The 55,536-nt window shown below is 68.0% G+C and carries 55 protein-coding genes (2 of these 55 cut by a window edge); 28 read left to right on the forward strand and 27 right to left on the reverse strand.

Annotated features, from left to right (window positions below):
* A protein-coding gene (locus tag CWC60_RS07105; protein ID WP_109793285.1) for an LLM class flavin-dependent oxidoreductase crosses the window boundary here: on the reverse strand, positions 1–673 show its 5' portion. Its footprint begins 578 nt before the window's first position; only the first 673 of its 1,251 coding nucleotides appear in the window; it begins with the start codon at positions 671–673; its stop codon lies off the left edge, out of view.
* Between the two features lie 156 nt (positions 674–829).
* Here CWC60_RS07105 and CWC60_RS07110 point away from each other — a divergent pair, with 156 nt between their 5' ends.
* From CWC60_RS07110 to CWC60_RS07120, 3 genes are read left to right on the forward strand one after another with little or no spacing between them, the layout of a single operon-like run.
* Positions 830–1,648 (forward strand): SDR family NAD(P)-dependent oxidoreductase, encoded by an 819-nt coding sequence (locus tag CWC60_RS07110; RefSeq protein ID WP_109793286.1) that lies wholly within the window; start codon positions 830–832, stop codon positions 1,646–1,648.
* A gap of 27 nt (positions 1,649–1,675) precedes the next feature.
* Positions 1,676–2,680 (forward strand): LLM class flavin-dependent oxidoreductase, encoded by a 1,005-nt coding sequence (locus CWC60_RS07115; protein WP_109793287.1) that lies wholly within the window; start codon positions 1,676–1,678, stop codon positions 2,678–2,680.
* Between the two features lie 17 nt (positions 2,681–2,697).
* The gene (locus tag CWC60_RS07120; RefSeq protein ID WP_109793288.1) at positions 2,698–3,453 is read left to right on the forward strand and encodes an SDR family oxidoreductase; all 756 of its coding nucleotides are present in this window, start codon (positions 2,698–2,700) and stop codon (positions 3,451–3,453) included.
* A gap of 117 nt (positions 3,454–3,570) precedes the next feature.
* Here CWC60_RS07120 and CWC60_RS07125 read toward each other — a convergent pair whose 3' ends face one another.
* The 7 genes from CWC60_RS07125 to CWC60_RS07155 all read right to left on the reverse strand — a co-directional run bounded on the left by CWC60_RS07125 (position 3,571) and on the right by CWC60_RS07155 (position 10,223).
* The gene (locus CWC60_RS07125; protein WP_164516417.1) at positions 3,571–4,473 is read right to left on the reverse strand and encodes a DUF1848 domain-containing protein; all 903 of its coding nucleotides are present in this window, start codon (positions 4,471–4,473) and stop codon (positions 3,571–3,573) included.
* Complete coding sequence (locus tag CWC60_RS07130) at positions 4,398–4,694, reverse strand: DUF1244 domain-containing protein (protein WP_206419809.1); 297 nt, start codon at positions 4,692–4,694, stop codon at positions 4,398–4,400. Before CWC60_RS07130 ends, CWC60_RS07125 begins: the two co-directional genes overlap by 76 nt.
* A 59-nt stretch (positions 4,695–4,753) precedes the next feature.
* Entirely contained in the window at positions 4,754–5,893 is a 1,140-nt protein-coding gene (locus tag CWC60_RS07135; protein WP_109793291.1) for a carboxylate-amine ligase, read from the reverse strand.
* A complete protein-coding gene (locus tag CWC60_RS07140; RefSeq protein WP_164516418.1) occupies positions 5,890–6,675 on the reverse strand; it encodes an N-formylglutamate amidohydrolase in 786 nt (261 codons plus the stop codon). Before CWC60_RS07140 ends, CWC60_RS07135 begins: the two co-directional genes overlap by 4 nt.
* Before the next feature lie 75 nt (positions 6,676–6,750).
* The gene (locus CWC60_RS07145; RefSeq protein WP_109793293.1) at positions 6,751–9,036 is read right to left on the reverse strand and encodes a xanthine dehydrogenase family protein molybdopterin-binding subunit; all 2,286 of its coding nucleotides are present in this window, start codon (positions 9,034–9,036) and stop codon (positions 6,751–6,753) included.
* Positions 9,037–9,050: 14 nt separating this feature from the next.
* The gene (locus CWC60_RS07150) at positions 9,051–9,500 is read right to left on the reverse strand and encodes a (2Fe-2S)-binding protein (protein WP_109793294.1); all 450 of its coding nucleotides are present in this window, start codon (positions 9,498–9,500) and stop codon (positions 9,051–9,053) included.
* Positions 9,501–9,569: 69 nt separating this feature from the next.
* A complete protein-coding gene (locus CWC60_RS07155; RefSeq protein ID WP_164516419.1) occupies positions 9,570–10,223 on the reverse strand; it encodes a TetR/AcrR family transcriptional regulator in 654 nt (217 codons plus the stop codon).
* Positions 10,224–10,346: 123 nt separating this feature from the next.
* Between CWC60_RS07155 and CWC60_RS07160 the strand changes: the two genes are divergently transcribed.
* The 6 genes from CWC60_RS07160 (at position 10,347) to gor (ending at position 17,409) form a co-directional block, all read left to right on the forward strand.
* Complete coding sequence (locus CWC60_RS07160) at positions 10,347–11,339, forward strand: DMT family transporter (protein WP_109793296.1); 993 nt, start codon at positions 10,347–10,349, stop codon at positions 11,337–11,339.
* Between the two features lie 33 nt (positions 11,340–11,372).
* On the forward strand, positions 11,373–11,663 hold the full coding sequence (locus tag CWC60_RS07165; RefSeq protein WP_109793297.1) for a hypothetical protein: 291 nt from the start codon (positions 11,373–11,375) through the stop codon (positions 11,661–11,663).
* 42 nt (positions 11,664–11,705) lie between these two features.
* Positions 11,706–13,253: an acyl-CoA carboxylase subunit beta gene (locus CWC60_RS07170; protein ID WP_109793298.1), complete on the forward strand. Its 1,548-nt coding sequence runs from the start codon at positions 11,706–11,708 to the stop codon at positions 13,251–13,253.
* Positions 13,254–13,278: 25 nt separating this feature from the next.
* Positions 13,279–14,307 carry a TIGR03617 family F420-dependent LLM class oxidoreductase gene (locus tag CWC60_RS07175; protein ID WP_164516420.1) on the forward strand — a complete coding sequence of 343 codons (1,029 nt, stop codon included), beginning with the start codon at positions 13,279–13,281 and terminating at the stop codon, positions 14,305–14,307.
* A 192-nt stretch (positions 14,308–14,499) separates the two neighbouring features.
* On the forward strand, positions 14,500–15,957 hold the full coding sequence (gabD, locus tag CWC60_RS07180; RefSeq protein WP_109793421.1) for an NADP-dependent succinate-semialdehyde dehydrogenase: 1,458 nt from the start codon (positions 14,500–14,502) through the stop codon (positions 15,955–15,957).
* A gap of 99 nt (positions 15,958–16,056) precedes the next feature.
* Positions 16,057–17,409 carry a glutathione-disulfide reductase gene (gor, locus tag CWC60_RS07185; RefSeq protein ID WP_109793422.1) on the forward strand — a complete coding sequence of 451 codons (1,353 nt, stop codon included), beginning with the start codon at positions 16,057–16,059 and terminating at the stop codon, positions 17,407–17,409.
* A gap of 179 nt (positions 17,410–17,588) precedes the next feature.
* On the opposite strand, the gene CWC60_RS07190 is transcribed toward gor, so the two are convergent.
* From CWC60_RS07190 to htpX, 10 genes are all read right to left on the reverse strand, one after another.
* Entirely contained in the window at positions 17,589–18,317 is a 729-nt protein-coding gene (locus tag CWC60_RS07190) for a methyltransferase (protein WP_109793300.1), read from the reverse strand.
* A gap of 64 nt (positions 18,318–18,381) precedes the next feature.
* A complete protein-coding gene (locus CWC60_RS07195) occupies positions 18,382–19,116 on the reverse strand; it encodes an enoyl-CoA hydratase/isomerase family protein (protein WP_109793301.1) in 735 nt (244 codons plus the stop codon).
* Entirely contained in the window at positions 19,113–19,601 is a 489-nt protein-coding gene (locus CWC60_RS07200; protein WP_109793302.1) for a MaoC family dehydratase, read from the reverse strand. Before CWC60_RS07200 ends, CWC60_RS07195 begins: the two co-directional genes overlap by 4 nt.
* Positions 19,598–20,785, reverse strand: coding sequence for a CaiB/BaiF CoA transferase family protein (locus CWC60_RS07205; RefSeq protein WP_109793303.1), 1,188 nt, complete (start codon positions 20,783–20,785; stop codon positions 19,598–19,600). The genes CWC60_RS07200 and CWC60_RS07205 overlap by 4 nt, the downstream gene beginning before the upstream one ends.
* 39 nt (positions 20,786–20,824) lie before the next feature.
* Positions 20,825–21,727, reverse strand: a complete 903-nt coding sequence (locus CWC60_RS07210; RefSeq protein WP_125182742.1) for a DMT family transporter — start codon at positions 21,725–21,727, stop codon at positions 20,825–20,827.
* A gap of 141 nt (positions 21,728–21,868) precedes the next feature.
* The gene (purH, locus tag CWC60_RS07215; protein WP_109793305.1) at positions 21,869–23,455 is read right to left on the reverse strand and encodes a bifunctional phosphoribosylaminoimidazolecarboxamide formyltransferase/IMP cyclohydrolase; all 1,587 of its coding nucleotides are present in this window, start codon (positions 23,453–23,455) and stop codon (positions 21,869–21,871) included.
* Positions 23,452–25,101: a heparinase II/III family protein gene (locus CWC60_RS07220; protein WP_109793306.1), complete on the reverse strand. Its 1,650-nt coding sequence runs from the start codon at positions 25,099–25,101 to the stop codon at positions 23,452–23,454. Before CWC60_RS07220 ends, purH begins: the two co-directional genes overlap by 4 nt.
* Before the next feature lie 20 nt (positions 25,102–25,121).
* Complete coding sequence (gene rpe / locus CWC60_RS07225) at positions 25,122–25,805, reverse strand: ribulose-phosphate 3-epimerase (RefSeq protein WP_109793307.1); 684 nt, start codon at positions 25,803–25,805, stop codon at positions 25,122–25,124.
* A gap of 48 nt (positions 25,806–25,853) precedes the next feature.
* Positions 25,854–27,134, reverse strand: coding sequence for an RsmB/NOP family class I SAM-dependent RNA methyltransferase (locus CWC60_RS07230; RefSeq protein WP_206419810.1), 1,281 nt, complete (start codon positions 27,132–27,134; stop codon positions 25,854–25,856).
* Positions 27,131–28,057, reverse strand: coding sequence for a zinc metalloprotease HtpX (gene htpX, locus CWC60_RS07235; RefSeq protein WP_109793309.1), 927 nt, complete (start codon positions 28,055–28,057; stop codon positions 27,131–27,133). The genes CWC60_RS07230 and htpX overlap by 4 nt, the downstream gene beginning before the upstream one ends.
* A gap of 82 nt (positions 28,058–28,139) precedes the next feature.
* Between htpX and CWC60_RS07240 the strand changes: the two genes are divergently transcribed.
* From CWC60_RS07240 to CWC60_RS07265, 6 genes are all read left to right on the forward strand, one after another.
* Positions 28,140–28,319, forward strand: coding sequence for a DUF1674 domain-containing protein (locus tag CWC60_RS07240; protein WP_109793310.1), 180 nt, complete (start codon positions 28,140–28,142; stop codon positions 28,317–28,319).
* Complete coding sequence (locus CWC60_RS07245; protein WP_109793311.1) at positions 28,309–28,923, forward strand: LolA family protein; 615 nt, start codon at positions 28,309–28,311, stop codon at positions 28,921–28,923. The genes CWC60_RS07240 and CWC60_RS07245 overlap by 11 nt, the downstream gene beginning before the upstream one ends.
* Entirely contained in the window at positions 28,920–29,687 is a 768-nt protein-coding gene (locus CWC60_RS07250; RefSeq protein WP_109793312.1) for a gamma-glutamyl-gamma-aminobutyrate hydrolase family protein, read from the forward strand. Before CWC60_RS07245 ends, CWC60_RS07250 begins: the two co-directional genes overlap by 4 nt.
* Before the next feature lie 177 nt (positions 29,688–29,864).
* The gene (locus tag CWC60_RS07255) at positions 29,865–31,049 is read left to right on the forward strand and encodes a CaiB/BaiF CoA transferase family protein (RefSeq protein ID WP_109793313.1); all 1,185 of its coding nucleotides are present in this window, start codon (positions 29,865–29,867) and stop codon (positions 31,047–31,049) included.
* 88 nt (positions 31,050–31,137) lie between these two features.
* Complete coding sequence (locus CWC60_RS07260; RefSeq protein WP_109793314.1) at positions 31,138–32,388, forward strand: cytochrome P450; 1,251 nt, start codon at positions 31,138–31,140, stop codon at positions 32,386–32,388.
* Between the two features lie 31 nt (positions 32,389–32,419).
* Positions 32,420–33,478, forward strand: coding sequence for a TIGR03617 family F420-dependent LLM class oxidoreductase (locus tag CWC60_RS07265; RefSeq protein WP_109793315.1), 1,059 nt, complete (start codon positions 32,420–32,422; stop codon positions 33,476–33,478).
* Between the two features lie 203 nt (positions 33,479–33,681).
* Here CWC60_RS07265 and CWC60_RS07270 read toward each other — a convergent pair whose 3' ends face one another.
* Together CWC60_RS07270 and ilvD are read right to left on the reverse strand one after the other, a co-directional pair.
* The gene (locus CWC60_RS07270) at positions 33,682–34,983 is read right to left on the reverse strand and encodes a 3-hydroxyacyl-CoA dehydrogenase (protein ID WP_109793316.1); all 1,302 of its coding nucleotides are present in this window, start codon (positions 34,981–34,983) and stop codon (positions 33,682–33,684) included.
* Positions 34,984–35,114: 131 nt separating this feature from the next.
* Positions 35,115–36,839 (reverse strand): dihydroxy-acid dehydratase, encoded by a 1,725-nt coding sequence (ilvD, locus tag CWC60_RS07275; protein WP_109793317.1) that lies wholly within the window; start codon positions 36,837–36,839, stop codon positions 35,115–35,117.
* Positions 36,840–36,925: 86 nt separating this feature from the next.
* On the opposite strand from ilvD, the gene CWC60_RS07280 reads away from it, so the two are divergent.
* From CWC60_RS07280 to CWC60_RS07300, 5 genes are read left to right on the forward strand one after another with little or no spacing between them, the layout of a single operon-like run.
* Positions 36,926–37,333, forward strand: a complete 408-nt coding sequence (locus tag CWC60_RS07280; protein WP_109796359.1) for a cupin domain-containing protein — start codon at positions 36,926–36,928, stop codon at positions 37,331–37,333.
* A 51-nt stretch (positions 37,334–37,384) separates the two neighbouring features.
* The gene (locus CWC60_RS07285) at positions 37,385–38,053 is read left to right on the forward strand and encodes an LON peptidase substrate-binding domain-containing protein (protein ID WP_109793319.1); all 669 of its coding nucleotides are present in this window, start codon (positions 37,385–37,387) and stop codon (positions 38,051–38,053) included.
* A gap of 49 nt (positions 38,054–38,102) precedes the next feature.
* Entirely contained in the window at positions 38,103–39,368 is a 1,266-nt protein-coding gene (locus CWC60_RS07290) for a SulP family inorganic anion transporter (protein WP_109793320.1), read from the forward strand.
* Between the two features lie 27 nt (positions 39,369–39,395).
* On the forward strand, positions 39,396–39,587 hold the full coding sequence (locus tag CWC60_RS07295; protein WP_109793423.1) for a Trm112 family protein: 192 nt from the start codon (positions 39,396–39,398) through the stop codon (positions 39,585–39,587).
* Entirely contained in the window at positions 39,584–39,967 is a 384-nt protein-coding gene (locus CWC60_RS07300; RefSeq protein ID WP_109793321.1) for a gamma-butyrobetaine hydroxylase family protein, read from the forward strand. The genes CWC60_RS07295 and CWC60_RS07300 overlap by 4 nt, the downstream gene beginning before the upstream one ends.
* A 55-nt stretch (positions 39,968–40,022) precedes the next feature.
* On the opposite strand, the gene CWC60_RS07305 is transcribed toward CWC60_RS07300, so the two are convergent.
* From CWC60_RS07305 to CWC60_RS07315, 3 genes are read right to left on the reverse strand one after another with little or no spacing between them, the layout of a single operon-like run.
* On the reverse strand, positions 40,023–40,574 hold the full coding sequence (locus CWC60_RS07305; protein WP_164516421.1) for a histidine phosphatase family protein: 552 nt from the start codon (positions 40,572–40,574) through the stop codon (positions 40,023–40,025).
* A 31-nt stretch (positions 40,575–40,605) separates the two neighbouring features.
* Entirely contained in the window at positions 40,606–43,758 is a 3,153-nt protein-coding gene (locus CWC60_RS07310) for an efflux RND transporter permease subunit (protein ID WP_109793323.1), read from the reverse strand.
* Positions 43,759–43,762: 4 nt separating this feature from the next.
* Entirely contained in the window at positions 43,763–44,860 is a 1,098-nt protein-coding gene (locus CWC60_RS07315; RefSeq protein ID WP_109793324.1) for an efflux RND transporter periplasmic adaptor subunit, read from the reverse strand.
* 146 nt (positions 44,861–45,006) lie between these two features.
* Between CWC60_RS07315 and CWC60_RS07320 the strand changes: the two genes are divergently transcribed.
* From CWC60_RS07320 to CWC60_RS07355, 8 genes are all read left to right on the forward strand, one after another.
* Complete coding sequence (locus CWC60_RS07320; protein ID WP_109793325.1) at positions 45,007–45,942, forward strand: histone deacetylase family protein; 936 nt, start codon at positions 45,007–45,009, stop codon at positions 45,940–45,942.
* Positions 45,943–46,191, forward strand: coding sequence for an exodeoxyribonuclease VII small subunit (locus tag CWC60_RS07325; RefSeq protein ID WP_109793326.1), 249 nt, complete (start codon positions 45,943–45,945; stop codon positions 46,189–46,191).
* A 5-nt stretch (positions 46,192–46,196) separates the two neighbouring features.
* Positions 46,197–47,087 carry a polyprenyl synthetase family protein gene (locus CWC60_RS07330; RefSeq protein WP_109793424.1) on the forward strand — a complete coding sequence of 297 codons (891 nt, stop codon included), beginning with the start codon at positions 46,197–46,199 and terminating at the stop codon, positions 47,085–47,087.
* Between the two features lie 47 nt (positions 47,088–47,134).
* Positions 47,135–49,060 (forward strand): 1-deoxy-D-xylulose-5-phosphate synthase, encoded by a 1,926-nt coding sequence (dxs, locus tag CWC60_RS07335; protein ID WP_109793327.1) that lies wholly within the window; start codon positions 47,135–47,137, stop codon positions 49,058–49,060.
* A gap of 92 nt (positions 49,061–49,152) precedes the next feature.
* Positions 49,153–49,962: a UDP-2,3-diacylglucosamine diphosphatase gene (locus CWC60_RS07340; protein ID WP_109793328.1), complete on the forward strand. Its 810-nt coding sequence runs from the start codon at positions 49,153–49,155 to the stop codon at positions 49,960–49,962.
* Positions 49,959–50,966 carry a glycosyltransferase family 4 protein gene (locus tag CWC60_RS07345; RefSeq protein WP_109793329.1) on the forward strand — a complete coding sequence of 336 codons (1,008 nt, stop codon included), beginning with the start codon at positions 49,959–49,961 and terminating at the stop codon, positions 50,964–50,966. Before CWC60_RS07340 ends, CWC60_RS07345 begins: the two co-directional genes overlap by 4 nt.
* Entirely contained in the window at positions 50,906–51,751 is an 846-nt protein-coding gene (locus tag CWC60_RS07350) for an aldolase (protein WP_277422319.1), read from the forward strand. The genes CWC60_RS07345 and CWC60_RS07350 overlap by 61 nt, the downstream gene beginning before the upstream one ends.
* Positions 51,752–51,851: 100 nt before the next feature.
* Positions 51,852–52,133, forward strand: a complete 282-nt coding sequence (locus tag CWC60_RS07355) for a DUF4031 domain-containing protein (RefSeq protein WP_109793331.1) — start codon at positions 51,852–51,854, stop codon at positions 52,131–52,133.
* On the opposite strand, the gene CWC60_RS07360 is transcribed toward CWC60_RS07355, so the two are convergent.
* The 4 genes in view from CWC60_RS07360 to CWC60_RS07375 are tightly spaced (at most 24 nt apart) and all read right to left on the reverse strand, a layout consistent with a single transcriptional unit that may run on beyond the window.
* Entirely contained in the window at positions 52,121–53,425 is a 1,305-nt protein-coding gene (locus tag CWC60_RS07360; protein ID WP_109793332.1) for a DNA polymerase IV, read from the reverse strand. The genes CWC60_RS07355 and CWC60_RS07360 overlap by 13 nt on opposite strands.
* Positions 53,404–54,276 (reverse strand): ROK family protein, encoded by an 873-nt coding sequence (locus tag CWC60_RS07365; RefSeq protein WP_109793333.1) that lies wholly within the window; start codon positions 54,274–54,276, stop codon positions 53,404–53,406. Before CWC60_RS07365 ends, CWC60_RS07360 begins: the two co-directional genes overlap by 22 nt.
* 5 nt (positions 54,277–54,281) lie before the next feature.
* On the reverse strand, positions 54,282–54,935 hold the full coding sequence (locus CWC60_RS07370; protein ID WP_109793334.1) for a hypothetical protein: 654 nt from the start codon (positions 54,933–54,935) through the stop codon (positions 54,282–54,284).
* 24 nt (positions 54,936–54,959) lie between these two features.
* On the reverse strand, positions 54,960–55,536 hold the 3' end of the coding sequence (locus tag CWC60_RS07375; protein WP_109793335.1) for a serine hydrolase domain-containing protein. 587 nt of this gene lie beyond the right edge of the window; the window shows 577 of its 1,164 coding nt (coding positions 588–1,164); its start codon lies off the right edge, out of view; it ends in the stop codon at positions 54,960–54,962.

Here is a 55,536-nt window from a genome sequence, read left to right on the forward strand (position 1 = left end):
TGTTGCCGTGCCTGGCCGCCGATTCCTCGGCGAAGCTCCACTGGGTCGAGAGGTTCTGCAGGCCGGCCGTCGACATGGAGCCGATGGAGAGGACGCCGGTGCCGTGCTTGCCGGCCAGCGTCATGCCCGAGGGGCTGATCATGGAGGCGACGGCGAAGGGCATGTCCTCCTGCAGCGGCAGCAGCTGCAGCTTGGCGTCGCGGATGGTGAACCAGTCGCTCTCGTGGGTGACGCGCTCCTCGCCGCGCAGCAGCTTGCGGATGACGCCCACGGCCTCGTCCTGGCGGTCGCGCTGGGTCATCGGGTCGATGCCCATCAGCCAGGCGTCGGACGGCAGCGCGCCGGGCCCGGAGCCGAAGATGGCCCGGCCGCCGGTCATGTGGTCGAGCTGCACCATGCGCTGGGCGACGATGAACGGGTGGTGGTAGGGCAGGGAGACGACGCCGGTGCCGAGCCTGATGCGGTGGCTGCGCTGCCCCGCGGCGGCAAGGAACATCTCTGGTGAGGCGATCACCTCCCAGCCGGTCGAATGATGCTCGCCGCACCAGAATTCCTCGTAGCCCAGCTTGTCCAGCAGTTCGACGAGTTCCAGGTCGGCCTGGAACTGCAGCATCGGATGCTCGCCGATCGGATGATGGGGCGCCAGGAATGCGCCGAACTTCAGGCCCGCCATGTCGGTTTTCCCCCTCCGGGTCTCGTTGTTTGCAGAAACTAGATCAGTTCCGCGCGCATGGGAATGTCGCGGGACAACCGCCGATCCGAGTATGGCGGGCGTGCCCCCGATGGCCTAGGATCGCGGCCATCGACGCATTCCGGGGAGGAGAAGAACATGGGCATGCTGGACGGCAAGGTCGCCATCGTCACCGGCGCGGGCCGCGGCATCGGCCGTGAGATCGCAACGCAGCTCGCCGGGCACGGCGCGAAAGTCGTGGTCAACGACCTGGACGACGCGCCCGCCAACGAGACGGTGGACGCCATCAAGGCCGCCGGCGGCGAGGCGATCGCCTATGCCGGCAGCGTCACCGAGAAGGACTTCGCCGAACGCTTCGTGCAGAAGGCGATCGACACCTGGGGCAACCTGCACATTATCGTCAACAACGCCGGCTACACGTGGGATGCGGTGATCCAGAAGATGTCGGAGGAACAGTTCGACGCCATGATCGACGTCCACCTGAAGGCGCCGTGGCGGATCTGCAAGGCGGCCTCGGAATTCATCCGCGTGAAGTCCAAGGAGGAGGCGGAGAAGGGCGGCGTCACCGTGCGCAAGGTGGTGAACATCTCGTCTGTCTCCGGCACGCGCGGCAATGCCGGCCAGACCAACTATTCGTCGGGCAAGGCGGGCGTGGTCGGCCTGACCAAGACGCTGGCCAAGGAGTGGGGCCGCTATCAGGTCAACGTCAACGCGGTGGCCTTCGGCTTCATCCAGACCCGTCTGACCGAGGCGACCGACGAGAAGAAGATGATCGACGTCGAGGGCAACAAGGTGCCGATCGGCGTGCCGACCCAGAACATCGCCGCCATCGAGCGCATGATCCCCATGGGCCGCGGCGGAACGCCGGCCGAGGCCGCCGGCGCGGTGGTCATGCTCTGCCTGCCGCTGTCGGACTATGTCAGCGGCCAGATGCTGGAAGTCACCGGCGGCAACTGACCGGCGAACCGGACGAGGGAGGAGCGAATGGCGCCGAAACAGCGCATGGCGGTGACGGTCCCGGCGGGACCGAAGCTGGAGGATACGGCCAAGCGCCTGCAATGGGCCGAGGCGAACGGCTATGACGATGCGTGGTTCTCCGACTCGGGCGCGCCGGATTCGCTGACGGCCATCGCCGCGCTGGCGCACCGCGTCGAGCGGCTGCGCATCGGCATCGCGGTCACGCCGGTGTTCTCGCGGACCCCGGCGGTGCTGGCGGCGACGGCGAACGTGCTGGGCCAGGCGCTGCCCGGCCGCTTCGTCTTCGGCCTCGGCGCCTCCAGCCAGACCATGATGCAGAACTGGCACGGCCTGGAATACGAGAAGCCGCTGACCCGGGTGAAGGAAACCGCGGTCATGGTCCGCTCCATGCTGGCCGGCGAGAAATCGGACTTCGACCTGGAGACGCTGAAGAGTCACGGCTACCGCCAGCCGCCGTCCGATCCCATGGTGCCGCTCTATCTCGCGGCGCTGCGTCCTAAGATGATCGAGATGGCCGCCGAGGTGGGCGACGGCGTCGTCTTCAACCTCTGGCCCCGCAAGGCGCTGCCGAAGATGGTGGAGCACGTCCACACCGGCGCGGCGCGCGGCGGCAAGGACGGCGCCGGCGTGGAGATCGTCAACCGCTACATGGTGCTGGTCACCGATGACAAGGCGGAGGCGCGCAACCGCTTCCGCGCCGCTTTCGCGCCCTACTACGCGACGCCGGTCTACAACAGCTTCCTCGCCTGGGCGGGCTACGAGGACGCCGCCCGGCAGATCCGGGAAGGCTGGGCCGAGAAGGACCGGGCCAAGACCACCGGCGCGCTGGAAGACGACCTGATCGACGACATCGCGGTGATCGGCAACGAGGACGAGTGCCGCGAGCGCATCCGCTGGGCAGCGGAGACGGGCATCCACACCCATATCGTGGCGCCGCTGACGCAGGATCCGGCGGAGGTGGAGCGCACCTTCGCGGCCTTCCGCCCGGAGGTGTTCGACCTGGCGGCCTGAAAGAGAAGGGCAGAACCATGAGCGAAAACAGGGTGGCGCTGGTCACCGGGGCCGGCTCGGGCGTCGGACAGGCCGCGGCGGTGGCGCTGTCGAAGGCGGGCTACGACCTCGTGATCTCCGGGCGGCGCACGGAGAAGCTGGACGAAACCGCGGCGGCGATGGGCGCCGGCGACGACCGGGTGCTGAAGGTGCAGTGCGACGTCGGCGACCCCGAGTCCGTGCGGCTGATGTTCGACGCCTGCGTCGACCGTTTCGGCCGGCTGGACGTCCTGTTCAACAACGCCGGGACCGGCGCGCCGCCCGTGCCGATGGACGAACTGACGCCGGAACAGTGGCTGACCGTGGTCAACGCCAATTTCAACGGCGTCTTCTACTGCACCCAGAACGCCTTCCGGGTGATGAAGTCGCAGACGCCGATGGGCGGACGGATCATCAACAACGGCTCGATCTCGGCCCATGCGCCCCGGCCCTACTCGGCCCCCTACACGGCGACCAAGCATGCGGTGACCGGGCTCACCAGGTCGACCTCCCTGGACGGCCGCGAGTTCGACATCGCCTGCAGCCAGATCGATATCGGCAATGCGGCGACACCGATGACCGCGCGCATGCCCGAAGGCGTGCCGCAGCCCGACGGCTCGGTCCGCGCCGAGCCGGTGATGGACGTCCAGCACGTGGCCGACGCGGTGGTCTACATGGCCAACCTGCCGCTGGACGCCAACGTGCTGTTCATGACCGTGATGGCGACCAAGATGCCCTATGTGGGGCGGGGGTAGATGATCCTGCCCGTCACCCCCGCCCTGTGCGGGGGGTCCGGTGCGGCTTCGCCGCGAGTCCATGCATGACCGGATGCCCGCATGAAGCGGGCATGACGCTGATGCACGGCGACCAGACTACACCGCCAGCGTCACCTTCTCGTGGTCGTTGACCGCGTAGCAGTAGAGGCATCCGTGGGCGCAGCTGTCATAGCGGCCGATATCGCGCGACTCCGCGCATTCGCAGCCCGGCCGGTTGCCCTTGCGCTTCGCGCGGAACGCCGCCCCGCCGATCCGCGCCAGCCGTGCCGCGTCGACGCACTTCGCCGGCTTCAGGTTGTCTGACAGCAGATGCGGCTGACTGCAGAGCGTCGCCGTCATGTTGCGCGCCGCGGCAATAGCGCCAAGATCGCCCAGCAATCCGCGCTTCTCTTCATCGGGCGGGTCGTCGACGGCGAGCGCCGGGGCGTGGCGCTTCAGGTTCCGCCGCGACTTGGCGTAGAGCGTCGCCGCCGAGAGCGTGACTTCGTCCGTCACGCCCGTCAGCGCATCGGCCAGACGGGCGAAGTTCTGGCGGTGGAAGGCGGCGTCCGTCTCGCTGGTCCAGATCACGGGATCGTAACGCCAGACCACCGTGCCCGGCCCGAAATCGCCGACGATCCGGCGCATTTCCGCGATGGCATGGTCCGCGGGCGGGACGCCGCGCTCCAGCGTCTCCGGGTATCCGGTGACGGTGTACTGGACGACGAAGGGCGCGCGCTTGCCGGCCGCGGCGAGCCCTTCGCGGAAGGGGCGGGCATTGCGCGTCCAGAAGATGAAGCCGTCGACGTCCGTCGCTTCCAGGGAAACGCGATAGGGCCGGCTGCCATAGGGGTTCGGCACGTCGGCGAAGCCGGCCCGGAGCTGTGACAGGAAGCGCGGCCCGTGAAAGGCCGGAACGTCGCTGCGGTAGCTGGCCGATACGATCAGTGGTTCGGGTTGCGCTCGGCGAACGCCTTCTGCTGCTCGGGGCTGGCCTCGGACTGATGCTTCGCCTTCCACTCCGAATAGGGCATGCCGTAGATGATCTCGCGGGATTCCTCCTTCGACATCTCGATGCCCTTGTCCTCGGCGGCTTCGCGGTACCAGTTCGACAGGCAGTTGCGGCAGAACCCGGCGAGGTTCATCAGGTCGATGTTCTGCACGTCCGTGTTCTCGCGCAGATGGGAAACGAGACGGCGGAATGCGGCCGCCTGCAGCTCGGTTTCGGTCTTCTGATCCATGGCCGATCCTCCATTGTTCCGCATCAGATGTGGTTCATCGCCCGGGCGGAGTAAAGCGCTCAGTCGAGGCCTTCGGCGCTGTGCGCGATCAGTTCGTCGACCACGGCACGGAAGGCGGCCGCCTCGCCGTCGCCGGCAGCCAGCCGCTTCTCGAAGGTCGCCATCTGCAGGTCGGCCGAGGTGCCGCGCATGGCGATGTTGCGGGCGTGGCGGACCTCGGCCTGACAGCCAAGCGCTTCGGCGTCCTCGGCGGTCAGCTCCAGGATTTCCTCCAGCAGGTCGGCGAAGGGCACCTGTTCGCCGATGCCGAAGTCGACCAGCGCGCCGCGCGCGCCGTGACGCATCGCCAGCCAGCGGTTCTCCTTGATCAGGGCGGCCGGGTAGATGCGCCAGCGCTGATTGCGCCGTTTCAGCCGCCAGAGCATGCGCAGCAGGCAGGTGAAGAGCGCGGCCACCGCGATCGCGTCGTCCAGCCGGGTGCAGACGTCGGTCACGCGCATTTCCAGCGTCGGAAACTTGGCGCTCGGGCGGATGTCCCACCAGAGCTTTGTGGCGTCCTCGATGACACCCGCGTTGATGAACTGGTGCACCAGACGCTCGTATTCCCCGTAGCTGGAGAAGGTTTCCGGCATGCCGGTCCGGGGCAGGGCGTCGAAGACCGTGAGGCGGTAGGAACTGAGCCCGGACCGCCGACCCTGCCAGAAGGGAGAGGACGTCGTCAGCGCCAGCAGATGGGGCAGGAAGTAGCGGACCTGGTTCATCAGGTCGATGCGCAGATCCTCGTCGTCGATGCAGACATGGACGTGCATGCCGCAGATCAGCAGCCGCCTGACCACCGCCTGCAGGTCCCGGGCGAGGGTCTCGTAGCGTTCCTTGCGGGTGGGGTGCTGGCGCGTCCACTCGGCGAATGGGTGGGTCGAAGCGGCCGCGAAGGCCAGCCCCTCCTCGGCCACGGCGTCGCGTACGGCGCGCCGCAGCTCGGTCAACGCCGTCCGCGCCTCTCCGACCGTCCGGCAGACCCGCGTGCCGACCTCGATCTGGGCGCGGAGGAATTCCGGCGTGACGAGCTGGTCCGGCGCCAGCTTCTGCGCCCGCTCCAGGATGGATTCGGGGGGGTCGGCCGCGAGGTCACGCGTCTCGGGGTCGATCAGGAGGTATTCCTCCTCGATCCCGATGGTGAACTGCGGCTCCGCGGTCATGCGGCCGTCTGCTCCGGGAAGGCCCGGTTCGGCGCCAGCGCCTCGCGGAACGCCCGGGCGATGATCACGGCCCAGCGGTCGGCGGCTTCCTCGGTCTCGATCAGGTCCTGGCGGATCTCCAGCGCGATGTAGGGCCGGCCCGCGTCGATGGCGTGTTCGTAGATCGAGTAGGACTTCGGGTCGTCCACCGAATAGGGCTGGTTGTCGCCGACGGCGATTTCCGGGTCGGCGCGCAGCACGTCCACCAGCCGCCGGCTCTCCGCGCTCTGTCCGTCGTGCAGGACGCCCAGGTGCCAGGGCCGCTGGGTGCCGCCGATGCGGGGCGTGAAACTGTGGATGAACAGCAGCACCGGCGGCTCCGGCCGGCTCATCGCGGCGATCCGGCGGGCGACCTCGTCATGGTATTGCTGGTGGGCAGCCAGGCGGTGGGCGCGTTCGTTGTCCCCCAGGTTCTCGTTGCCATGCACGACCGTGCCGTCGGAGAAGCTGGCGATGCAGGTCGGATCGTCGGAGTAGCGGTTGAGGTCGACGAACAGCCGCGACAGCCCGGCCAGAATCGCCGGCGCATCGAGCAGTTCCGAGAGCCGGCGGGTGACGGCGGCGGCGCCGACGTCCCAGGCGATGTGCTCGAACATCTTCTCCTCGGCGATGCCCAGGCTGCCATAGCCGCGGGGCAGGGCGTTGGAGGCGTGGTCGCAGATCAGCAGCGCCCGCGCTGGCGCGCCGTCATTCAGGATATGGAAGGCCGGGGGCTCGGCGTCGCCCGTTGGTCTCAATGTCATGGGATCGAACATGACCCGGATGGATAGCGCGGACAGGCCTGCATTTACAGGGTCTTGTTGCGCTGCAACGAGGGATCAGACGCTGCCGGTCCAGTCCTCTTTCGACAGCGGCAGGTCCCGCACGCGCCGGCCGGTCAGGCGGAACAGGGCGTTGGTCACCGCCGGCGCGATCGGTGGCGTGCCCGGTTCGCCGGCGCCGCCTGGCGCCTCGCCGGAAGCGACGATGACCGTCTCGATCTCGGGCATGGTGTCCATCCGCACGACCTCGTAGTCGGGGAAGTTCGATTGCACGACCCGGCCCTTGTCGAAGTTGATCTGGCCCCAGAGCGTAGCCGAAAGACCGTAGACGATGCCGCTCTCCATCTGCGCGACCAGGGTATCGGGATTGATCACAGTGCCGCAATCGACGGCGCAGACGACCCGGTGGACGCGGGGTTGCCCGTCCTCGATGGAGACCTCGGCGACCTGCGCGACGATGGCGCCGAAGCTCTCGTGCAGGGCGATGCCGCGGGCGCGGCCCTGTGGCGGCGGGCTGTCCCATCGGGCGGCGTTTGCGGCGGCGTCCAGCACGGCCACGTAGCGTGGCTTGTCGCGCATCAGGTGGCGGCGGTAGGCGTAGGGGTCCTTGCTGGCCTTGTGTGCCAGCTCGTCGATGAAGCTCTCTGAGAAGAAGGCGTTGTGGGAATGCCCCACCGAACGCCAGAAGCCGATCCGCATCGGCACGCGGCTCAGCACGTGCTCCACGCGGACATTGGGCACGGCGTAGGGCAGCCAGGCCGCGCCGTCCACGGTGGTGCGGTCGGGCCCGGCGTCCGACATGAAGGACATGTAGCGCAGCGTCGCCTGGCCCGAAACGGAGGGACCGACGACCTTGTTCAGCCATGCGGTGGGATAGCCGTCCGCGTCCAGGGCGGCGCGGAAGTGCGACAGACCCGCCGGACGGTAGGTGTCCTGGCGGATGTCTTCCTCGCGCGACCAGATCAGCTTCACCGGACGGCCGGGTACGGCGTTGGCCAGCTTCACCGCCTGCCGGATGAAGTCGGGCTCCGCCCGACGGCCGAAGCCGCCGCCCAGATAGGTCACGTGGACGGTGACGTCTTCCTCCGGCAGGTCGGCTTCGCCGGCGGCTACCCACTGGCTGACCATCGGCCCCTGTGTCGGGGCCCAGATCTCCAGCTTGTCGTCCTGTCTGAGCGCGGTGCAGTTGATCGGCTCCATCGGCGCGTGCGCCAGGAAGGGCGCGCGGTAGGTCGCTTCGATGACCTCGCCCGCGGTTTCCAGCGTGGCTGCAGCGTCGCCGTCGTCCTGATAGCCGAAGCCGTCCTCGGCCAGCGCCGTCTCGAAGTCCGCGAAGATGTCGGCGTCGGAAAGCTCGGCCGCCTCCGACATGTCCCAGGCCACGTCCAGCGCGTCCAGGGCCCGCCACGCGCGCCAGGGCGCATCGGCGATCACCGCGACGCCGCCGGGCACCGCCATGATGCGGTGGACGCCCGGCATCCGGGCGACCTGAGCGGGGTCGAAGCGCTCGACCCTGGCACCGACGACCGGTGGATGCTTCACCGCGGCGTAGAGCATCCCCTCCAGCCGGACGTCCATGCCGAACACGGCCGATCCGTCGACCTTGGCCGGAATGTCGAGGCGCGGGCGCGGCGTCCCGATGATGCGGTAGTCGGAGGGGCTCTTCAGCGCCGGGCTCTCCGGCGGGCTCTGCCGCGCGGCGTCTTCGGCGACGTCGCCATAGTCAAGGGTGCGGCCGCTGCCGGCATGGGTGATCACGCTGTCGCGGGCCGTCAGTTCGCCTACCGGGACGTTCAGCCGTTCGGCCGCGGCGGCCAGCAGCATCGCCTTCGCCGCCGCGCCGGCCTGACGCATCGGTCCCCAGGCCGCGCGCACGCTGGTGGAGCCGCCGGTCGCCTGAACGCCGATCAGTGTGGAGAGCCAGGCGCCCATGGAGCGCGCCTGGCGCGCCATGAAGCTGTCGTCATGCGGGCCGAAGGGAAAGCCCTCCGGCAGCATCACCTCGTTGGTGTAGATCGTATCGATCTCGGCGTCGGCGAAGGTGACCTTGGCCCAGTCTGCGTCCAGTTCCTCGGCCAGGATCATGGGCAGGGCCGTCTGCACGCCCTGGCCCATTTCGCTCCGCGGGACCGCGACGGTCACCGTGCCGTCCCAGGCGATCTTGACCCAGCCGTTCAGCGCCGCCTCGTTGGCGGCCGGGTTCATCAGTTCCTCGGGCGTGCCCGATTCCCCGGGCGTGAGATAACGCCACCCGACGACCAGTCCGGCGCCGGCGACCAGCGCGCCGCCGATCAGGAAGCGGCGGCGGCCGCGATTCTTTGGCTTTCCTATCTTCTTCGCCATTGTTCCGCTCCGGCTCAGGCGCGCGCGGCGCGGTGGATCGCGCGGCGGATGCGGCTGTAGGTGCCACAGCGGCAGATGTTGGTGATGGCGGCGTCGATGTCGGCGTCGCTCGGCTCCGGGTTCTCGTCCAGCAAGGCCGCCGCGGCCATGATCATGCCGGACTGGCAGTAGCCGCACTGGGGAACCTGCTCGTCGATCCAGGCCTGCTGCAGGCGGTGCAGCCGGCCGGCCCGGCCGATACCTTCGATGGTGGTGATCTCGGCGCCCTCGACGGCTTCGACGGGCAGAACGCATGTCGGGGTCGCAACGCCGTCGACATGGACGGTGCAGGCGCCGCATGCGGCCACGCCGCAGCCGAATTTCGTGCCGGTCAGTCCCAGGGTCTCGCGGATGACCCAGAGGAGCGGGGCGTCGCCCTCCACGTCAACCGTCACCGGTTCGCCATTCAGGACGAAGCTCGCCATTCCCGCCTCCCGAGATGCCGGCGATACAGCCGGTGGAGATTCAACGCTTCAAATTTAACTGACCAAGGGTCAGTTATCAAGAACCGCGGCGAGCAGGGCGGCGAGGCCGGGGCGGACCACCGTCTCGAAGTCCGGCCGGAGGTTCTGGAATTCGGCCCGTTTCATGACGTTGCGCGCCGATTTCGGCGGATCGGAGACCTGCCATAGGCCGATGACCAGCGCGTAGACCTGCAACAGCAGGGCCGGCCCGTCGCCCGGACCCAGCTTCGGAATCCGCCCCTCGGCCAGCGCGCCGAGCTCGGCGAGGGCGCCGGAAGTCGCCTGCTTGAAGGCGAGTACGGCATCCTCCGCAACCTGGCGCTCCAGGGTGCCATGACACTGGGCGGCCAGCCGCAACATCACCGTGCGGCTCCGCAGGTCGGCGGTCATCCACTCCGCGATGCCTTCCGGGCTCGGCGTGGCGCCTTCCAGCGAGGCGGCGATGGCGTCGACCCAGGCTTCCAGCTCGTCGGTGAACAGGGCGAGGAAGATTTCCTCCTTGGCGCCGAAATAGAGATAGACCGTGCCCTTCGCCAGGCCGGCCCGCCTGGCCACCTGGTCCACGCTGGGAAGCTCGCCGTCGGTCTCCACGAACAGATCGCGGGCCGCGGTCAGGATGGTCTGACGGCGTTGTGCCTTCTCGATGTCGCCGCGGGCGCGTCTGGGTCTGGTGGTGTCGGCCATAGCTGACCCAAGGTCAGCAATGGCGCTGCCCCTGTCAAGCGGCGGACGCGGCTGGCCGCCCATGCATGCGCCACTGCGGACAGCGCAATGGATCGGCGGGGAATTCCGGCATAATCTCCCGCGATGCCTGCTCACGACCATCCCGAACCCCTGCCGCACGAGAAGGCCGAGGAAGCCCGCCTGCGCAATCGGGGGGTGCTGGTCGGCATGGGCTATCTGGTGCTTTCGGGCCTGCTGTTCGCAATCTTCACGGCCATTGTCAGGTGGGTCTCCAGCGACCTTCACCCGGCGGAGACCGCCTTCATCCGCTACCTTTTCGGTTTCCTCTTCCTGCTGCCGATCTTCATGGGCGCCCGGCGGCGCGAACTGAAGACGAAGCGGCCGGTGATGCACGTGTTGCGCGGGCTGATCCACGGTACGGGCGTGCTGCTGTGGTTCTACGCCATCGCCAAGATCACCCTGGCGGAAGTGACCGCGCTGGCCTTCACCGCGCCTGTCTGGGCGACGCTCGGTGCCTTTCTCTTTCTCGGCGAGACGGTCCGGGCCCGGCGCATCGCCGCGGTGCTGATCGGCCTGCTCGGCGCACTGATCGTGCTCTTCGGCATTCCTTCCTCCCAGGCGGAACTGATGGCGAATCTGAGCGGCATCGGCCTGGGGCAGTTCGCGATCCTCGTCGCCGCGCCTCTGTTCGCCTGCTCCAAGCTGATGACCAAGCGGCTGACGGATACCGAGAACACGACGGCCATCGTCGCCTGGCTGTCGCTGACGGTGACGGTGGTGCTGGCCATACCGGCGATCACGGTCTGGCGCATGCCGTCGCTGGAAGAATGGCTGTCACTGGCCGCGGTCGCGGCGCTGGCCACCACCGCGCACATCTGCATGACCCGCGCCTGGCAGGCCGCCGACATCTCCGTCACCCAGCCGGTGGAGTTCCTGCAACTGGTCTGGGCTTCCCTGATCGGCATCTACATGTTCGGCGAGACGCCGACCCTCGGCATCTGGATCGGCGGCGCGGTGATCGTCGGCTCCGCCAGCTACATCGCGCACCGCGAGGCGCTGACGCGGCGCCAGGAGCGGACGGCGGAAGCGGTTGCGGCCCGGCCGCATGCGACTTAAACCTTGCTCCACGGGTCAATGAGGGAGCATCCGATGGCGGACCAGAACCAGCAGTTCATCGACGGCGTGTTCAACGTCGGCATCCAGGATGGCGCCGTCCGCGTCGACTTCTTCACCTATTCCCCCACCCAGAAGGATGCCGAAGGCAAGCCGGCACGGCAGTTCACCCAGCGCCTGGTGATGAGCCCCCAGGGCTTCCTGCAGACCTATTCGGCGCTCGACCAGCTCGTCCGCCAGCTCGAGGAGCGCGGTCTGGTGCAGCGCAAGGACGGCGCCGCGAAGACGACATCCGATTCACTGCCCGACACCGACGGCAAGGACTGAACCGTTGGCGGTCCGGGTGACGGCAGGGGAGGGCCGGTCACCATGCGCGATCTGATCGAGGACCTGGAGCGGCGCCGCGCGGCCACGCTGGGGCATGGCGGCGTCGAGCGCGTCGAACGCCAGCGCAAGGCCGGCAAGAACACCGCGCGCGAACGCGTCGGAATGCTCCTCGACGCCGGCAGTTTCGACGAGATCGGCCAGCTCGCCACCCACGCCTATACCAAGGTGACGCCGGTCAAGAACAAGGTGACCCCTGCCGACGGCGTCGTCACCGGATTCGGCACCGTCGACGGCCGGCCTGTCGGCGTGGTGGCCGAGGATTTCACAGTGCTCGGCGGCTCGCTCGGCCTGATCAACTTCGAGAAGAAGTGCCGGATGATGGAGCTGGCCGAACGCGACCGCGTACCGCTGGTCTGGCTGTTCGACGGCGCCGGCGCGCGCACCGACGAATATGTCGGCCAGGGCCTGGCGCCGATGCACCACTTCATGATCCAGGCGCGGCTTTCGGGCACCGCGCCCCAGGTGGCGGCGGTCATGGGACCGAGCGCGGGCGATTCCTCGCTGCTGGCCGCCATGATGGAATTCATCGTCATGGTCCGCGGCACGTCGATGCTCGCCGCCGGCGGCCCGCCGCTCGTCGCCTCCGGCACCGGAGAGACCGTGGACAAGGAGGAACTGGGCGGCGCGGATCTGCATTGCGGCCACTCCGGTGTCGGCGACAACGCCGTCGACACGGAGGAAGAGGCGATCGCCGCGGTGAAGCGCTACCTCTCCTACCTGCCCACCAATGCCTGGGCCTGGCCGCCGTCGATCGAATCCACGGACCCGGCCGACCGGGCCGAGGAGGCGCTGCTCGACATCATTCCGGAGAACCGCCGCCGGCCATACGACATGAAGAAGGTGATCGACCTGGTGGTCGACCGCGGCAGCTTCTTCGAAATCAAGCCGGACTACGCGAAGATGATGATTACCGGCCTGGCGCGGCTGAACGGCCATCCCGTCGGCATCTGCGCCAACCAGCCCAAGGTGCTGTCGGGCGCAATCACCGCGGCGGCCGGCCAGAAACTTCGGCATTTCATGGACATCTGCTCGGCCTATCATGTGCCGCTGGTCTTCCTGACGGATACGCCGGGCGTCATGACCGGGCCGAAGTCGGAGCGGGAGGCGGCGCTGCGCGTCGGCATGCAGGTCGCCTACAGCTTCGCCTTTGCCGACGTGCCGATCCTCACCTGTGTCGTGCACAAGGGCTTCGGCTACGGCGCCGCGGCCATGGGCGGCTATGGAGCCGGCCAGTCGGCGGTGCTCGCGTGGCCGACCGCCGACTTCAACGCCATTCCGCTGGACAGCGGCATCACTGCGGCCTACCGCGCGGAACTGGCCGCCTCGCCGGATCCGAAGAAGCTGCACGCCGAACTGGTGGCGGAGTACAAGGATGTCATCGGCGCGGTGCCCGCCGCCGGGCAGATGAAGATCGACGACGTGATCGACCCGCGCGAGACGCGTCTGCGCCTCATCCGTGCGCTGGAGCGGGCGCTCAACCGGCGGACCGAACCGCCGAAACGAACCGTGCGGCATGGCGTGCTGCCATGACCGCCGCGAAGGGGAGGACAGAATCATGGCACTGAAGATCGACTGCCAGCTCCGCGGGCTGGATTTCCGCGAAGTGGGCCAGCACGCCAGACTGATGGAGGACATGGGCTTCGACGCGGCCTGGACCTTCGAGGCCGGCCAGGACGCCTTCACGCCACTGACGCTGGCGGCTGCGGCGACCGAGAAGATCCATCTGGGCACCAATATCGCCGTCGCCTTCGGGCGGAGCCCGTTTTCCATGGCGCAGACCGCCTGGGACATGCAGAAGCTCTCGCGCGGGCGCATGCATCTGGGTGTCGGCACCCAGGTCCGCGCCCATATCGAGCGCCGCTTCTCCATGCCGTTCGACCGGCCGGCGGCCCGGATAACGGATTACATCCGCTGCATGAAGGCGATCTTCGACACCTTCCAGAACGACACGAAGCCCGACTATCGCGGCGAGTTCTACCAGTTCACGCTGATGAACCCGTTCTTCAATCCGGGCCCGGTCGACAATCCCGATCTGCCGGTCTACCTGGCCGGCGTGAACCCGCGCATGTGCCGCGCCGCAGGCGAGGTCGCCGACGGGTTCCACGCGCATCCGATCCATACGGTCGGCTATCTGAAGGACGTGGTGAAGCCGGCGATCGACGAGGGCGCGAAGACGCGCGGCAAGTCGGTCGACGACCTGGAAGTCCAGACCATGGTGCTGATCGCTTCCGGCGACACGCAGGCCGAGATCGACAAGGCGGTCGAGGACGTGCGCTTCCAGATTTCCTTCTACGGTTCGACGCCGAACTATCGCCCCGTGCTGGAGCACATGGGCTATGGCGATCTGGGCAAGGAACTGAGCCAGATGATGCGTTCCGGCCAGATGAAGGAAATGCCGAAGAAGATCCCGGACGCGATCGTCGAGCAGGTCGCGGTGATCGGCAAGCTGTCCGAAGTCGGCAAGGTGGTCCGCGAGCGCTACGAGGGCGTGCTCGACCGCGTCGCCTACTACTATCCGATCCCCGCCGACCAGCCGGTCGAGAAGTGGAAGGCCTTCACAGACGAGGTCAAGCGCGCCGCCTGAACGGCGTCAGGACCGGCCGTTCATCCTCCCGCCGCCCGCCTTCCCTGACGTCAGTTTCGGGGCGGGCGGCGGGATTTCGCCTTGAAATGACCCCGGCGAGCGCATCAAGTGTGCCTTAGCGGCATGCGAGGCCGCCGACGACATTTCCGGGAGGCAACGATGAACGAGCAATCGCCGATGGGCGCACCGGCCCTGGGACTGAAGGATGGCAGGCTGTTTCGCGAGCAGTGCTATGTGGGCGGCGCCTGGAGCGATGCCGACAGCGGCGCGAAGATCGACGTCGTCAATCCGGCCACGGGTCAGGCGATCGGCACCGTGCCGAAGCTGGGCGCCGGCGAGACCCGCCGCGCCATCGAGGCCGCGAAGGACGCCCTGCCGGGCTGGCGGAAGAAGACCGCCAAGGAGCGGGCCGCCGTGCTGCGCAAGTGGTTCGACCTGATCATGGAAAACCAGGAGGATCTGGCGCGGCTGATGACCGCGGAGCAAGGCAAGCCCCTGGCCGAATCCCGGGGCGAGATCGCCTATGCCGCCAGCTTCATCGAATGGTTCGGCGAGGAAGGCAAGCGCGTCTACGGCGACACCATTCCCAGCCATCGCGGCGACGCCCGCATCGTCGTGATCAAGGAACCGGTCGGCGTTACCGCCGCGATCACGCCGTGGAACTTTCCGTCCGCCATGATCACCCGCAAGGCCGGTCCGGCGCTGGCGGCGGGCTGCACCATGGTCGTCAAGCCGGCGACCCAGACGCCCTATTCGGCGCTGGCGCTGGCGGAACTGGCCGAACGCGCGGGCGTGCCGAAGGGCGTGCTGTCGATCATCACCGGTCCGGCGAGCGAGATCGGTGGCGAGCTGACCGCCAACCCGGTCGTGCGCAAGCTGACTTTCACGGGCTCCACGGATGTCGGCAAGAAGCTGATGGCGCAGTGCTCCGACACGTTGAAGAAGCTGACAATGGAACTGGGCGGCAACGCGCCCTTCATCGTCTTCGACGACGCCGATCTGGATTCCGCGGTGGAGGGCGCGATCCAGTGCAAGTTCCGCAACATGGGCCAGACCTGCGTCTGCGCCAATCGTATCTACGTGCAGTCCGGCGTCTACGACGCCTTCGTCGAGAAGTTCTCGGCTGCCGTGGCGAAGCTGCGGGTCGGCGACGCGCTGAAGAACGAAGTCGACCAGGGACCGCTGATCGACCAGAGCGGTTACGACAAGGTACGCGAGCACATCGACGACGCGCTGTCCAAGGGCGGCAGCATTGTCCAGGGCGGCAAGCCGCATGAACTGGGCGGTCTGTTCTACCAGCCGACGGTAATCCGCGACGTCACCCAGGAAATGAAGGTGGCGAAGGAGGAGACCTTCGGCCCGCTGGCCCCGGTCTTCCGCTTCGAGACCGAGGAAGAGGTGCTGGCCAAGGCCAACGATACCGAGTTCGGTCTCGCCTCCTACTACTTCACCCGCGACATCGGCCGCATCTGGCGAATGTCGGAGGGGCTGGAGTACGGCATCGTCGGCATCAACACCGGTCTGATCTCCTCGGAAGTGGCGCCCTTCGGCGGCATGAAGGAGTCCGGCTTCGGCCGCGAGGGCTCGAAGTACGGGATCGAGGACTATGTCGAGGTGAAGTACCTGCTGATGGCGGGCATCGACAAGTAGCCGCCAGCCGGTCCGCCCGTGATTGCTCTGGACTTGGCTTACCGCCCGTTGTGACTATCTGACCGCAGGTTGGACAACACGAACGAGCGGGGCCTTTCCATGAGCAATTACGACTTCGACCTCTTCGTCATCGGCGTCGGTTCCGGCGGCGTCCGCGCGGCGCGCATGGCCGCTTCGAACGGCGCGAAGGTGGCGGCCGCGGAGTCGAGCTGGCTGGGCGGCACCTGCGTCAACGTCGGCTGCGTGCCCAAGAAGCTGCTGGTCTATGGCAGCCATTTCAGCGAGGACTTCGAGGACGCCTCGGCCTATGGCTGGGACGTGCAGGTCGGCGGTTTCCACTGGGACCGTCTGATCGCCAACAAGAACAAGGAGATCTCGCGGCTCAACGACGTCTACCGACGGCTCTGCGACAATGCCGGCGTCAGGCTCTACGAGACCCACGCGGAGATCATCGACAATCACACCATCCAGGTGGGCAACGAGCGGGTGACCACCGACAGGCTGCTGATCGCGACCGGCGGCTGGCCGTCCATGCCGGACGTGCCGGGCATCGAGCACGCCATCTCGTCCAACGAGGTGTTCTTCCTGGAGAAGCGGCCCGAGCGGTTCGTGGTCGTCGGCGGCGGCTACATCGCGCTGGAGTTCGCCGGCATCATGCATGGTCTCGGCAGTCACGTGACCCAGATCTACCGCGGCGAGCAGATCCTGCGCGGCTTCGACCAGGACGTCCGCGACGTCGTCGGCCGCGAGGTCCGGAAGAAGGGCGTCGATCTGCGCACCGAGGTCAATGTCTGGGAGATCGACAAGCGCGGCGAGAAGCTGGTCGCCAAGCTGACCGACGGCACCGAGATCGAGGCCGATTGCATCATGTACGCGACCGGCCGCCATCCCAGGATCGACGGCTACGGACTCGAACGGCTCGGCGTCGAGATCAGCGCCGAGGGCGGCATCAAGGTCGACGACTATTCGAAGACCAACATCGACAATGTCTGGGCCATCGGCGACGTGACGCACCGCATGGCGCTCACGCCCGTGGCGATCCACGAGGCGATGTGCTTCTACCGCACCGAGTTCCTGGGCGAGCCGGAAAAGGTCGACCACGACAACGTGCCTTCCGCCGTGTTCAGCCAGCCGCCGGTGGGTTCGGTCGGGCTTTCCGAAGCTCAGGCCCGGGCGGTCCACGGGGAGGTCGACATCTACCGCTCCGCCTTCACGCCGATGAAGCACACCATGACCGGCCGCGACGAGAAGACGATGATGAAGCTGATTGTCGCCCGGGACAGCCAGAAGGTCGTCGGCGTCCACATGGTCGGTCCAGAGGCGGGCGAGATCATCCAGGGCATCGCCATCGCCGTGAAGATGGGCGCCACCAAGGCCGACTTCGACCGCACCATCGGCATCCATCCGACTGCGGCCGAGGAGTTCGTCACCATGCGCCAGAAGGCGGCTTAGCGGCAGGCGAGGCAGGCGCGCCGTTCTGTCCACTGCCGAGTCCCGAGCGAACCGCAGGTTCGACTCGGGACCCACGCCTGGGCAAATCCGGTCGCACCTTTTCCGGCGGAAAGGCTCAGGCACGGGCCCCGGGCGCCGGCTGAAGCCGGCCCCAGGGCTCGGGGGCATTCTCGAACGGTTCAGGCGGCCTTGACGGCCTCCGGCTCCGGCGTGACGGCGTGCGCGGCGGCGGCGGGTTCGATCAGATAGAAGGCGGAGCGGAAGCCGACCTGCAGGTAGGCGATGCTGAGCAGCTTCAGTTTCAGGGACTTGGGCGGCATGCGGCGGAACTCCGCCACCCTGAGACCATGCTGTCCGGCGAGTTTCTCGATCTTCGGCCGGAACCAGGCCGGGAACTGCACCAGCAGCCGCCCGCCGGGAGTCAGGTGGTCGGCGGCCTCGGCGAACAGGATCGGCAGATAGCGTACCGAGGTGGCGAACTGCGCCTCCTCATCGGCGAAATCGGCGGCTATGTAGGGCGGGTTGGCGAGGATCAGGTCGAAGCGCCCTTCGACATTGTCGAACATGTCGCTGACCAGGGCGCGCACGTTGGTCAGGCCCAGGCGGCGTGCGTTCTCCGCGGTATTGCGGACCGCGACCTCGCTGATGTCGACGGCGATGACCTCGCGGGCGCGCGCCGCCGAGAAGATGGCGTTGACGCCGCAACCGCAGCCCAGATCCAGCACCCGCTCGCCGGGCCGGCAATAGGCGGCCGAGGCCTGCTCGTTCTCGATCGGCTTGTAGACGCCCGGCAGGATGACAAGCTCCCGGCCCTCCAGCGTGATCTTCGGCCAGAGCGCGTTGAGTTTCCGGACATACCAGTACCAGAAGGTCATCAGGCCGCGCTTGTAGAGCGTATAGGGATGCATCGGCTTACCTCTCGGGGTTTGCCGAAGTGTCCGCGCAAATGCCTAAGGAGTCGTTTCCGTATGCCTACCGGCCCGTGAAGTCCGGCGCCCGCTTCTCCCGGAACGCCGCAGCGCCCTCGGCGAAGTCCGACGAACTGCGGATCGCCTCCAGGTCGCGCCGCGCCAGCCCGGCCCGCTCCGACGGTCCCTTGGGCAGCATCTCGGCGACGTGCCGCTTCAGCGTCGAGAGCACCATCGGCGCGAGGCCGGCGAGCTTCTCGGCATAGTCCATGGCGGCGTCCATCACCTCCGCCTGCGGGACGACGCGGTTGACCATGCCCGTCTCGTAGGCGCGGGCGGCGGTCATCGGCTCGCCCAGCATCATGAACTCCATGGCGATCTTGTGGGGCACGCGCGCGGCCACCGAGGCGATCAGCCCGCCGGAGAGCCCGACCTTCGCCTCCGGATAGACGAAGGTCGCGTCTTCGGCCATGACGCAGAGATCGCAGAACTGCACCAGGATGAAGGCGCCGCCGACGCAGATGCCGTTGACCGCGGCCACGACCGGCTTGTCGACATGCACCCCGACGCTCGGCGCGAAGGGCCAGATCTCGGGCGGGTCCCGCAGGTCCGCGCCGACGGAGAAGGCGCGGTCGCCGGCCGCGGTCAGCACCGCCGCGCGCTCCGGCCCGGCCTGAAAGCGCGTCCACGCCTCGGCGAGTTCCGCGCCGAGTTCCTTCGAGAGAGCGTTCAGCTTGTCGGGACGGTTCAGGGTGATCACCGCGACGCGGCCGCGGACCTCGTAGAGTACGGTGCTCATGGTTGCGCCTCCGGCTGCCGCTTCTTCACCAGGTACTTGTGCTCGCCCTCCAGCACCAGAACGCCGTCCTGGTTGTGGATGGTGGCGCGGCAGGTCACGACCCCTGTCGTCCGGCCCGGCTTCAGTTCGGTGATCTCTAGCTGCGGATAGAGCGTGTCGCCGGCATAGACCGGGGCCATGAACTTCGCCGACGCCTCGATGAAACCGATCAGCGCCTCGCCGATGACGTGCGGAAAGACGCCGGCGCCGGCGGCGGTCTGCGCCATGACCTGCAGCCCGTGGGCCAGCAGGCCCCGGTGGCCCTGGCGTTTGCAGTATTCGACATCGTAGTGGATCGGATGGTTGTCGCCGGAGGCGAGCTGGAAAGCGGAGAACAGGGCGTCCGTCTGGGTGCGGGAGTTGATGTAGAAGGTCCGGCCAACCTCCAGGTCCTCGAAATAGGAAGCTTCGCACATACGGTGTTCTTCGGGTCTGAACTCGCTCATGTGGTCTTCTCCCCCAGAAAGACGGCGCGCTTGGCCGCCATATCGGCGATCTCGTCCGGCGCGTAGCCCAGCTCGGCCAGGATCGCGTCGCCATGCTGGCCGATCCCCGGCGCGTCGCCGATGTCGGCCGGCGATTGCGGTGCGCCGGGCACCCGCGCCAGCGGGCTTTCGCCCACGCCCGGCTGATCGGCGGCAGGCGCGGCCTGCACGGCGCGGACATGCTCGTCGGCCAGCCAGTCGTTGAAGGTGTTGACCGGCTCGCAGAGAATGCCTTCCGGCTTGAGGATCGCCATCCACTCGGCCGTGGTCTTCTCACGGTAGCGCGTCCGGAGCTGATCCATCAGTTCATCCAGGTGTTCCGCGCGGTTGGCGAAGGTCTGAAGACGCGGGTCGTCGGCCAGGTGCGGCAGGCCGATCAGCCGCGCGGTCTTCACGAATTCGGCGTCGCGGACCAGCGTCACGGCGATCCAGCCGTCCTTCGTCTCGAAGTTGCCGGCCGGCGGATTGAAGGCCTGCGGCGTGCCGCCCTGCAGATGCGCTTCCAGGATCTTGGGCGCCAGGATGGCCGCCGCGCCCTGCATCAGGCTGACGTCGATGTGGCGGCCCTCGCCCGTCTGGCCGCGGGCGTAGAGGGCCGTCGCGACGGCCTGGTAGGCGAACAGGCCGGTGATGGAATCGACCAGCACCGCGCCCACCTTCACCGGCGCGCCGTCATTGCCCGTGTTGACGCTCATCAGGCCGGAAAAGGCCTGGGCGACGGTGTCCGTGCAGGGACGTTCGCGGTAGGGGCCTTCCTGACCGAAGCCGCTGACCGAAAGGTAGAGCGCCCGGCGGTTGATGCGGCGGATATCCTCGTAGCCGATCTTCAGCCGGTCGGCGACGCCGGGCCGGAAGCTCTCGATCACCACGTCGGCGTCGCGGGCCAGGCGGTAGATGATCTCCAGCCCCGCCTCCGACTTCATGTCGAGGGCGATCGAGCGTTTGCCGCGGCTGTAGTAGACGCCGTGCGCCGAGTGCTGGCCGTAGCGCACGCCGATCGGCCGGATCCAGTCGCCGGCTTCCGGCTCCACCTTGATGACGTCCGCGCCGTAGAGCGCCAGCAGCATGCCGGCGTGCGGGCCGGCCACTCCCTGGCTCATGTCGAGGACCTTCAATCCCCGATAGGGTCTCGCATAATCGGTCATGCCCCTCACGTTCCTCCCCTCGTTCCGCGTGCGCCGGCTTCAGACCGGTCTGGCCGGTTCCCGCACCGGCGGCGATTTGCCCGTGATCTTACGTTCCCTGTAGGCGATGTAGAAGCCGCCGGCGAAGATCATCACCGATCCGATCCAGACCCAGAGGTCGAGCACCTGGGCGAAGAAGAACCAGCCCAGCAGCGCGCTCCAGAACAGCTTCGAGAAATCGAAAGGCAGAACGGCGGTGGCGTCGGCCAGCCGGAAGGCCTGGGCGAACGCCATCTGGGAAAAGGTGCCGATGACGCCAATGGCGGCGAGCCAGATGAACTGCTCCGCCGTCGGCCAGGTCCAGACGAAGGCGGCGGCGATGCCCGAGATCGGCGTCAGCATCAGCACCATGTAGAGCGATACGGTGATCGCCGAGTCCGTGTCGGTCAGGCGCTTGATGATCGTCATCGCCACGCCCCACATCATCGCCGCCAGCAGGATGTAGACCGCGCCGGGTTCGATGGCGGACATGCCGGGGCGCAGGATCACCAGCGTGCCGAGGAAGCCGATGGCGAGCGCGGTCCAGCGGTGGGCGCGCATCTTCTCGCCCAGGAACAGCACCGCCAGCAGCGAGGTGAACAACGGCGCGGTGAAGCTGAGCGACTGTACGAGGCCCAGCGCGATGCCGGTCGTGATGCCATAGAAGAACAGCAGCATGGCGACCGCGTTCACCGCGCCGCGGGCGAAGTGGAGCTTGATCTTGGTGGTGCGGAACGGCTCAAGCCCGTAGCGGATGAAGATCGGCGTCAGCGCGACGATGCCGAACAGGTTGCGGAAGAACGCGATCTCGAAGCCGTGCAGGCCCTGCTTGCCGAGATACTGGATCATGGCGTGCATGACGCTGAAGCCCATCGTTGACAGCACGACCAGCGCCGCGCCGGCCAATGTCGGAGACAGCTTCACGCAGATTTCCCGATGGAGCGGGTAGAGCGCCGGCGATCCCCCGTCCCGACCTTCCCCCTTGGGCAGGGGGGAGGGAGGACCCGCGTCATGCGGGTCGGGAGGGGGATCGGGACAGGCAGATTCGTCTGGTTCTGCACTCGATCAGTGCCGGAAATGGCGCATGCCGGTGAACGCCATGGCGAGACCGGCCTCGTCGGCTGCCGCGATGACCTCGTTGTCGCGGACCGAGCCGCCGGGCTGGATCACCGCCGTCGCGCCGGCCTCGACCGCCGCCAGCAGGCCGTCGGCGAAGGGGAAGAAGGCGTCGGAAGCGACGACCGAGCCTTTGGTCCAGCTTTCGGCGTCGCCGGCGGCCTCGCGGGCGTCCTCGGCCTTGCGCGCGGCGATGCGCGCGGAATCGACCCGGCTCATCTGGCCGGCGCCGATGCCGACCGTGCGCTGGCCGCGGACATAGACGATGGCGTTGGACTTGACGTGCTTGGCGACGCGGAAGGCGAAGATCATGTCCGCCATCTCGGCGTCGCTCGGCGCGCGCTTCGTCACGATCCGGAGGCCGGATTTGGTCACCCGGCCGTTGTCGCGCGACTGGGCCAGCACGCCGCCGGCCAGCGCCTTGTAGGCCAGGCCCGGCGCCGCCGGGTCGGGCAGGCCGTCGGTCAGCAACAGGCGCAGGTTCTTCTTCTTCGCCACGATCTCGATGGCTGCTTCCGAAGCGCCGGGGGCGATGATGACCTCGGTGAAGATCTCCGTGATCTTCGCCGCCGCATCCGCTTCCAACGGCCGGTTCAGCGCGATGATGCCGCCGAAGGCGCTGACGGGATCGCAGGCCAGCGCCCGCGCATAGGCCTCGGCCACGCTGGGTCCGGTGGCGACGCCGCAGGGATTGGCGTGCTTGATGATGGCCACGGCCGCCGCGTCGCGGGCGTCGAACTCGGCGACCAGTTCATAGGCCGCGTCGGTGTCGTTCAGGTTGTTGTAGCTCAGCGCCTTGCCCTGGAGCTGGCGCGCGCTGGCGACGCCGGGACGCAGATCGCCGGAGGGGTAGAAGGCCGCCATCTGGTGCGGGTTCTCGCCATAGCGCAGCGGCTGGGCCGGGCCTGCCGAGACGGCGAATCGGCCCGGCATCTCGTCGGACTGGCCGGCGAACCAGGCGGTGATCGCGGAATCGTAGGCGCCGGTCCTGGCGAAGGCCTTGGCCGCCAGATGCTCGCGGAAGTCCAGCGTCAGCCCGCCTTCGTTGCGCCACTGCTCCATCAGCCCGTCATAGTCCGCCGGGTCGGTGACGATGGCGACGAAGCGGTGGTTCTTGGCGGCCGACCGGATCATCGCCGGTCCGCCGATGTCGATGTTCTCGATCGCGGTCGTACGGTCGGCGCCGGCGGCAACGGTCTGTTCGAAGGGGTAGAGGTTGATGATGACGAGATCGATGGGGGCGATGTCGTGGTCCTTCATCGCCTTCACGTGGCTCTCGGCGTCCCGCAGCCCCAGGATGCCGCCGTGGATCTTCGGGTGCAGCGTCTTGACGCGGCCGTCCATCATCTCCGGCGAGCCGGTGTGATCGCTCACCTCGGTGACGTCGCAGCCCATGTCGGCGAGCGCCCGGGCGGTGCCGCCGGTGGACAGGATTTCCACGCCCTTCGATTTCAGGAACCGACCCAGCCGGTCCAGCCCCGACTTGTCGGAAACCGAGATCAGCGCGCGCTTCGGCGCGAACGTAGTGTCGGTCATAGTTCCAGGCCCTCCTGCGCGGCTTCTTCCTGTCCCTCGGGGCCGTCAATCAGCCCGAAAGCCCACTGCACCGCAACCGATTCTTCCGCAAGGCTGCCCGCCAGCACGATCTGGGTGCTACGGCGCGGCGAACCATCGCCGAGATGGATACTTTCCTCGAGCTGTGGCGCCGCGCCCGCCACACGGAACCGCCAGCCGCGGCCCGATTTCAGGCTGAGAATCACCGCCGTGCCGCCCTGCGAGAGCGAGGCCCGGACCAGGGGGTGCAGGTGGAAGCGGATGGCAAAGGGCGTAGGTTGGCCGGTTCTGCGCTCCAGCGGCTCCAGTACGTCCTCGCCGCGGAAGTCGCCGCCAGTGGCGTCGAGGTAGAGCCGTCGGCGGTGCACCAGGCCGAAACTGCCGCGATAGCCGTCATGGCTCATTTCCAGCCAGGTGGCGTCGGTCGATTCCGTGCGCGTCGCCTCGGCAGCCATGCGCCGGCGTCGCTTGCGCCCGGCTTCCGGCACCGCGATGGCGTTGGTGTCGGCGACCGTCAGGGTGGAGTGTGCCGCCGTCGACGCCAGCGCCTTCGACCACTGCGCCGCCGGGGGGCGGGCGCTGCCGCTGTTGACCACGATGCGTTCGCGCCGGTGGCTCAGTTCGAAGCTGAGCAGGCCGGCATGGCCGACGCCGGCCTCCGGGTGCGGGCCGCCAAAATCGGCGACGACGACCGTGCGGCCGCCCTCCATCCGTTCGAAGCCTGTGCGGGGCGCCGACAGGTTAGGCCGGCCGCGTACGCCGGAGCGCTTGATGGTAACCTCGATCGCGGCCGGATCGCCTTCGGTCGCGCCGTTGAACAGCGCCAGACCGCCATCGCCATGGCGGAACATGCGCAGCGTCGGCGTGATCCGGTCGACGGCGTGGACCAGCGGCTCCGGCGGCGGTTCGCCCACCTCCATCATCACCCGCTTCAGCAGGACGAGATCCTGCAATACGGCGTGCAGCAGCTCCGGATCGCGGCTGACATGACCGCCGTCGGAATGAATCTGCCGCTGCGTCTGATCGGTCAGCAGCCGCAGGCCCGTTTCGGCATAGGCGCGCGATTCGGGCAGGCAATAGCCCAGCAGCGCCAGCCCTGCGGCCGCCTTGATCGCTGGCGGGCCAGGCGGCGCCTTGTCGGCCGTGCGCGCCAGATGCCGCGCCTGCCGGCCCAGCGAGCGCAGCAGGTTGGAGCGGTAGGTCAGTTCGGCGTTGCGGATCAGCAGGTCCGCGTTCAGGCACCAGTTGATCAGCCGGCGCGACAGGATGTCGGGGCGCCAGGCGAAGGCCTCGTACTGTCCGCAATGGGTGAGCCAGGCGCCGGCGAGAGAGCGGGCGGCGCGTTCGGCGGCGTCGCCGCCGGCGGCGCGGAAATCGCGGAGCCAGTCGAAGCCCTGCAGTGCGGCGCGCCAGCTCTCGGAGCCGCGATGTCCCGGCCAGGGCGTGCTGGGCCCGACATCCACGACCTCCCCGCCGAAACTGTAGATGCCGCGGAACAGCTCGTTGGCGCGGGCGGCGTCGCCATCCCACGGATCGGCCGGCTGGAAAGCGAGGCCGTGATGAAACCTGCCCCTCAGGCTCATGCGGTATAGGGCGCTGCCGTAGATGATGTCCCGGACGCCGCGCATGGTCCCTGGTTCCCGTATTGTCAGTCGGCGGCGTCGGCTGCGTTGGCGGCGCCGCGCAGCGCCTCGATATTGCCGGCGTAGCACTCGGGCCCGCCCTGGAAGACCGCCGTCCCCGCCACCAGCGCGTCGGCGCCGGCGGACAGCACGTCGACCGCGGTCTGGGCGTTGACGCCGCCGTCGACCTCCAGGGTGACGTCGACCTCGCAGCCGTCGATCAGGCCGCGCAGGGCCGAGATCTTGTCGAGCTGGCTGCGGATGAACTTCTGGCCGCCATAGCCCGGATTGACGCTCATGACCAGGATCAGGTCGAGATCGTGAATCACCGGTTCCACCGACTGCCACGGCGTCGCGGGATTGAGCGCGACCCCGGCCTTGATGCCGAAGCTGCGGATGAGCTGCAGCGTGCGGTGCAGATGCGGGCCGGCCTCGCCGTGCACGGTCAGGATGTCGGCGCCGGCATCGACGAAGGCTTCGACATACCTGTCGACCGGCGAAATCATCAGATGCACGTCGAAGGGCTTCTGCGTATGGCCTCGCAGGGCCTTGATGACGGCGGGGCCGATGGTGAGATTGGGCACGAAATGGCCGTCCATGACGTCCACGTGAATCCAGTCGGCGCCGGCGGCGTCGATGTCCTGCACTTCCTCTCCCAGATTGGCGAAATCGGCGGAGAGGATCGAAGGCGAGATGATGGGTGTCTTCATGGCGCCTTCCCTACCAGTTTCGCGGCTGCCCGACAATGTGGCCGGGTATCAAGCATGCACAAGCCGGGCCGCGAAGAATCCGTCCATTCCGCCGCGTTCGCCGAGATGGCTGGGCAGGGTCCGAAGGTCCCCCTCGGCGGTTGCCGCGTCGGACGGCAGGCCCAGCGCCGCCGCGTCGACGGGCGCGCGGCGAAAGCCTTCATGCCGCGCCAGGAAGGCGGCGATGCGCGTCTCGCCCTCCTCGGGCTCCATGGAGCAGGTGCAGTAGACCAGTGTACCTCCGGGGGCGACGAAACCGGCGGCGCGGTCCAGCAGTTCGTCCTGCGCGCCCGACAGCGCCGCAACGTCGGCCTCGCCGCGCAGCCAGCCGATATCGGGATGGCGGCGGAGCGTACCCGTCGCGGTGCAGGGCGCGTCCAGCAACACCGCGTCGAAGACCTCTTCGCGGTCGAAGTTGCGGAAGTCGGCGGCGACCGTCTCGGCCTCGAGTTCCAGGCGATCCAGATTGGACTGCAGGGTCTGCAGCCGTTTGGGCGAGCGGTCGACCGCCGTGACCCGCGCGCCGCCGGCCGCGGCCTGGGCCGTCTTGCCGCCGGGCGCAGCGCAGGCGTCGAGCAGGGATCTGCCGGAGAGATCGCCGAACAGCCGCACGGGCAGGGTGGCGGCGGCGTCCTGCACCCACCAGCGCCCCTCGTCGAAGCCTTCCAGGTCCGGCACAGGTCCCCCGGTGGCGATACGGACCGAGCCTGTGGGCAGGACTTCGCCTCCCAGACGCGCGGCCCAGCCGTCCGGGTCCGATTTCACGGTGAGGTCGAGCGGTACGGCGTCCTGCCACAAGACGCCGGCGATGGCCGACAGCGTGTCCTCGCCGAAGCGGGCGCGCCAGCGCCGCGCGAGCCAGTCCGGCAGGTCGTGGCTTCGGGCTTCGGGCTGCCCGATCTCGCGCCGGCCGTCGCGGTCGAAGCGGCGAAGCACCGCGTTGACCACGCCGCGGAACTTGCTGCGCTGGCCCAGCAGGTTGACCTGTTCGTTGACCACCGCATGCGCGGGACTGCCGAGAAAGAGAAGCTGCGCCGCGCCGGCGAGCAGCGCCAGATGGGCGTCGCGGCCCGATTTCGGCAATGGCCGCGAGAGGTAGCGCGCGATCAGGTGCTCGATGGAGCCCTTGTGGCGCAGGCTGGCCAGCGCGATGGCGCGGACGAAGCGGCGCTCGCGGTCTTCCAGCCGCCCCGCCGCCGACGTCAGCGCCTCGTCGAGCGGCTGGCCCCGGTCGAGGACACGCCTGAGGGTGTCGAGCGCAGCCGCCCTTGCGGGGGGAGGGGGGCTCAACCCCAGGGCCTGTTGCGCGTCGGGCCGGGATCGGTGACCGGAACTGAAGTAGCGCGGGGACCGGCGGCGCGGTCCTGCATCTGACCAGCCAACTCCCGTAGCCGCGCGACCCGGTTCGCCGTCGCCGGGTGCGTGGAGAACAGGCCGTCAACCGAATGGGCGTGCAGCGGGTTGATGATGAACATGTGGGCCGTTGCCGGGTTGCGCTCGGCGCGGTGGTTGTCGATGCCGCGGGCGTAGGCGTCGAGCTTCTCCAGCGCCGATGCGAGCCAGAGCGGGTTGCCGCAGATCTCGGCGCCGCCCCGGTCGGCGGAATATTCGCGCGTGCGGCTGATGGCCATCTGCACCAGCATGGCCGCGACCGGCGCCAGCATGGCGACCAGCAGCGTGCCGACGAAACCGAGCGGGTTGTTGTCGTTGCGGCCGAACATGCCGAAGAACAGCGCGAAGTTGGCCAGCATGCCGATGGCGCCGGCGATGGTCGCAGTGACCGTCATCGTCAGCGTGTCGCGGTTCTTCACGTGGGACAGTTCGTGCGCCATGACGCCGGCGATCTCGTTGCGGTTCAGACGGCGCAACAGGCCGGTGGTCGCCGCAACCGCCGCCTTGTCGGGGCTGCGGCCGGTGGCAAAGGCGTTGGGCTGGTCGGACTCGATCAGATAGACCTTCGGCATCGGCAGGCCGGCGTGGGTGGCGAGGTCCGCCACCAGGCCGTGGAACTCGGGCGCGGAGCGGCTGTCGACCTCTTTCGCGCGGTACATGCGCAGGACGATCTTGTCGGCGTTCCAGAACGAGAAGGCGTTCATGGCGAAGGCCACGACCAGCGCGATGATCAGGCCGCCCTGGCCGCCGATCAGGTAACCGGCGGTCATCAGGATCGCCGTCATCGCGGCCAGCAGCAGCGCGGTGCGTGCGTAGTTCATGATTTTCCGTGTTGAAGGCGTTGCGTCCGCTAATATCTAAGGCTCCCGTACCGCCGCGCAAGCATTCAACGGAAGGCCGTTCATGACCGATACAGGAAAAGCCGATAACCCGGAGTTCGACGAGACGGAAGACGGCAAGCTGCGCCGCCGTAAGGCCGCGCACAGGCTGGAGCAGGCGCCGGGCGAGCGGGAAGGCCGCAAGGGCCCGGAGCCGACGCGATACGGCGACTGGGAAAACAAGGGGATCATCAGTGATTTCTAGGCTGCTGGCCGCCCTCGCGGCGGCGTTTCTGCTGGCGCAGCCCGCGCTGGCGCTGACGGACGAGGAGCGCGCCACGGTCCGGGCGGCGGAGCAGTACCTGCAGGATATCGAGACCCTGAGTGCGGACTTCGTGCAGCAGGCGCCGAACGGCGGCGTCGCCGAGGGCGAACTGATGCTGCGCCGGCCGGGGCTGATCCGCTTCGACTATGCGCCACCCTCCGAGATCCTGCTGGTCTCCGACGGCGCGCTGGTGAGCTTCATCGACTACGAGGTCGGCCAGCTTTCGCAATGGCCACTGTCGGACACGCCGCTCAGCTACCTGGTGCGGCGGGATGTCGACCTTCTCCGCGACACGGTGGTAGATCAGGTCCGCGAGGAGGGCAATACCGTCCGCTTCCGGGTGCGCGACCGTGACGACCCGGAACAGGGCGCGATCACCTTCCACTTCACCACCGATCCGATGACGCTGCGCGGCTGGCGACTGGTCGACGCGCAGGAGCAGGAGACGCAGGTCGCGCTGACCGATCTCAGCCTGAACCGCGAACTGCCGCGGGATGCCTTCCGCTTCGACGAGCCCAAGGCCCCCTGGGCGACCAGCCCATGAGCGCTGCGATCCGGCCCGTCGTGGCCATCGCCACCAACCGGCGCGAACTCGACGGTCACCGTTTCCATGCCTCCGGCGAGAATTACATCCACTCGGCGGTCGACTACGCCGAGGCCACGCCGGTGCTGCTGCCGGCGCTGCTCGACATCTCCGCCATCGGCAGTCTGGTTGCCGGAATTCATGGTGTGGTGCTGACGGGGGGCGCGTCGAACATCCAGCCGCATCTCTACGGCGAGGACGAGGAGGCCGAAAGCGGCGAGCGCGACGCCGGCCGCGACACCACCGCCTTCGCGCTCACCCACGCCTGCCTGGAGCACGGCGTGCCACTGCTTGGCATCTGCCGCGGCATCCAGGAAATGAACGTCGCCCTGGGCGGTTCGCTGCATCAGCATCTGCGCCATGTTCCCGGCAAGTTCGACCACCGCCGCCCGCGCGAGAAGCCGGTCGAGGAACAGCTCGCGCCGCGCCACGGCATCGCCATCCGCCATGACGGCCTGCTGGCGCGCATCCTGGAAGGCGCCCGCGAGGTCAAGGTGAACTCGCTGCATGGCCAGGGGGTCAAGCGCGTCGCCGACCGGCTCGTGGTGGAAGCGACCGCCGCCGACGGGTCGATCGAGGCGGTCAGCGTCCGCGGCGCCAAGGCTTTTGCCCTGGGCGTGCAATGGCACGCCGAGGCCGATCCGGGAAAGTACCCGGTGCACGAGAAGATCTGGCGCGCTTTCGGCGACGCCTGCCGCCAGCGCCTGGAATCCGTGGCAGGGTAGTCAGTCGTTGGACAAGCGAAGAGGACGGCGTGCTCGGGCTTGACCCGAGCACCCGGATGGATGTCTGTCCTGGGCCCTCGGGTCCTGGCCCGAGTGCGCCGGCAATGGCGTTGCACTTGCCCCCGCCCGATTTCGCGCCACCATGGGCGGTATCTGCACGACACGGAGACAGAGCCCATGGCCGGACCCCTCGACGGCATCCGCATCCTCGATCTCAGCGCGGTGATCTCCGGCCCCTTCGGCACCATGATGCTGGCCGACCAGGGCGCTGACGTGATCAAGGTCGAGCCGCCGGGGACCGGCGATTTCACCCGTCAGGCCGGCAACAGGCAGAACGGGGTCTCGGCCAGTTTCCTCAACAACAACCGCAACAAGCGCTCCATCTCGCTCGACCTGAAGAGTGCGGAAGGCGTGAAGGTGATCAAGCGGCTCGCGCGGACCGCCGACGCCATGGTGCAGAATTTCCGCCCCGGCGTCGTCGACCGTCTCGGCGTCGGCTATGATGCCATCCGGGAAGTGAAGCCTGACATTGTCTACGTCTCGATTTCCGGTTTCGGCGAGAATGGTCCCTTCGCGCAGAAGCCTGTCTACGACCCGATCGTGCAGGCGCTGTCCGGGCTCGCCTCGGTCCAGGGCGGCTCGGACCGGCAACGGCCGCGGCTGATCCGCACCATCGTGCCCGACAAGCTGACGGCGGTGACCGCCAGCCAGGCCATCACGGCGGCGCTGCTGGCGAAGGAACGGACGGGCCAGGGGCAGCATGTGAAGCTCTCCATGCTCGACTCCGTACTGGCCTTTCTCTGGGCCTCCGACATGGGCGCGCAGACCTATGTGGGCAAGGAGGTCAGCCAGCAGCGCGCGGCGAGCTTCATCGACCTGATCTACGAGACGAAGGACGGCCACATGTCGGTCGCCGTCATGACCGACCGCCAGTGGCGCGCCTTCTGCGAGACCATGGGCAAGCCCGAATGGCTGGAGGACGAACGGTTCGCCACCACGGAACTGCGCGATCTCAACATCGATGCGCGCCTGGAGCTGATCCAGTCGGTGCTGCGCGACCGCACCACCGACGAACTTATGGGGCTGCTGGAGCCCGCCGGCGTGCCCTGCGCCCCGGTGCTGCACCGCAAGGACGTGATCCGGCATCCGCAGATCCTGGCCTCCGATATCCTGCGCGAGCACGACCACCCGGTCGCCGGCCGGCTGCGCCAGACGCGGACCGCCGCCCGCTTCGAAGGCACGACACCGGAATACCGCCGCGGCGCGCCGGCTCTGGGCGAACACACCGACGAGATCCTGGCCGAGGCGGGTTACGCCGCCGACGAGATCGAACGCCTGCGCGGGGCGAAAGCCGTCGGCTGACACTTGGCCTCGCGCTCGATGCGCGCCGGGTCTAGGATCAGCGTTGCCCGCCTGGGGAGGATGGGCCGCAAGACCGGGGGAGGCTTCGATGAGCGCAGTCGCGGAATTCGATCCACAGGCGGATGCGGAATCGCTGCCGCTGGACGCGATCGACATCAGCCTGGCGGAACGCTTCAGGGACGACACGATCTGGCCCTATCTGGCGCGGCTGCGCCGGGACGCGCCGGTCCACTACTGCGCGCAGAGCCGCTACGGCCCCTACTGGTCGATCACGAAGTACAAGGACATCGTCGAAGTCGAACTGGACACCGAGACCTTCTCGTCGGACTCCAGCCATGGCGGCGTCACGATGGCGGACATTTCGCCCGAGTTCACTTCGCCGGCGTTCATAACCATGGACCCGCCGAAGCATACCGGTCAGCGCAGGGCGGTCAGCCCCATGGTGTCGCCGACCAGCCTGAAGACGCTGGAGGACACGATCCGGGAACGCACGGGGCGTGTGCTGGACAACCTGCCGCTGGACGAGACCTTCGACTGGGTCGAGACGGTCTCCGTCGAGCTGACGACCCAGATGCTGGCGACGATGTTCGACTTCCCGTGGGAGGACCGGCATCTGCTGACCTGGTGGTCGGACGTGGTCACCGCCGACAGCCGCGCGGGCGGGCCGATCGATTCCCCGGTGAAGCGGCGTCAGGAGCTGCAGAAGTGCTATGACTATTTCAAGCGCCTCTGGGACGAACGCGTCGACGCGGAGCCGCGCTTCGACCTGATCTCCATGCTGGCCCACTCCCCGGACACTCGCCATATGGACGCCGAGGAGTTTCTCGGCAATCTGCAGCTGCTCATCGTCGGCGGCAACGACACGACCCGGAACTCCATGTCCGGCGGCGTCTGGTTCCTGCACAACAACCCGGCCGAAATGGCGAAGGTGCGCGCCAACCCGAATCTCATTCCTTCCATGGTGTCCGAGATCGTGCGCATGCAGTCGCCCATCGTGCACTTCCGCCGCACGGCGACGCGCGACGTCGAATTCCGCGGCCAGACGATCCGCAAGGGCGACAAGGTCGTGCTCTGGTACATTTCCGGCAACCGCGACGAGGAGGTGATCGACGAACCCGACCGTTTCATCGTCGACCGCCGCCGTCCGCGCCAGCATCTCTCCTACGGCTTCGGCATCCACCATTGCGTCGGCCGCCGGCTGGCCGACCTGCAGCTGCGGATCCTGTGGGAGGAAGCGCTGTCGCGGTTCAGCGCCATCGAGGTGAAGGGCGGGCCGGAGCGCGTCTATTCCAATCTGATACACGGGATCAGCCGGCTGCCGGTGCGCGTCTCGCGCTGAACCGGGCGACGGACGCGAAGGGGAGGATTGCATGAAGATCGACGGGGCGCTGTTTCCGGGGGTGGACGATCTGAGACTCTATGACGGCAATCTGGCGATCGTGCCGGAGCGGATCAGGCTGCTGGAGGAGATGGGCTTCGACGGCGCCTTCACGCTGGAAACCAATGTCGATCCCTTCTTCAACCTGCTGCTGGCGGCCGAGCATTCCAGCCGGATCGAGCTGATCACCGGCGTCGCCATCGCCTTCGCCCGCTCGCCCATGATCACGGCGCTGCAGAGCTGGAACCTGCAGGAATATTCCGGGGGCCGCTTCATCCTCGGCATCGGCTCCCAGGTCCGCGCCCATGTGGAGAAGCGCTTCTCCATGCCCTGGCACGGTCCGGCGAAGCAGATGCGCGAATACGTGCTGGCGCTGCGCGCCATCTGGGACCACTGGCAGAACGGCACGAAGCTGAATTTCCGCGGCGAGTTCTACACCCACGCGGTCACCAACCCGGTCTTCACGCCGGCGCCGCTGGACGGGCCGCCGCCGAAGATTCACGTCGGCGGGCTGGGCCCGCGCATGGTGGAGATGGCCGGGGAGGTCGCCGACGGCCTGTTCGCCCATCCGTTCATCACGCCGAAGTTCCTGCACGAGGTGCAGGTGCCGGCGCTGGAGCGCGGCCTGGCGAAGAGCGGCCGGAGCCTCGCGGATTTCGACATGCCGGCGATGATCATCACCATCACCGGCCGCAATGACGAGGCGATCGAGCGGGCCGAGGCCAATGTCCGCCGCCTGCTCGCCTTCTACGGCTCGACGCCGAACTATCACAGCGTGCTGGAAGCCCATGGCTGGAACGACCTGGGGCCGATCCTGAACCGCATGTCCAAGGAAGGGCGCTGGGCGGAGATGCCCGCCGAACTGCCCGACGAGATGGTGGAGCAGTTCTGCGTCAAGGGCCGGCCGTCGGAGATTCCGAAGCTGATCGAGCAACGCGCGGCGGGCCTGGTCGACCGCCTCACTCTCTACGCCCCCTACGCCTCCGAGCCCGAGCTCTGGGGCGACATCGTCGCGGGCGTCAAGGCGCTACCCGGCAAGAAGGTGGCCTGAGAGGCGCAGGGCGGTTCGGTGGCCGCCGGACCTGGCGGCACGGGGGCCGTCGGCGGTGGCCCGAGCGGTGGAATCGTAACACGGAGTGATGCAATCACAGGCGTCCTGGGGCTTGACCCCAGGACCCAGTTCGTCGGTGCGCTGGGCCCTTGGATCAAGTCCAAGGGCGACAAGAGGAGATGGGTAGTCGCTGACGGCAGAGCCTAGCCGACCCGCAACCCGCCCTTGTCGATCTCGGTGAACCTGCCCCCGCTGGCGGCGAGCTCCCGCAGCGTCTCGGCCGGGGCGAAGCGGTCGTCTTCCGCTGCGATGCGCTCCATGACGTCGAGCACCTTCTTCGCGCCGATGCGGTCGCCGTAGAACATCGGCCCGCCCTTGTCGGCCGGCCAGCCATAGCCGTTCAGCCAGATGACGTCGATGTCGGAGGCGCGCTGGGCCTTGCCGTCTTCGAGGATCCGCACGCCCTCGTTGATCATGGGATAGATGCAGGCCTCGATGATCCGCTCGGCGCTCATCGGCCGGCCCGCCTTCGGGTCGGCGCCGGTGATGTCGGCGATCACCTGCTCGGTCACGGCGGACGGCCGGGGCTGGCGGTCGTCGCCGTAGTCGTAATAGCCCGCGCCCGTCTTCTGGCCGCGCCGGTCCATCTCGCAGAGCGCGTCGCGGATCGGGTTCTCGGTTGTCGCGCCCTTCTTCCAGCCGATGTCGAGGCCGGCGAGGTCGGACATCTGGAACGGGCCCATGCGGAAGCCGAACGCGTTCAGCGCCCGGTCCACGTCCCAGGGCATGACGCCCTGGAAGACCAGCCGGTTCGCCTGCACCTGGCGCTGGCGCAGGATGCGGTTGCCGACGAAGCCGGGGCAGACGCCGACCAGCGCGGCCACCTTGCCGATGTCGCGCGCCACCGCCATGGAGGTCGCCACCACGTCGTCGGCGGTCCTCGCCGCGCGCACGATCTCCAGCAGCTTCATGACGTTCGCCGGCGAGAAGAAGTGCAGCCCGATGACGTCGCCGGGCCGGCCGGTCTCGGCGGCGATGGCGTCGATGTCGAGGCCGGAAGTGTTGGTGGCCAGGATCGCGCCGGGCTTCGCGATGCGGTCGAGCTCGGCGAAGATCGACTTCTTCAGCTCCAGGTCCTCGAACACCGCCTCGATGATCAGGTCGCAACCGCCCAGGTCCGCCATCGACAGCGTGCCGGTGATGCGGCCCATGCGCGTCTCGACCTCGTCGGCGGGGAAGCGGCCCCGCTCGGCGGAGCGCTGGTAGTTCTTGCGCACCGTCGCCAGACCGCGCTCCAGGGCGTCGGCCTTCGTCTCGACGATGGTGACCGGCACGCCCGCGGTGGCGAAGTTCATGGCGATGCCGCCGCCCATGGTGCCGGCGCCGATGATGCCGACCGACGTCACCGGCCGGAGCGCGGTGCCGGGGGCCAGGCCCGGCACCTCCCATGCGGCCTTCGCGGCGGCGGCGATGTAGTCGGCGGTGGCCTGGGTCTCGTCGGTCATGTCTGTCCTGTCCTTGTCCCGATAGGCGGCGTCCCCGGGCGTGACCCGGGGACCCAGCCTTTCGGTTTGCTGGGCCCTCGGATCGGGTCCGAGGGCGCCGTCAGCTTTCTTCAGCTAGCCGCGGAGATCGGTCAGATATCCGCGTAGCAGTGCGTTTCCGCCTTGCCGCCCGGATGGGTGACGGCGCCTAGATGGGCCGGGCCCACGGTCTGGGCGTATTTCCAGATCGCGCCGGACTGGTAGTCGGTCTCGCGGGGCGTCCATTCCTTGCGCCGGGCTTCGAGCTCCGCGTCGGTCAGGTCGACGTGCAGCGTGCCGGCGTCGGCGTCGATGTGGATCATGTCGCCGTCCTGCAGCAGCCCGATCGGGCCGCCGACCGCCGCTTCCGGGCCCACATGGCCGATGCAGAAGCCGCGCGTGCCGCCGGAGAAGCGCCCGTCGGTGATCAGCGCGATCTTGTCGGAGATGCCCTGGCCGTAGAGGGCGGCGGTGGTCGCCAGCATCTCGCGCATGCCGGGGCCGCCCTTCGGCCCCTCGTAGCGGATGACGAGGACGTCGCCTTCCTTGTACTCACGGCGCTCGACGGCGGCGAAGCAGTCCTCCTCGCAGTCGAAGACCCGCGCCGGGCCCGAGTGCTGCATGCGGCCCAGGCCCGCCACCTTCACGATGGCGCCGTCGGGGGCGAGATTGCCCTTCAGCCCCACCACGCCGCCGGTCGGCGTCAGCGGGTTGGCGACGTGGTAGATGACGTCCTGGTCCTCGGGGAAGACCACGTCCTTGACGTTCTCCGCCAGGGTCTTGCCGGTGACGGTGATGCAGTCGCCCTTCAGATAGCCGGCGTCCAGCAGTTCCTTGATCACGACCGAGATGCCGTTGATCTCGTACATGTCCTTGGCGACGTACTTCCCGCCGGGCTTGAGGTCGGCGATGTAGGGCGTGTGCTTGAAGATCTGGCAGACGTCGTCGAGGGTGAACTCGATCCCGCATTCGTGCGCCAGCGCCGGCAGGTGCAGCCCGGCGTTGGTCGAGCCGCCGGTGGCGGCGACGACGGTCGCGGCGTTGTGCAGGCTGTCGAGGGTGATGATGTCGCGCGGGCGGATATTCTGCGCCATCAGGTTCATCACCGCGCGGCCCGAGGCGGTGGCGAAGGTGTCGCGGTTCTCGTAGGGCGCCGGCGCGCCGGCGGAGCCGGGCAGCGCCAGGCCGATGGCTTCCGAGATCATCGCCATGGTGTTGGCGGTGAACTGCCCGCCGCAGGAGCCGGCCGAGGGGCAGGCGACGCATTCCAGGCCGTGCAGGCGCTCCTCGGTCCAGTTGCCGGCGGCGACCTGGCCCACGCCCTCGAAGACGTCGACCACGGTGACGTCGCGGCCCTCGAACTTGCCGGGCAGGATCGAGCCGCCATACATGAAGACCGACGGGATGTTCAGCCGCGCCATGGCCAGCATCAGGCCGGGCAGGGACTTGTCGCAGCCGGCCAGGCCGACGAGGGCGTCATAGCAATGGCCGCGGACCGTGAGCTCGGTCGAGTCGGCGATGATGTCGCGGCTGACCAGCGAGGCCTTCATGCCCTGGTGGCCCATGGCGATGCCGTCGGTGACGGTGATGGTGGTGAACTCGCGCGGGGTGCCGCCGGCTTCCTCGACGCCGCGCTTGGCCCACTTGGCCTGGCGCGAGAGCGAGATGTTGCAGGGCGCGGCCTCGTTCCAGGTGGTGACCACGCCGACCAGCGGACGGTGGATCTCCTCGTCCGTCATGCCCATGGCGTAGTAATAGGAACGGTGGGGCGCGCGCTGGTAGCCCTCGGTGACGTGGCGGCTGGGCAGTTTCGCCTTGTCGAAAGTCTTGGTGTCCATTGTGGTGCCTCCCCGGATCGTGCCTTGGCGTCGTGTCTGGTCTATCTGTTAGACCAAATCGGCGCGGGACGGAATGGAGGATGGCGATGACGGAACATGCGCGGGCAACGGCCGACGCCTGTTACATGATCGATACGGGCGCGCAGCGCTTCCGGGCCCATGACACGGCGGACTTCTGGCCGAAGATGATGGCCGGAGAGATCGAGGGAGAGGCGCTGGTCAGCTTCTTCCGCATGGAAAGCGATTTCCCGCACTGGGAGATGCACCCGGAGGGCGACGAGCTGTTCGTGCTGCATTCGGGCGAGATCAAGGTGGTTCTCGAGCAGGACGGCGCCGAAACCGTCTTCCGTCTGAAGGCGCGCCAGACCTGCGTTATCCCGCGCGGCGCCTGGCACTTCGCCTACTGCGTCGCGCCCGGCGACCTGACCGTCATCACCTTCGGCGAGGGCACGCAGCACCGCGCGGTGGACGGCGCGCCGGGGACCGCTGCGTGACCATGCGCCGGGCCGCTTGTCTATCGCGGCCGATCGGACCATTTTGAACCCATGCCGAACCCGGAACGCCCCAACAGTTCAGAGAGCCTGCCGGAACGCATTCCGGTGTTCCCGCTGGCCGGGGCGATCCTGCTGCCGGGCGGGCGGCTGCCGCTGAACATCTTCGAGCCGCGCTACCTCGCCATGACCCGCGACGCAATGTCGGGTGCGCGCATGATCGGGATGATCCAGCCCAAGGACGACGAGCGCGGCGACGGCCGCACGCCCGACATCTATTCCGTCGGCTGTCTGGGCCGGGTCGTGGAGTTCTCGGAAACCGGCGACGGCCGCTACCTGATCGCGCTGGCCGGCGTCTGCCGCTTCCGGGTGACCGAGGAGCTGGAATGCGATACCGCCTACCGCCAGGTGCTGGCCGGCTATGAGGACTTCAGGGACGACTTCGCCGACGGCGACGGACCGCAGGGGGTCGACCGCGAGCAGCTCCACGAGGCGCTGAAGGCGTTTCTCGACCTGCGCGGGCTGAAGGCGGACTGGGACGCCGCCCGGCGCGCCTCCGACACGGTGCTGGTGAACTCGCTGTCGATGATGCTGCCCTTCGGGCCGCCGGAAAAGCAGGCGCTGCTGGAGGCCGGTTCGGTTGCGGCCCGCGCCGAGGTGATGACGGCGCTGATGCGCATGGCCCTGATCGAAGGTGATGACGGCGGCTCGGCCGTGCAGTAGCCTGCCGGCATCAATTCCCGGGCCGGAGCCCGCACACGAAATCGTCCCCATGCGAATACCGAAGCTCCTGACCACGCTGCGCACCTATTCGTGGCGCCTGTTCCGCGCGGACCTGTTCGCCGGTCTGACGGTGGCCATGGTCGCTATCCCGCTCAGCATCGCCATCGCCATCGCTTCCGGCGCGACGCCAGCCGCCGGGCTGACCACGGCGATCGTGGCCGGGTTCGCGATTTCGCTGCTCGGTGGCAGCCGCGTCCAGATCGGCGGACCCACCGGCGCCTTCATCGTCGTCGTCTACGGCGTGATCGCCGAGCATGGCTTCGACGGTCTCGTGCTGGCGACCGCCATGGCGGGACTGATTCTGGTGATCGCGGGCGTCTTCCGGGCGGGAAGGCTGGTCGCGTTCATCCCCGAGGCCGTGATCAACGGTTTCACGATCGGCATCGCGATCATCATCGCCACCAGCCAGATCAACGATTTCCTGGGGCTCGGGATCGAGGACCTGCCGGCGGATTTCATCGAGAAGGCGCCGGTCCTCTGGCGTCACTTGGGACAGACCAGCATTCACGCCGTCGTCCTGGCGGTGGCCACGATGGCCGGGATCGTTCTGCTGCGCCGCCTGGCGCCCCGGTTCCCCGGGCTGATCGTCGCGGTCGGTCTCGGATCCTGCGCGGTCGCCCTGGCCGGTCTGCCGGTCGATACGGTCGTCTCCCGCTATGGCGAACTGCCCGCCGGGCTGCCCTGGCCTGCGCTGCCCGAAATATCCGCCGCCCGGATTGTCGAACTGTTCCCCTCGGCGGTCGTGATCGCCTTTCTGGCCGCCATCGAATCCCTGTTGTCGGCGATGGTTGCCGACCGGATGATCGACGGTCAGTATCGGCCGAACGCCGAGATCATTGCGCAAGGCGTGGCGAATCTCGGCAGCGCGGCGTTCGCGGGCCTTCCCGCGACGGGCGCGATCGCGCGGACGGCGACCAATGTGCGGGCCGGGGGGCGGACGCCTGTGGCCGGCATTGTCCATGCGGCGGCGATCCTGGCGGCGGTGCTTCTGATCGCCGACATCGCGGGATATCTGGCGATGCCCTGTCTCGCCGCGCTGCTGGTTCTCACGGCGTGGAACATGAGCGAACCGCACCGCTGGCGCGGCTATGCCGCCGCGCCGGTTTCGGACCGTGTGCTGCTTCTTTTGACGATGACGCTCACGGTCCTGGTCGACCTGACGGTCGCGATCGGCGTCGGCGTCGCCGTCGGGCTTGCTATTCGGCTCAGGCGGCGCGACATACCGGAGGCGAAGTGGACGCCGCCACGGCGTTAGAAGCGGGGGCGAAGGACCATAGGGATGATGCAGGAAATCGACCGCAAGCTGCTGGAGATCCTCGTGTGTCCCCTGACCAGGGGCACGCTGGAGTACGATCGGGAGGCGCAGGAGCTGATCAGCCGCCAGGCAGGGCTCGCCTATCCCATCCGGGACGGCATACCGATCATGCTGGTCGACGAGGCCCGCAAGCTGGACGAGGACGCCCCGGCCCGATGAGCCTCGACGTCTATGAGGAGGCGGGCCGGCCGCAGCCGACCGAGATCCGACTGAACAGCGCCGAGCGCACGCTCGAGGTTGATTTCGAGAACGGGCGCAGCTTCGCCTTCACCCATGAGTTCCTGCGGGTCGAGAGCCCCTCGGCCGAGGTCAAGGGTCACGGCCCCTCCCAGCGTCAGTACGTGCCCGGCAAGATCGGCGTCGCCATCACGGAGATCGAACCCGTGGGCAACTACGCGGTGCGGCTGAAATTCGACGACGGCCACAACACCGGCATCTTTTCCTGGAGCTATCTCTACGAGTGCGGCGACCGCTACGAGGAGATCTGGGACGCCTATTGCGAGGAACTCGACCGGCGGGGGCTGAGCCGGGAGGGGTAGGCGGCAACGATGCGCCCGGGCGCAGGCGCGACAGCGCCGGGCCGAGGCCAGCCGCCTACAGCACTTCCGTCTCGACCTCCCGGCCGCGCTCGACCAGCGTCCAGCCATCGGCTGTCCGGCGGATGACCGTCACCGAGCAGTTGTCGGGACGGAAATGGGTCACACGGTCCTCGCCTGTCAGGTGGCCGACGATGGTGTTGATGGCGACGAAGTGGCTGGAGACCACCGTGTCTTCCTCGATTTCCTCGATCGCCGCGATCAGGTCGCGCCGCCAGCCGGCGAGGTCGGCGGCGGATGGGTCGGACCACGTGCCTTCCATGAATCCCGTCAGCCATTCGCGCCGCGCCTTCAGGTCTTCGGTCGGCGAGGGTACCTCCGACACGCGCGGTTCCACCCGCGCCGGCGATCCCCAGACGTTCTCCAGGGCGGTTGCAGTCTCCCGCGTACGGCGCATCGGGCTGGTGATCAGGGGCATCGGCCCCTTCGGCCCCAGCAGATCGGCCATGACCAGCGCCTGACGGGAGCCAATCCTGTCCAGCGGCGGATCGTGATCCTCGTCGAAGGCGGCGGCGGCCTTGCCATGGCGAACGAGATAGACCGTGGCCATGCTCTCCTCCCTGATCAATGGTCGGTTCGGGCTATTCGGCGGCGGGGACGGGCGGCACGGCCGGCTGGTCGCCCCCTTCCCGGTCCTCGCGCTCCTGGCGGTTGAGCATCCGTTCGACATGGCCGACCGGCTTCGTGAAGCGCGCCAGCAACAGGTAGAACTGGGGCACGATGAACAGCGACAGGATGGTCGAGAAGCCGATGCCGCCGATGATCACGATGCCGAGGGTGGCGCGGGTCTCGGAGCCGGCCCCCGTCGCCAGCGCCAGCGGCAGGGCGCCGAGCCCGGTCGAGATGGTGGTCATCAGGATGGGCCGCAGCCGAATGGCGGAGGCTTCGATGACCGCCTCGCGGATCTCCTTGCCCTGGTCGCGGAGCTGGTTGGCGAACTCCACGATCAGGATTGCGTTCTTCGCCGTCAGGCCGATCAGCATGATCAGCCCGATCTGGCTGTAGACGTTGATCGAGATGCCGGTGGCGAGCATCGTCGCCAGCGCTCCCGTCACCGCCAGCGGCACCGCCGTCAGGATCACGAACGGGTGGATGAAGCTCTCGAACTGCGCCGCCAGCGCCAGGAACACGATCACCAGCGCCAGCGCGAAGGTGAGGTAGAGAGCGCTGGAAGACGACTTGAACTCGTCGGACTCGCCGGCATAGGTCACGCGCGCCTCGGGCGGCAGCTCTTCCGCCGCCACGCGGTCCAGGAAGGCGAGCGCCTCGCCCAGGGTGTAGCCGGGCGCCAGCGAGGCGGAGATGGTGACGGAGCGCAGCCTGTCGGTGCGTTCCAGTTCCCGGGCCGTGGCCCCTTCCGACAGGGACACCAGGCTTTCCAGGGGGATCAGCTGGCTATCGCCTTCACCTGAGCGGACATAGATGTTGCGCAGGTCGCGCGGGCTGGAGCGGTCGGACTTCTGCGCCCGGAGGATCACGTCGTACTGCTTGCCACCCTGCTGGAAGGTGGTCACCCGCCGTTCGCCCAGCATGGTTTCCAGCGTGCGGCCGATGCTGTCGATTCGGACGCCCAGATCGGCTGCGCGGTCGCGGTCGATGTCGACGCGCAGCTCCGGCAGGGTCTGGTCGTAGCTCATGTCCGGATTGAGGATGCCCGGGTTCTCGCGCGCCTTGTCGACGATGAGCGTGGCCCACCGCTCCAGCACGTCATAGTCGGGACCGCCGATCACGAACTGCACCGGCGTTTGCGAAAACCGCTGGCCCAGGGGCGGCCGGCCGAAGGCGAAGGCCTTCACGCCCGGAACAGCCAGTACCTGCGGGAACAGCCGTCCGATCACCTCCTGCTGGCTCACCTCGCGCTCCTCCCAGGGGACAAGCCTGAGGATGCCGAAGCCGACATTGACGTCGCCCGGGCGCCCGCCGAAGCCCGGCGCCAGGATGACCAGCACGCGCGAGCCGATCCCCTCCTCGATCAGCGGCATCAGCTTGTCTTCGACCTCGGCGACATAGCGGCTGGTGAACTCCAGGCTGGCGCCCTCCGGAGCAGTGGCGCTGACGAAGATGATGCCGCGGTCCTCCTGCGGCGCCAGTTCCTGCGGCAGGGCGAGATAGAACAGATAGGCCATGGCCGAGACCACGCCAGCCAGGGCGATGACCACGATCGGCAGCTTCAGCGCCGAGGTCAGCACCGACTTGTAGCCGTTCGACAGTCCCTTGAAGCCCTTCTCCGTCACCCGGCCGAACCAGCCCGACTGGGAACTCGGGCGAAGCAGCTTCGAACACAGCATCGGGGTCAGCGTCAGCGCGATGAAGCTGGAGAACATCACCGCCACGGCGACGGCGATGCCGAATTCCCGGAACAGCCGTCCGACATTGCCCTCCAGGAAGGAGATCGGCACGAAGACGGCGATCAGGACGATTGTCGTGGCGATGACCGCGAAGGCGATCTGACGCGCCCCGCGCAGCGCCGCAAGCAGGGGCTGTTCGCCTTCTTCGATGCGGCGGTGGATGTTCTCCAGCACCACGATGGCGTCGTCCACGACCAGGCCGATGGCCAGCACCAGCGCCAGCAGGGTCAGCACGTTGACCGAGTAGTCCAGGGCCGACAGGACGATGAAGGCGGCGAGGATCGAGACAGGGATGGCGAGAACCGGGATGATGGTGGCGGTGATCGAACGCAGGAAGACGAAGATCACCAGCACGACCAGACCGAGGGCGATCACCAGGGCGCGATAGACCTCCTCGATCGATTCCTCGATGAAGACGGATTCGTCGTAGGAGAGATCGAGCGTCATGCCCTCGGGCAGGCCGGGCGTGATCTTCGCCAGTTCTTCCCGGACTCCGCGCGCCACTTCCAGGGTGTTGGCCTTGGACTGGCGGATCACGCCGACGCCGACGGTCGTCTGGCCGTTGGAGCGGAACTCGGTGCGCTCGTCCTCCGGCCCCAGCGCCACGTCGGCCACTTCCATCAAGCGGATGACGTAGCCATCCCGCTCGGCAAGGACGATGTTGCGGAACTGCTCCACCGTCTCCAGCGAGGTCTCGGTGCGTACCGAGAGCTCCCGGGTGACCGATTCGATCCGGCCCGAGGGCAGATCGATATTCTGTTCGCGCAGCGCCGCCTCGACATCGGTGACCGTCAGCCCGCGGGCCGCCAGCTCGTTCTTCTTCAGCCAGATGCGCATGGCGAAGCGCTTGCCGCCGCCGGTGCGGACGCGGCTGACGCCGTCGACCACGGAAAAGCGGTCGATCAGCTGGCGCTCGGCGTAGTCGGTCAGCTCCATGGCGTTCATGCGGTCGCTGGAGAGCACCATCCACATCATCGCCCGGGCGTCTGATTCGCTCTTGGCCACGGTGGGCTGCTCGGCGTCGACCGGCAGTCGGTTGAGGGCGCGGCTGACGCGGTCCCGCACGTCGTTGGCCGCGGCGTCGATGTCGCGGCTGAGGTTGAACTCGACCGAGATCGACGACGATCCCTCGCGGCTGGTCGAGGCGATGCGCTTCACCCCGCCGATGCCGGCCAGTTCGTCTTCGAGCACCTGGGTGATCTGGCTCTCGACGATGTTGGCGCTGGCGCCGCGCCAGATCGTGTTCACCGAGACGATGGGCGGGTCGATGTCCGGGTATTCGCGTACCGACATCTTCTCATAGGAGAACGCACCGAAGATCATCAGCACCAGGCTGATGACGATGGCGAAGACAGGACGCTTGATGGCGGTATCGGAGAGGACCATCGTCCTAGCCTTTCACGGAGGCGGTCAGCGGATTGCGCACGGTGACGGGCGCGCCGGGCCGGACCTTCTGCACACCGGCGGTAATGACGGTCTCGCCCGGCTCCACGCCGTCCAGAACCTCGACCAGGCCCGGCCGGCGGCGGCCCAGCTCGACCGGGCGGCGCTCGGCCTTGCCATCCACGACGGTGAAGACGAAGGCGCCGCCGTCGACCACCAGGACGGATTCCTCGGGCACCATCAGCGCATCCTCGGTGCGTCCGTAGACCAGTTCCACGGTCAGGAACATGCCCGGCCGCAACAGGCTGTTGGCGTTGTCGATTTCGGCGCGGACGGTGACGGCGCGCGTTGCGGGATCGATTCGGGTGTCGATGGTGGAGACGACTCCCTCCACCGGCGTGTCGGGATAGGCCGAAGAGCGTGCGTGCACCACCTGGCCGGGATGCAGCGCCGCCAGCACCGTCTCCGGCACGTCGAAGTCCAGCTTGATGACCGATATGTCGTCCAGGGTGACAATGGGCTCGCCGGGCTGCACCAGGGCGCCGACGCTGGCCTGCTTCAGGCCCAGCCGCCCGGAAAAGGGCGCGCGCAGGGTGAACTTGCCGATGCGGGCCTCGATGGCGCGGACCTCGGCCTCGGCGGCGGCCAGCCCCTGGGCCAGCTCCTCGGTGCGGGCTTCGGTGATCAGGCCCTTGCGCCGCGTAGCCTCGCCGCGCTCGTAGACCTGCCGGGCCAGGTTGAGCTGCGCCTTCGCGCGCTCGAGCTCCGCCCGGATCTCTGCCGTGCCGAACTGCACCAGAAGGTCGCCGCGGCTTATCTGCCGGCCTTCGGAAATATTGAGCTCGGCGATGCGGCCCGCGATCTCGCTGGTGATGGTCACGGACTGGTTCGATTTCGTGGTTCCGACCACGCGGACGGTGTCCACGAGCGACTGCGGCGTGACCATGACGGCGTCGACCGGAACGGCGCCACCGGCCCGTTTCTGGCCTTCGACTGCCGGCGCGAAATAGGCGCCGACGAGCGGCAGGTCCGCGCGGTTCGTCCACGCGAAATAGCCGCCGGCCGCGAGGGCCGCGACGATCAGAAGCTGGATGAGGATGCGCACGCTTGAAGACTCTCCCTTGCCGCGCCAACTGGCGGCGATAAGCTCGGGCCGATGGCCGGGCAGGACAGTACATAATGTCGCGCCCGCGGCAAACTGACTTGTATGGCGGACCGGGACGCGCGCCCGGCCGGGAGGAAGGAATCGGATTGGCCACGCTGTTCGTCACCCACATGGACTGTCTGATGCACGACACCGGACCGTCCCATCCCGAAAGGCCGGACCGGCTGCGCGCTGTCACCCATGCCCTGAACGAGACCGATTTTCCCGACCTCGTGCGCCGCGAGGCGCCGCTGGCGAGCGACGATCAGATCGCGCTGGCCCATCCCGCCGACCACGTCGCCGCCGTCTTCGACGCGGTCCCGGGGCAGGGCCGCCGCCATCTCGACGGCGACACCGTGGTCTCGCCGGGCTCGGCGGAGGCCGCCCGGCGCGCCGCCGGCGCGGTGATTGCCGCCATCGACGCGGTCTTTGCCGGCGAGGCCGCGAACGCCTTCTGCGCCGTGCGGCCGCCGGGGCATCACGCCGAGCGCCGCACGCCGATGGGCTTCTGTCTGTTCAACAACGTCGCCATCGGCGCGCAGCACGCCCGCAAGGCGCACGACATCCGCCGCGTCGCCGTGATCGACTTCGACGTCCATCACGGCAACGGCACCCAGGACCTGTTTCAGGACGATCCGGAGCTGTTCTACGGCTCAACCCACCAGTGGCCCCTCTATCCCGGCACCGGGGCCAGGGAGGAGCGCGGCGTCTCCGGCAATATCGTCAATGCCTGCCTGCCGCCCGCGGCCGGTTCGGCGGATTTCCGCGCAGCCATGACCGACGAGGTGCTGCCGCGGCTGAAGGCCTTTCAGCCTGAACTGCTGATCGTTTCCGCCGGCTTCGACGCCCACGAGCGCGATCCGCTGGCCAATCTGAACCTGACCGACGACGACTATGCATGGATCACGGCGGAGTTGATGGCGGTCGCCGACGAATGCTGCGCGGGCAGGGTGGTATCGGTGCTCGAAGGCGGTTATGACCTCGATGCGTTGCAGACGGCGTCCGCGGCGCATGTCCGCGAACTGGAACGAAAGAAGGGCTGAATGACCGAGATCCCAGACGACATCCGGCAGATGAACTTCGAGACGGCCCTGCAGGAGCTGGAGAAGATCGTCGGCCGGCTGGAATCAGGGGATGTCGACCTGGAGGACTCGATCGACATGTACGCGCGGGGCGTACACCTGAAGGCGCATTGCGAGGCCAAGCTGAAGGCCGCCGAGGCGCGGGTGGAAAAGCTCGTGATCGGAACCGACGGCCAGCCCGCCGGCTCGGAACCCTTCGAGACCGAGTGAACGGCATGAACGCGGCGTTGGCAGAGGCGCTTCAGGCGAGCGCGGCGGCGGTCGAAGCCGAACTCGACAGGCTCGCCACGGTTCCCGACGCGCTGGAGGCGCGAGTATGGGAAGCCATGCGCTATTCGCTGTTCGCCGGGGGCAAGCGGCTCCGGCCGTTCCTGGTCATGGCGACGGGCGATCTGTTCTTCGTGCCGCACGATTCCTCGGTCCGCGCCGCTGCCGCGATCGAGATGATCCACACCTATTCGCTGATTCACGACGATCTGCCCTGCATGGACGACGACGACCTGCGGCGCGGCAAGCCGACCAATCACCGCCAGTTCGACGAGGCGACAGCGGTGCTGGCCGGCGATGCGCTGCAGCCGCTGGCGTTCCGCACCCTGCTGGACCCGGCCACCGATCCCAGCGCCGACATCCGCCTCGATCTGGCGCAGCGGCTGGCGCGTGCGGCCGGCGCCGAGGGCATGGTCGGCGGGCAGATGATCGACCTGCAGGCGGAGACGACATCCTACGATCTCGACCAGATCACCCGGCTGCAGAACATGAAGACCGGCGCGCTGATCGCCTGGTCATGCGAGGCCGGCGCCATACTCGGCCGCGCCACGGCGCGGGAACGGGAGGCGCTGAAGGCCTATGGCCTCGACCTCGGTCTGGCCTTCCAGATCGCCGACGATCTGCTCGACGCGGCCGGCTCGGCAGAGGAAATGGGCAAGGCCGTCGGCAAGGACGCCGAGGCCGGCAAGGAAACCTTCATCACGCTGATGGGCCCCGAAGGTGCGCGAAAAAGGGCGGAGGAACTGGTTGCACACGCCGTCGCGCGCCTTGATTTGTTTGGTGAAAGGGCCTTTCTATTGAGGGAAGTGGCGCGGTATGTGATCGACCGGCGGTCGTGACCGTCAAGCGCCCGGCCCGCACGGCAGTAGCAAAGGGGTAAGCGGCAGTGGCCGAAACTTCGAAAACACCATTGCTCGACACCGTCAGCAGCCCGGCGGAGCTCAGGGGACTGGCGCCCGAGCAGCTCCGCCAGCTGGCGGACGAACTGCGGGCGGAGACGATCGATGCGGTCTCCCAGACCGGCGGGCACCTGGGCGCGGGGCTGGGCGTCGTCGAACTGACGACGGTGCTGCACTACGTCTTCAACACGCCCGACGACAAGCTGATCTTCGACGTCGGCCACCAGTGCTATCCGCACAAGATCCTGACCGAGCGACGCGACCGAATCCGCACGCTCCGCCAGGGCGGCGGCCTGTCGGGCTTCACCAAGCGCGCGGAAAGCGTCTACGACCCCTTCGGCGCGGCCCATTCATCGACCTCAATCTCGGCCGGGCTGGGCTTCGACGTCGCCCACCGCATGCAGGGCCAGCCCAACCGCGTGGTCGCGGTGATCGGCGACGGGGCCATGTCGGCTGGCATGGCCTACGAGGCGATGAACAATGCCGGCAGCATGAAAAGCCGGATGATCGTCATCCTGAACGACAACGAGATGTCGATCGCCCCGCCGGTCGGCGGCATGAGCGCCTATCTCTCGCGGCTGATCTCCGGCAAGCCCTATCTGTCGATCCGCGAGGTCGGCAAGAAGCTGGCCGAACGCTTCCCGCGGCAGCTCTCCAAGATGGCCCAGCGCGCCGAGGAATTCGCCCGCGGCATGCTTACCGGCGGCACCATGTTCGAGGAGCTGGGTTTCTACTATGTCGGCCCGGTGGACGGGCACAATATCGACCACCTGCTGCCGGTGCTGGAGAACGTCCGCGATGCCGGCAGCGGCCCGATCCTGGTGCATGTCGTCACCGAGAAGGGCAAGGGCTATCCGCCAGCGGAGCAGTCGGCGGACAAATATCACGGCGTCGCCAAGTTCGACGTGGTCACCGGTGCGCAGCAGAAGGGCAAGCCGAATGCGCCGGCCTACACCAAGGTCTTCGCCAACGCGCTGGTGAAGGAAGCGGCGAAGGATGACAGGATTGTCGCCGTCACCGCGGCCATGCCCTCGGGCACCGGCCTCGACGTCTTCGGCAAGGCCTTTCCCGACCGCACCTTCGACGTCGGCATTGCCGAGCAGCACGGGGTGACCTTCTGCGCCGGCATGGCGGCCGGCGGCCTGAAGCCCTTTGCGGCGATCTATTCGACCTTCCTGCAGCGCGGCTACGATCAGGTTGTCCACGACGTCGCCATCCAGCGGCTGCCTGTGCGGTTCGCCATCGACCGGGCCGGCCTGGTCGGCGCCGACGGCCCCACCCATGCGGGCGCATTCGACGTCACCTATCTGGCGACGCTGCCGGGTTTCGTGGTCATGGCGAGCGCCGACGAGGCGGAACTGGTTCACATGGTCGCCACCGCGGCGGCGATCGACGACCGGCCCTCGGCCTTCCGCTATCCGCGCGGCGAGGGCGTGGGCCTGGAAATGCCGGAGGAAGGCACGCCCCTGGAGATCGGCAAGGGCCGGATCGTGCGCGAGGGCAATGCCGTCGCCATCCTATCCTTCGGCGGGCGGCTGCAGGAATGCATGAAGGCGGCCGAGGACCTGGCCGCGCGCGGGCTGAGCGCCACCGTGGCCGATGCCCGCTTCGCCAAGCCGCTGGATACCGACCTGATTACCCGGCTCGCACGGGAGCATCCGCTGCTGGTCACCATCGAGGAAGGCGCGGTCGGCGGCTTCGCCAGCCATGTGCTGCATTTCCTGGCGCAGAACGACCTGACCGACGGGCTGAAGGTGCGGCCCATGTGCCTGCCCGACATCTTCATCGATCAGGACAAGCCGGAGAAGATGTACGATGTCGCCGGTCTCAACGCGCAGCATATCGTGGCCACGGTGCTGGGGGCGCTCGACGTCGATGCGCGGGACGGGACGGTCAAACCGGCCAGGGCGTGACCTGGACGCCAGATATGGGGTTCGCGCGTCACGAATCGGCAACATGACGGGTCTATAGCGGCGTCACCACAGGATCGGGGGCCTATAGATCGATGTTTTCCTCGGATACGGTGCGCTGCCGAACGATCTTCATCTCTGATGTCCATCTGGGCACGCGCGGATGCCAGGCGGAACGCCTGCTCTCCTTCATCAAGGCCTTCGAGGCGGACACGATCTACCTGGTGGGCGACATCGTCGACTGCTGGGCGCTGAAACGCGGCTGGTTCTGGCCGCAGAGCCACAACGACGTGGTCCAGAAACTGCTCCGCCAGGCCCGCAAGGGCGTTCGGGTGATCTACATTCCAGGCAATCACGACGAGGCCTTCCGCGACTATTGCGGCACGCATTTCGGCGGCGTCGAGGTGAAGACGGACGACATCCACACCGCCGCCGACGGCAAGCGCTATCTGGTCACCCATGGCGACGCCTTCGACGGCGTCGTGCGCTATGCGAAGTGGCTCGCGGTGCTGGGCGACTGGTCCTACAACATGCTGATCCGGGTCAACACGGTGCTGGCCCGGGTGCGGCAGCGGCTGGGGCTGCAGTACTGGTCGCTGTCGGCCTATCTGAAGTTCAAGGTCAAGAACGCGGTGCAGTTCATCGACAACTACGAGACCACCGTGGCCGACGAGGCGCGCCGCCGCGCCGTCGATGGCGTCATCTGCGGCCACATCCACCATGCCGAGATCCGGGAGATCGAGGGCATCACCTACGTCAACGACGGCGACTGGGTTGAGAGCTGCACTGCGGTGATCGAGCGCCAGGACGGTCGCCTGGAGATCATCCGCTGGTCGGACGCCCTAGCCGAAGCCTTCGCCGAGAAGCGGGCCGCCGGCGAACGCTCCAGAATTCGGGCCGCGTGAGAATTGCGCTCGTCACCGACGCCTGGCATCCGCAGGTCAACGGCGTCGTGCGGACCTGGAGCCGCGTGATCGAGGAGTGCGAGCCGTTGGGGCACGAGTTTCTCGTCATCGCCCCGCGCGACTTCCGCACCATGCCCTTGCCGACCTATCCCGAAATCCGCATCGCCGTCGCGCCCGGCGCCGGGCTGCGGCGGCGGCTCGCCGAATTCCGGCCCCAGGCGGTCCATATCGCCACCGAAGGGCCGCTGGGTCTGGCGGCACGGCGGTTCTGTGTCCGGCGCGGCTGGCCGTTCACCACCAGCTATCACACGAAATTTCCCGAATACCTCGCCGCGCGGCTGCCCGTGCCGCTCAATTGGGGATACCGGGCGATACGCTGGTTCCACCGCCGCTCGTCCGGCGTTCTGGTGGCGACGCGCTCGATCCGCCGCGAACTGGAGGCGCAGGGCTTCGCCAACATCGTCGACTGGAGCCGGGGCGTCGATACGGCGCTGTTCCGCCCCGACGGGCCGAGGGCATGGGAGGGCGGCGAGCCGCTTTTCCTCTATGTCGGACGGGTGGCGGTGGAGAAGAACATCGAGGCCTTCCTGGCCCTCGACCTGCCGGGCAAGAAGGCGGTCGTCGGCGACGGCCCTCAGCTCGCCGAACTGAAGCGGAATCACCCCGACGCGATCTTCCCGGGGGCGAAGTTCGGAGAGGAACTGGCCGCCTGGTACCGCAGCGCCAGCGTCTTCGTCTTCCCCAGCCGCACCGACACCTTCGGTCTCGTGCTGCTGGAGGCGCTGGCCTCCGGCGTGGCCGTCGCGGCCTATCCGGTGCCCGGGCCGCTGGACGTGATCGGGGCCGACGGGCCGGGTGTACTGGACGAGGATCTGGGCCAGGCCGCGCTGGCGGCGCTGGAAGTCGACGCCGCCCGTTGCCGGACCCACGCCATGCGGTTCTCGTGGGCGGCCTGCGCACGGCAGTTCCTCGACAATCTGGCGCCGATCGCGACAAAGGGGTAGGAAAGGGAAAAGAATACGCGGCAAGGGAGACCCCGTCCATGACCCCCGACCTGAAGGAAATGCGGATCGATCTCGCCTGCGCGCTCCGCTGGGCTGCGCGCCTCGGCCTGCACGAGGGCGTCTGCAACCACTTCTCGCTGGCCGTGCCCGACGCCGACGGCGCGATGCGCGGCAACCGCTTCCTGATCAACCCCTATGGCTGGCACTGGTCGGAGATCACCGCGTCGTCGCTGGTCATGGTGGACGCGGACGGCAATGTGATCGAGGGCGACAACGAGGTGGAGGATACCGCCTTCACCATTCACCGCGGCATCCATGTCGCCGCGCCGCACGCTGTCTGCGTCATGCACACGCACATGCCGCACACCACGGCGCTTACCCTGCTTCGGGACGGCGAACTCAAGATGTGCGAGCAGAACGCGCTCAATTTCCACGACCGCATCGCCTACGACGAGGACTACAACGGCCTGTCGCTGGACAACGCCGAGGGCGACCGCATCGCCTCGAAACTGGGCAACCGCTCGGTGCTGATGATGGCGAGCCACGGCGTCACCGTGACGGGTCCGAACGTCCGCGAATGCTTCAACGATCTGTACTACCTGGAGCGCGCGGCGACCTTCCAGGTGCTGGCGCGGTCCACGGGCGGGAAGCTTCGCACGCTCTCGGACGAGGTCGTTGCCCTGACCTCGCGCCAGATGGCGGAGGAGCGGCCCAAGCTGGCCGAGCGGCACTTCTCGGCGCTCCGGCGCATCCTGGAGCGGGAAGAGCCGGAGTTTCTGAACTGACCGGTATGCCGGTGACGTCGCGCGAGTGGATTTTCCCCCTCCCCCGGTCATTCTCCGGCAAGGGGGAGGAAGCGAAGTCACGCGGCACAAGCTTCATTCCATGGTCGTGATGGATCGACCGCGGCGGCTGCCGGACGGGCGGCTGACGGCGCATCTGCTCTCCGACCGCGCCGGCCCGGCGGGCTACCGGGAACTCATGCCTGTGGCGCTTTCGCTCGGCTGCCATCCGCGCGCGCTGCAGGAGCCGGGCACCTACAAGGAGCATTTCGATCTCATGGGGGAGAAGCGGATCGGGGCGGCGCTGGCGCATCCCGATATCGCCACGGTGACCTGGCGCCGGATCGCCGACATCCTGAAGGCGAAGCGCGCTCAGCGGTCCTGATCGCGCTGCTTCCGCGAGTTCGACCCGAAGCCTCGGCCCTCGCCGATCGACGTCTTGCCGTAACGGGCGCGGATCCGGTCCAGCGCGCCCTCGATCTGGCGGCGTTTCGCCCGGTTTTGGTCGAGCAGGTCGGGCGGATCGGTGTCTCGCTCCCCGTCGAGACCGCTCATGCCGACGCCGATGAGCCGGAACCTGCGCCGCCCGTCCGCCTCGCGGCGCAGCAGCGGCTCGGCGGCATGGTAGATGGTCCCGGCGAGCTGGGTCAGGTGGTCAAGCGTGTGGCTGCGCGTGTGGACGCGGAAATCGGCGGTGCGGAGCTTCAGCGTCACCGTCCGCCCTGCGATCCGCTTCTCCTTCAGCGTCGCCGAGACGTCCTCCGACAGCCGCCAGAGGATTCGCGCCAGTTCGTCAAACCCGGCGATATCGTCATTGAATGTCGTCTCCGTCGAGACGCTCTTGCGTTCCCCGTCCGGGTTGACGGCGCGCGTGTCGCGGCCGTCGGCGAAGGCGCGGAGCCGCTTGCCGATGACGCCGTAGCGGCGCATCAGCTCGGTCTCGTCATGGCGGCGCAGGTCGGCGAAGGTGCGGATGCCGTCGGCCGCCAGCCGGCCCGCGAAGGCCTTGCCGACGCCATAGATGTCGGAGACCGGACGCGGCGCCAGGAACTCGACCGCTTCCGCCCGGCCGATGACCGCGAAGCCGCGCGGCTTGTCGAGGTCGGAGGCCAGCTTGGCGAGAAACTTGTTGTAGGAGAGGCCGACCGAGATGGTGACGCCGATATCCGTTTCGATACGCCGCGCCAGCCGCGCCAGGGTGGCGGCCGGACTGGCGTGGTGGACGCGCGCCGTGCCGGTCAGGTCGAGGAAGGCCTCGTCGATCGACAACGGCTCGACCAGCGGCGTCAGGTCCAGCATCAGGGTCCGGATCTCGCGACTGACGGCGGCGTACTTCTTCATGTCCGGTTTCCGGACTACTGCATCCGGACAGGCCTTCAGCGCCTTGAACATGGGCATGGCGGAGCGGACGCCGTAGATCCGCGCCATGTAACAGGCGGTCGAGACGACGCCGCGCCGGCCGCCGCCGATGATCAGCGGCCTGTCGCGCAGGCTCGGATCGTCGCGCTTCTCCACCGCGGCGTAGAAGGCGTCGCAGTCGATATGGGCGATCGAGAGGTCGTGCAGTTCCGCGTGGCCGAGCGTGCGCGGCGACCCGCAGGCCGCGCACAGGTCCCCGGCGATGTCCGTCGAGAAGCAGTCGCGGCAGAGCGCGTTCACGACGTCGGCCAGAGCCATGCGGCGCCGCGCACGCCGCTGGCGTCACCGAAGACGGGCTGGCTGATGACGGTTGAGACGTAGTCGGAGAAGACGTGATCGTTCAGCCGGTCGGCGACGGGCTGATAGAGCTCCACGCGGTTGGAGATGCCGCCGCCCAGGACGATCATGTCGGGATCGATGATGTTGATGACATGAGCCAGGGCCCGCGCCAGGCGGTCGACATAGTCCGCCCAGATTCCGCTGTCCGCGATCTCGCGCGCCGGAACGCGCCGCCCGGTCTTGTCCAGGTGGAGACGCTCCACCGCCGGACCGGAGAGGAAAGTCTCGATGCAGCCACGCTTTCCGCACCAGCAGGCCGGGCCGGGGCGCTCGTCGTCACGCGGCCAGGGCAGGGGATTGTGGCCCCACTCCCCGGCGATGGCGTTTGGGCCGGTCAGCGTCTTGCGGTCGATCACCAGCCCGGCGCCGACTCCGGTGCCGAGAATGACGCCGAAAACCGTCGGCGCGCCGGCGGCTGCGCCGTCGATGGCTTCGGAAAGCGCGAAGCAGTTGGCGTCGTTCGCCAGCCGGACCGGGCGGCGCAGGGCGGCCTCCAGATCCCGCGCCAGGGGCTGGCCGTTGAGCCAGGTGGAGTTGCAGTTCTTCATCAGTCCTGTGACGGGGGAGACCGCGCCTGGCGTGCCGACGCCGACGCGTCCCCGCCGGCCGGTTCGCTCCTCGAGCTCTGCCACCAGGCCCAAGATGGCGTCGATGGTGGCGTGGTAGTCGTCGCGGGGGGCGGGCACGCGTTGACGGTACATCTCGCGGCCCCGGTCATCGATCGCCAGGGCCTCGATCTTGGTGCCGCCGAGATCGATGCCGATGCGCATGGCGCTCAGTCCTCGAAGAGGTGGCGCTCGATGATGCGCCGCGCCTCGGGCCAGGTATCCGCCCGGTGGTGGCTGTCCTCGGCGCGGGGAATCAGCCGAGCCAGCCGCGGGTCGGCGACGAAATGCAGCCGTTGCACCTCCGGCGCGTGTTCGCGGACGGAGCTGTGATTGTGCGGAATGTCGTCGATGAAGATCGCGGGGGCTGCCGCCAGTTCGTGCAGATGCCGCACGGCCGGGCCCTTCAGCCCCTCGTTGGCGATCAGCGGATAGTCCATGCCGTGACGGCGCAGCGCCCGCTCGCGGGCCTCGCGCTGGGGCAGCGGCAGGTTGGAAAGCACGACGATCTGCGCCCGCTCCGACAGTTCCGCCAGCGTCTCGGCGGCGTGATCGACCGGATCGAGTTCCTCGGTGTGGCGTTCGAAGAACGTGCCCAGATGGGCCCGTACCGCCTCCCGCTCCAGCGCCTCGCCGTCGGACGTCCGGACATTGCCGGAGATCGCGAAGGAGGAGAAGTCGAAGGTCAGCCCCTCGCCGATCAGGTAGGTCTCGAGGCCGGCCATGAAGGCGAACAGCACCTCGTCCGCGTCGGTGACGATCAGCGGCCGGCCCGGGCGGATCTCCAGCCGTGCGATCTGTTCCTGTACCTGGTCGGCGATCACGGGCGGTGCCCTCTCTGTCTGCGGTCAGTCGAGGCTGTCATACACGCACTTCTCGTAGTCCTGGTAGAGGCGGGTCACGCCGGCCTCGACGAACGGGAACATCTGGGTGGCGAAGATACCGCCGACGCCGCGCGCCGGGTCGATCCAGAAATGGCTGTTGGCGAGGCCCGCCCAGGCGAGGCTGCCTGCCGAGCGGCCCGTGGGCGCGGGTTCCTCGTTGATCATGAAACTCAGGCCCCAGCTCTTCTCGATACCGGGAAAGATGTCGACATCGCAGGTCAGTTCAGGCGCCTGGCTCTTCAGTGGGTGCACGCGAAGGTCGCCCATCTGGTTGACCGACATCCGACGCACCGTCTCCGGCTTCAGGACCTGTTCGCCGCCCGCGCGGCCCTGGTTCAGGATCATCCGGATAAAGCGGACATAGTCGTTCATCGTCGAATAGATGCCGCCGCCGCCACCCTCCAGTTCGGGCGCGGTTTCGGGCGGGTTGCGATCGACGAAGCCGATGCTGTCTGCGGTCTTCCCGTGCATGCGCGCCAGCCGGCCGCGACGGCCGTTCGGAACATGGAAAGCCGTGTCCGCCATCCCGAGCGGCTCGAAG

Origin of the sequence: Minwuia thermotolerans, from assembly GCF_002924445.1 — a bacterium.
Taxonomy (GTDB): Bacteria; Pseudomonadota; Alphaproteobacteria; order Minwuiales; family Minwuiaceae; genus Minwuia; species Minwuia thermotolerans.

Excerpts from the sequence above, each read along its gene's own strand:
- CWC60_RS07285 (WP_109793319.1), top strand. The coding sequence starts at position 37,385 with ATGCCGAACCCGGAACGCCCCAACAGTTCAGAGAGCCTGCCGGAACGC.
- CWC60_RS07115 (WP_109793287.1), top strand. The coding sequence starts at position 1,676 with ATGGCGCCGAAACAGCGCATGGCGGTGACGGTCCCGGCGGGACCGAAG.
- CWC60_RS07305 (WP_164516421.1), bottom strand. The coding sequence starts at position 40,574 with ATGGCCACGGTCTATCTCGTTCGCCATGGCAAGGCCGCCGCCGCCTTC.
- CWC60_RS07145 (WP_109793293.1), bottom strand. The coding sequence starts at position 9,036 with ATGGCGAAGAAGATAGGAAAGCCAAAGAATCGCGGCCGCCGCCGCTTC.
- CWC60_RS07140 (WP_164516418.1), bottom strand. The coding sequence starts at position 6,675 with ATGACATTGAGACCAACGGGCGACGCCGAGCCCCCGGCCTTCCATATC.
- CWC60_RS07160 (WP_109793296.1), top strand. The coding sequence starts at position 10,347 with ATGCCTGCTCACGACCATCCCGAACCCCTGCCGCACGAGAAGGCCGAG.
- CWC60_RS07325 (WP_109793326.1), top strand. The coding sequence starts at position 45,943 with ATGACCGAGATCCCAGACGACATCCGGCAGATGAACTTCGAGACGGCC.
- CWC60_RS07205 (WP_109793303.1), bottom strand. The coding sequence starts at position 20,785 with ATGACCGATTATGCGAGACCCTATCGGGGATTGAAGGTCCTCGACATG.
- CWC60_RS07280 (WP_109796359.1), top strand. The coding sequence starts at position 36,926 with ATGACGGAACATGCGCGGGCAACGGCCGACGCCTGTTACATGATCGAT.
- CWC60_RS07130 (WP_206419809.1), bottom strand. The coding sequence starts at position 4,694 with ATGGATCAGAAGACCGAAACCGAGCTGCAGGCGGCCGCATTCCGCCGT.
- CWC60_RS07355 (WP_109793331.1), top strand. The coding sequence starts at position 51,852 with ATGGTCGTGATGGATCGACCGCGGCGGCTGCCGGACGGGCGGCTGACG.
- CWC60_RS07175 (WP_164516420.1), top strand. The coding sequence starts at position 13,279 with ATGGCACTGAAGATCGACTGCCAGCTCCGCGGGCTGGATTTCCGCGAA.
- CWC60_RS07300 (WP_109793321.1), top strand. The coding sequence starts at position 39,584 with ATGAGCCTCGACGTCTATGAGGAGGCGGGCCGGCCGCAGCCGACCGAG.
- ilvD (WP_109793317.1), bottom strand. The coding sequence starts at position 36,839 with ATGGACACCAAGACTTTCGACAAGGCGAAACTGCCCAGCCGCCACGTC.
- CWC60_RS07110 (WP_109793286.1), top strand. The coding sequence starts at position 830 with ATGGGCATGCTGGACGGCAAGGTCGCCATCGTCACCGGCGCGGGCCGC.
- CWC60_RS07250 (WP_109793312.1), top strand. The coding sequence starts at position 28,920 with ATGAGCGCTGCGATCCGGCCCGTCGTGGCCATCGCCACCAACCGGCGC.
- CWC60_RS07220 (WP_109793306.1), bottom strand. The coding sequence starts at position 25,101 with ATGCGCGGCGTCCGGGACATCATCTACGGCAGCGCCCTATACCGCATG.
- CWC60_RS07195 (WP_109793301.1), bottom strand. The coding sequence starts at position 19,116 with ATGAGCACCGTACTCTACGAGGTCCGCGGCCGCGTCGCGGTGATCACC.
- CWC60_RS07200 (WP_109793302.1), bottom strand. The coding sequence starts at position 19,601 with ATGAGCGAGTTCAGACCCGAAGAACACCGTATGTGCGAAGCTTCCTAT.
- CWC60_RS07150 (WP_109793294.1), bottom strand. The coding sequence starts at position 9,500 with ATGGCGAGCTTCGTCCTGAATGGCGAACCGGTGACGGTTGACGTGGAG.
- purH (WP_109793305.1), bottom strand. The coding sequence starts at position 23,455 with ATGACCGACACTACGTTCGCGCCGAAGCGCGCGCTGATCTCGGTTTCC.
- CWC60_RS07270 (WP_109793316.1), bottom strand. The coding sequence starts at position 34,983 with ATGACCGACGAGACCCAGGCCACCGCCGACTACATCGCCGCCGCCGCG.
- CWC60_RS07265 (WP_109793315.1), top strand. The coding sequence starts at position 32,420 with ATGAAGATCGACGGGGCGCTGTTTCCGGGGGTGGACGATCTGAGACTC.
- CWC60_RS07190 (WP_109793300.1), bottom strand. The coding sequence starts at position 18,317 with ATGCATCCCTATACGCTCTACAAGCGCGGCCTGATGACCTTCTGGTAC.
- CWC60_RS07155 (WP_164516419.1), bottom strand. The coding sequence starts at position 10,223 with ATGGCCGACACCACCAGACCCAGACGCGCCCGCGGCGACATCGAGAAG.
- CWC60_RS07310 (WP_109793323.1), bottom strand. The coding sequence starts at position 43,758 with ATGGTCCTCTCCGATACCGCCATCAAGCGTCCTGTCTTCGCCATCGTC.
- CWC60_RS07120 (WP_109793288.1), top strand. The coding sequence starts at position 2,698 with ATGAGCGAAAACAGGGTGGCGCTGGTCACCGGGGCCGGCTCGGGCGTC.
- CWC60_RS07255 (WP_109793313.1), top strand. The coding sequence starts at position 29,865 with ATGGCCGGACCCCTCGACGGCATCCGCATCCTCGATCTCAGCGCGGTG.
- CWC60_RS07360 (WP_109793332.1), bottom strand. The coding sequence starts at position 53,425 with ATGGCTCTGGCCGACGTCGTGAACGCGCTCTGCCGCGACTGCTTCTCG.
- rpe (WP_109793307.1), bottom strand. The coding sequence starts at position 25,805 with ATGAAGACACCCATCATCTCGCCTTCGATCCTCTCCGCCGATTTCGCC.
- CWC60_RS07290 (WP_109793320.1), top strand. The coding sequence starts at position 38,103 with ATGCGAATACCGAAGCTCCTGACCACGCTGCGCACCTATTCGTGGCGC.
- CWC60_RS07165 (WP_109793297.1), top strand. The coding sequence starts at position 11,373 with ATGGCGGACCAGAACCAGCAGTTCATCGACGGCGTGTTCAACGTCGGC.
- htpX (WP_109793309.1), bottom strand. The coding sequence starts at position 28,057 with ATGAACTACGCACGCACCGCGCTGCTGCTGGCCGCGATGACGGCGATC.
- CWC60_RS07295 (WP_109793423.1), top strand. The coding sequence starts at position 39,396 with ATGCAGGAAATCGACCGCAAGCTGCTGGAGATCCTCGTGTGTCCCCTG.
- CWC60_RS07340 (WP_109793328.1), top strand. The coding sequence starts at position 49,153 with ATGTTTTCCTCGGATACGGTGCGCTGCCGAACGATCTTCATCTCTGAT.
- CWC60_RS07365 (WP_109793333.1), bottom strand. The coding sequence starts at position 54,276 with ATGCGCATCGGCATCGATCTCGGCGGCACCAAGATCGAGGCCCTGGCG.
- CWC60_RS07135 (WP_109793291.1), bottom strand. The coding sequence starts at position 5,893 with ATGACCGCGGAGCCGCAGTTCACCATCGGGATCGAGGAGGAATACCTC.
- CWC60_RS07240 (WP_109793310.1), top strand. The coding sequence starts at position 28,140 with ATGACCGATACAGGAAAAGCCGATAACCCGGAGTTCGACGAGACGGAA.
- CWC60_RS07330 (WP_109793424.1), top strand. The coding sequence starts at position 46,197 with ATGAACGCGGCGTTGGCAGAGGCGCTTCAGGCGAGCGCGGCGGCGGTC.
- CWC60_RS07170 (WP_109793298.1), top strand. The coding sequence starts at position 11,706 with ATGCGCGATCTGATCGAGGACCTGGAGCGGCGCCGCGCGGCCACGCTG.
- gor (WP_109793422.1), top strand. The coding sequence starts at position 16,057 with ATGAGCAATTACGACTTCGACCTCTTCGTCATCGGCGTCGGTTCCGGC.
- CWC60_RS07260 (WP_109793314.1), top strand. The coding sequence starts at position 31,138 with ATGAGCGCAGTCGCGGAATTCGATCCACAGGCGGATGCGGAATCGCTG.